The organism is Microcoleus sp. B3-D2 (assembly GCF_036705345.1).
Classification (GTDB): Bacteria; Cyanobacteriota; Cyanobacteriia; order Cyanobacteriales; family Microcoleaceae; genus Microcoleus.
Window position 1 is genome coordinate 1 of record NZ_JAUBUG010000005.1, and the last position, 57671, is coordinate 57671.

Below are 57671 nucleotides of genomic sequence, written 5' to 3' on the forward strand. Positions count from 1 at the left end.
ACAATCAGTTGACGTGCCATAACTCATCACCTCTAAACAGTATCTTTATTCTATGCAACTTCATGTAAAATTGGTATGACTCTCGGTACTTATAGCCTTTAGTAAAGATTTTAAGTTAATAGTGCTTAAATTTACGTGGTATGGATTGACCTCTATTAACTCATGTAGGTCGGTTAAATAAGTAGGTAAAATATAGCTAATGTAGGTCTATTTTTTAACTCCTAAAGTGTTTTTTATAGGAGAATTTTTTAGCTCAAACGACCCCTATAAGACATAGAAAGTATTGGTTTTGGCGCAGTTTTACCGAGCGCTTTAGTTTTTTTTTAATATTTCTTAAGGGGCGATCTCTATATTCTAATAAGGGGGTTGGGATTGTTAGAGAATAATTACTAATTGCGAAACTTTTAATCGCGAGAGTGTTTAATTGTTTGGTATGTTTTAGAGAATAGTACCCGAGCGCAATTAAAGCTGGAATGAGGGCGCTCGCACAAACCGGGTTTTCTCAAAAAAGCTGGCTTTTAGAGGTGGCATTAATGGCGAGACTTGGGAGAGTGGCGACGGCCCATAAAACCTGCAATTGACACCAGCCTCAACGAGCTAAGGTGTTCGACAACAAATATTCTGTTGGGAAAAAACTTGACATCAGCGGGTAATAGAAAGTAAAAATAAATAAAAGCAATAATAAAAAAAAGGCTTTATGCTGGATTCGCGATGGAGGCTAGGCAAGTATGGCATTGAGAATTTGCTATCCCATAAAACAATTTTCGCTAAAATACCTCCGGTAATATACGGAGTTTATATGATTTTTTCGCAATCTAAAATCTAAAATGGCAACAGCTATTCTTGACCTGGAAATGTCCAAACTCCCGCCCGAAATTACGGTTGAGGAGCGTTACAGCAAAGCCTTGGTTTTAATTCGACTGCACAGAAAACCGATCGGCCAAGCTCTATTGTCGCTTGTCGGAGGTCGCGCCGACGGCTCCCAATTGCGGGAAACACTGATGAACGCTACGGGGGAGAACCTGTGGAAAAATTGGATCTACGATGCCCTAGAATGGGACGAGCGCGGGCCCTTGCAGGCAATACCGATCGCCACAGTAGCAGTTTGCACGCGCGATCGCCCGGAAGATTTGCGCCGCTGTCTAGAAGCGTTGATGCAGCTCCCAGACGACGGTCAGGAATACTTAGTAATTGACAATTGTCCGGGCACGGACGCTACCAAGGAACTGGTCAAAAATTACCCACAAGTCCGCTATGTGCGCGAAGACGTACCGGGTTCCAGCGCTGCCCGCAACCGAGCTTTACGCGAAGCTAAACACGAATTCGTAGCGTTTACAGATGACGATGCGGCCCCCGATCCGAACTGGCTGCGATCGCTCTTGGGGAATTTTAGCGATCCGCGAGTTATGTGCGTCACGGGGCTGGTGATGCCCTTGGAACTGGAAACCGAGGCGCAAGAATGGTTCGAGCGCTACAGCCCCCACGGGCGGGGCTTTGATCGCCAAATTTTTGACGGGGCGCACTGCAACCCGCTAGTTGTCGCTCCTGTGGGGGTTTCGGCGAGTATGGCTTTGCGGAAAAGTTTGATCGACTTTATTGGATTGTTTGACGAAGCTTTGGGCGTGGGGACGCCGGCTAAATGCGGGGAAGATCACGAACTGTATGCTCGGATTCTCACCGCAGGCTACTGCATTGTGTACGAACCCAGAGCCCTGAGTTGGCACCGCCACCGACGCGATTGGGAAGACTTACGCAAAACTATGTACTGCTACGGAGTTGGAGTCTACGCTTTCTGGACGCGGACTTTGGTGAAAAATCGCGAATTAGGGGTGGTGCGATTAGCTTTGGGATGGCTGTATTCCAAGCAAATTCCTGAATTATTTGCTTCTTTGCGGAAGCAGCCGGATGCGATTCCGAGCGATTTGCTGTTGGCTCAACTGCGGGGCTGTGTGAGTGGGCCGATGGCTTATTTTGCTTCTCGGAAGTGGTTGCAGGAAGTTAAAGGAAAGAAGTCAATAGTCAGTAGTCCGAGGGAAGAAGTCCCAGGGAAAAAGTCCGAGGGAAGAGTGTTTTAAATTACCAATTACCAATTATCAATTACCAATTATGTTTATTCACGACACGCAAGTCACGGAGACACTGATAGCTGTTTTTTTCCTCTTTCTTCTTCCTTATTCCTTCGGACTAGGAACTACTGACTAATGACTTCAACCTTCCAATTATCAATTACCAATTCAAGATGAAGAGAGAAAATCCTACAGTTAGCGTAATTATTCCCAGCCACAATCGATGTTCTTCGCTGCGGCGAGCTCTTGATGCTTTGCACTCGCAGACTTATCTGATCGACCTAATGGAAGTTATTGTAGTCGCAGATAGCTGCATTGACGATACTTTGGCAATGCTACAAGAGTACAAAGCTCCGTTTAAACTGCACGTGATCGAGGTAAATTGCCGGAGCGCTTCAATGGCCCGCAATACGGGCGCTGCTTCGGCTACCGGGCAATTGCTGCTGTTTGTCGACGACGATATCGAAGCCCTGCCACCTTTGGTGGAAAGCCACGCGCGCGCTCACCGAGAGGGTCCCGGCTGCGCTGTCATGGGCCCTTACCCGCCTAAGTTGCAGGGGGCAACTAGGTTGTTTGATGTGCAAGTGCGATCGTGGTGGGAAGACAAGTTTTATCAGATGAGCCAGCCGGATCACCGATTTACTTATAAAGATTTGCTCAGTGGCAACCTTTCTGTGGATGCAGAACTGTTTGCTCGTCTTGATGGCTTCGATTCGGCTTTCGGGAACTGCGGCGGGGAAGATTACGAGTTTGGGGTGCGTTTGCTGAAAGCTGATGTACCTTTTGCTGTAGCGGGGGATGCAGTGGGCTATCATTACGAACACGAAACCAACAATCTCGATCGCTATTTCCGCCGATCCCGTCAGGAAGGGCGATCTGATGTTTTGATCGGCCACCGACACCCGGAACTTAGACAGACACTGCAGCTAGCAGGCTACGAAACTGCTTACTCGGTGGTAGATAAAATTCTGGTGGCGATCACGTTTTTCTGGCCGGCTGCTGTGGATTGCCTGGCCGTGGGACTGAGGAAATCTCTTGATTTACTCGAAAGCTTGCGGATGCGGGGAACTTGGCGGTGGTTGTGGGAAAAATTGCGCGGTTATTGGTATTTGAGGGGTGTCATCGATGAGTTGAAAAGTCGATCGGCAATTTCTAGTTTTTTGCAAGGAGGCCCGGCGAGCGGCGATTTGGGCGCACATGAAATTGACATCGATTTGCAGCAAGGTTTGTTCGAGGCAGAACGTCTGCTAGACGCGGAACGGCCGGCTGGGGTTTACCTGTATTACGGTCAACTGACAGTAGGCCACATTTTTCCCCAAGCGGGCGCGGAACCGCTGCGGGGCGCTCACTTGCGATCGATTCTGGCGCTTGACTTTGCCGAACCCCTGGCTCGGGCGATCGGGGTTAACGGTATGCCCAAAAGTGCCGGTCTTTCTGAGCCTAGCTTAGTTGACAACACCCTACTTCAACATCTAGAGTTATGTACAGTATTGGACAAAAAACAACTGAAAAATCCTTCCTATAACTGACATAATTAGATTATAGGAAAAAACCAAAATAGAGGTGTAATTAAGCCTTTAATTTATTTTAAATAAATAGTAATTGAGAGTGAAAAGGAAGAGAAATTGACAATGGTAATTATTATGGCAATAAAAGTGATTGAAGCTGATTTTTTAGAACCAATTGCTGACAAGCTGACCCTGGTGCAGACCCAGAATTTGGTTAAGATTCAGCCCTGGGAGGCATCCGAGCGAGAACCTCAGATAGTTGCCGGAGGTGTGCGGTGAGAAATGCGGGAACGCTGGTTTATCGGCGCAAAATGGCTCATTGGTTCGATTTGCTGCGGGTGTTGGTAGATCGCGATATGAAATTACTTTACAAGCGCTCGACCTTGGGGATTGCTTGGACTTTAATCAGTCCGCTGTTACAGTTGGCTGTATTTTCCTTTTTGTTTCGCTCTGTTGTACCGCTTAATATTCCAAAATTTTCTTCCTTTGCTTTCAGCGGCTTGTTAATCTGGACTTGGTTTCAAACGGCATTATTTAAATCAACGGCATTAATTACAAATAATAAGGCACTAATCAGGCAGCCAAATTTTCCCCCGGCAATTTTGCCGGTAGTCATAACGATGACTGGGCTAATTCACTTTTTCCTAGCATTGCCGGTGTTACTTATCTTTCTGGCAATTGATGGCGTTCATCTGAATGCAGTGCTATTTTTGTTGCCGCTGCTGATGATTATTCAGTTTTTTCTGACAGTTAGTTTTGCTTATCCCCTTGCCGCTTTAAATGTCACTTTTCGGGACACTCAGCACACTTTGGGAGTAGTTTTGCAGATGCTGTTTTACCTGACTCCGATTTTCTACGACATCAGCAGCGTCCCGGAAAAATTTAAGATTTTTTATTACTTAAATCCAATGGTGCCCCTGATTGAAGCTTACCGCGCCATACTGCTCCAAGGTATGCCGCCGGATTGGCGGGTTCTGTTAATTTTGAGCTTGGCTGTGGCGGCTCTTTTGCCCATCGGAGTGGGAATTTTTAAACGGCAAAGCGATAATTTTGTGGAGGAGTTGTAAATGCGTGAAGCAATTATTGTCAAGGGTTTGGGTAAGCGTTTTAACCGCTACTCTACCGCGAAACCTTCTACGATTATGGAGGCAGCTTTGTCTGGTTGGCGGAAGCTGAAGCCGGAGGCGAGTTTTTGGGCGCTGCGGAATATAAATTTTAGTGTTTCTCCTGGGGAAATGCTGGGAATTCTTGGCAAGAATGGCGCGGGAAAATCAACGCTGCTGCAACTGGTCGGCGGTATTGGCCGGGCTGAAGAAGGATCTATTAAAGTTAACGGCAGAATTGGCGGCTTGTTGGATTTGGGTGCGGGTTTTCACACGGATCTAACGGGCAGAGAAAACGTGTTTGTGGGTGCTGTGGTGGCCGGTTTGACTCGCCGGGAAGTGGCGCGCCGATTTGACGATATTGTGGAATTTGCAGAGTTAAAACAGTTTATTGACAGCCCGATGCGGACTTACAGTACGGGGATGAAAATGCGGCTGGCTTTTTCGGTGGCGGTGCATACCGATCCAGAAGTGCTGTTAGTTGATGAACATTTGTCGGTTGGTGATGTTGCTTTTCAAACTAAATGTTTGAATAAGATCACTGAGTTTAAGAATCAAGGATGTGCAATTGTTTTGATTTCTCACACCGCGTCGCAAATTCAGAAAATGTGCGATCGGGCTTTGTGGCTAAAATCAGGTGAAATTGTGGCTTATGGGGAACCGGAAGTGGTAGTCGGTCAGTATTTGTCAGAAATGCGATCGTCCACAGAAAATCGCAGTACCCTGCGTGCTGCGGAAGCTACAAGTAGCCAGTCACCAATGCTAGGTAATCAGAATCGGTTCGGTTCTTTGGAAGTAGAAATTACAGATGTCAAAGTGTTTCCGCATTCGGAAATAGATAGCGGTGACGCTATTAGCATTGAAATTAATTATTCGGTGTTCCATGAAATTTGTGCTGCTATTTTTGCCGTGACAATCAGCAGGGATGATGGTCAAAGTTGTTTTGAGACTAATACTAATCAAATGGGCAGACTGCTGCCACTGGTGAAAGGGAAAGGCAAAATCCGGCTGCAAATAGACAGACTGGATTTAGGAAACGGTCAGTATTACGTGAATGTTGGGGTTTACGAGGAAACTTTGGCTTACGCCTATGATTATCATTGGCAGGTTTATCCGCTGTACGTGCGATCGACTGTAAACCAAAAAACGATTCTTTGTCCGCCGTACCGCTGGGAATTTGAGGGCAAAATGCCGCTTCTGAATTTACCGGAACCAGCCACTGCAACTTACGATTTGAATAAAAATAATCCCGGCTACCTCAATATTTCGACTCAGTTGGAACCTAAGCAAAAACCTGATTTTTTAATTATTGGGGCTCAAAACTGCGGCCCGGAATCTCTCTACGGCTATCTGGCAAATCACTTGCAAGTTAAAGAAGGTTCCCGCGAAATTCACTTTTTTGATTTGAATTATGAGCGTGGTGTTGATTGGTACAACAAACAGTTGGCTCGCAGTGTAACTGGTGAAAAGGTGTTGCTGTGGGAGATGAATGCTTATTATATTTATCATCCTTTGGTCGCCGAGCGGGTTTACAAGTGTTTCCCGGATGTTAAGCTGATTGTGATGCTGCGAAACCCGGTAAAACGAGCATGGATGCACTATCATTTAGAAGTGGCGAGTGGCTGCGAAAAGTTGGATTTTGAAAAGGCGATCGCTTCTGAACCAGATAGGCTCAAAGGTGAAATTGAAAAAATGAAAGCAGATGAAAATTATTACAGTTTTAATCACCAGCATTATTCCTATTTGTCGCGGGGAATTTATGTAGAACAAATCAAAAATTGGCTAGACTATTTTCCGAGGGAACAATTGCTAATTCTCAAAACCGAAGATTTTTACGAAAATACCGGCAAAGTCTTTTCGGAAGTATTGAATTTCTTGGATATTAGTGCGAGTGCAATTAAAGACTATGAAATCACTCATGTAGATCACTACAGCCAAATGCCGCCTGAAATCGAACAAAAATTGACCAATTATTTCACACCTTACAATCAGGAACTTTCGGATTTGTTAAAAGAAAATTTTAAGTGGACTTAAGCAAATATTTGAGTGGCGCTAAAAAATAGAGGTTGACAAATGATTTATAATCATACATAAATTAGATCTCTTTATTCTCTTCCTCTGTGGGCTTAGCGTTCTCTGTGTTTCCCTCAAAAAAATCTCATTCACAAACCATTTATGAGGTATAAAAATGAAACGGATATTTTTAGTAGGCTCTCCGAGAAGTGGCACAACCATGCTTCAAAGTTTATTAGCCGCTCATCCTGAAGTTATTTCTTTTCCTGAATCTAAGTTTTTTCACTATTTGCTGTACAAAAAATTTGTGCGAAAGTTTCCTAGTAGGATGGAAGCTTTTTTTAAGGATGAGATTAATCGCCCTGAACTTTTGCAAGGTTTTGATAATAGTCAAACTGTAGGCACTAAAGTTAGGTGGTTTGTCGAAGTTTTGGATGGTTTGGCGGCGGAACAAAACAAAAGTATTTGGTTGGAAAAAACGCCGGAACACATATATTTTATTGAGGATATACAGCGCTTGTTGCCGGATGCTAAATTTATACATATTTTGCGAAATAGTATGGATACCATAGCTTCTCTCCATGAGGCTACTAGAAGTTCTCATGATTTATGGGGACCTGGTTGGGATTTAAACCACTGTATCACTCGCTGGAAAGAGGCGATTTTAATTAGTCACAAATATGCTAAAAATTATAATCATATATTAGTGAAATATGAAGAAATTGTAGATAATAAAGTAAAAAAATTAGAAGAAATCTGTGAGTTTATGGGCGTTGCATATGATAAAAAAATGCTGGTATTTTATAAACAAAAAGCCGTCAATTTAAGTTTAAATCTGCCTTGGCATCAAGGAATTGAGAGAGAGGTTAAAAGTAATAACGTTCACAAATATCATAAAATTTTTAAGAGCCATGAAATTCGCTATATTTTAGATAAGATTAAGGGCGTCAAGGGTGACATTTCCGGGAAAGTTACGGTGGAAGTGAGCGAACCAATTTCCGATATTTGTGATCTTCCGCAAATATGCGATCGCCTGTCCTGTACGATCAAACTAGAAGGAATTAAACTCGGTATTATTGAATTGCCGATTTGCGACTGCATGGTTGCGGCTGCGGTTTTGGCGGATGCGGTGGCAGCCCAGTTTGCTTGGCAAATTCTCGATCGCTTCTTTCAACGCAATCGCTGCGAAAAAGGCAATAAATTGTGGGAAACTTTGCTGGAACCATTGCACCCTAAACATGACTGGACGCTATTTATGCAAGAATTATGGGGGCGTCCGCATTGGCATTTGGAGGATTTCTACAAGCCTGAAATAGCTGAGGAAGTCTCAACAATTACCATCGAAAAAAAAATGATAGTCTTAGAAATTAGCGAGGGATTTGCTAATATAAAAGTTGAGCTTTCTGAAATAGACGTGCTGGTAAAAGTAGGCGGCGTGGCTGTCGGTATTGTAACTGTTGCGGTGGAAAATAATTTTGTTTCAGCTCAAAAATTGCGATCGACAATTACTCGAAATATGGGTTTTGAGTTGTGCGTCGCCGCCGTGCGAGAAGCTTTGCTGGGAAAACCACTCAACGGCAAGCAATGGCTAAGATCGCGCTTAGCCTCTTGTGCTCAACAAAGATCTAATTTGCCCGACTGCTGGAATGCACCGGGTGCTGGGGGCATTTATCCCCAAAATGCGGTGATGTTCGGCAGGCGATCGGGTGCGATCGGGACGAGTGTCAGCCGTCGCGCCTCACTCCCGGCGGCGGCGCTGCAGGAAATCGAGTCAGCCGCGGCAATCGCTGGGGAACCGACAAGGCAAATTCCCCCAGAAAACGAGTTTCCAAAGCAAGTATTTTACGTTGGGGAACCGACAAGGCAAATTCCCCCAGAAAACGAGTTTCCAAAGCAAGTATTTTACGCACCGGAAATCATTTGCTCAAAATCTTCTTATCGGGAAGTTTCTCACTCGATGAAACCTCAAGTTTTTGACAATCATAGCGTTACACAAAAACTCCCGATTCTCTCCTACCGCCGCATTTCTCCTGACGGTTTAGACGCAGTTACTCCCCAGATTTTTGAACAACAGTTACACAATCTCAAAAATCTGGGTTATTACAGTGCGAGTTGGGAAAATTGGCGAAGCGCGAAACAGGCTAAAACTCCTTTACCCGGAAAAGCTGTATTGATGACATTTGACGGCGGCTATCTCGACTTTTTCCAATATGCTTGGCCTCTGCTAAAACGCTTTGATTTTACAGCAACTGTTTTTCTGGTAGCGGAGTCAATAGGAAAGACAAATAGTTGGGAAAAAGCCGAATTTGAAGAAGTGCCGTTAATGGGATGGCCGGAAATTTTGCAACTGCGGGATGCAGGGATTGAATTCGGTTCTATGTCTGCTACTCATCAACCTCTTACTGCATTGTCGCCGACAGAAATTGTGCGGGAGGCGGTCAAATCCCGTGCTATCTTGGAACGGGGATTAGAGAAATCTGTTAAATGCTTTGCCTATCCTTACGGGGATTTCGATCCCATTGTAGCGCATTTAATTGGAGCGAGTGGATATACTTTTGGTGTATCATATCAATTAAATTTTAGCAGTTTTGACGATTCTTTATTGTCGCTGCCGCGCATTCAAGTCACCGCCGAAAATGCCTTAAAATTAGCTTAATTTAGCTTAGTAAGGTGCGTCAATCAGCGAGATTTTTCCCTCAATTAACAATCTCTCAACGGACGCACCTTACAAGTGAAATTTATTAATCAATTCCTGGATTTTTCGCTGCAAATAACCGCCTAACCCTCGGGAAATTTTCTCAAATTTATAATAAAATAAAATCTCCATAACATCTTCAGTTTTCATATACTTTAAATAAGAAATCATTTTCTCTGTCAGTTTATCATTAACATCATCGATATATTTTCTCACAGCCAACCTTTCCGAAATATTCCATTTCTTATCAAACTTGCGGTGCATTTCCGTCTCATAATCCCGAAAATCTGAGATTTTCCCCTCCCAATACCTTTGAATATATTTCCCGGCGATTTCCGCACCATCCATCCCGTGTCTAATTCCTTCGCCACCCAAAAAATTTACTGTCGAGACACTATCGCCGATCGCAATTATATTATCCTTGCAATAAATATCCTTCAAACCAGGGCTGTACTTCAGCGTGGAACCGTGTTTGTCAATAATTTTATAATTTTTAGACTTCAGATATTCATCAATCAGTAAATCAATATATTTTTTCAGCGGTGACAAATGCCTCACTGTTTTCGGATCTAAAAAAATGCGCCCCGCACCAACTTTCAGCCTGTTCTGTTCCATTGGGAATATCCAGGAATAACCCTTTGGCATCCATTTATCGCCCAAAAAGAAGATTAAATCACCGCTGTATTTATTGTAAACTTCTGGCTCTACTTCAATTAAATATTCGAGTCCGGTTCCCGACAAAAAAGCTGGCTTATCCTTCTCTTTTTCGTACATAACCGCCCTAGCAAAGCCAGTAGCATCCACCAATACTTTCGCGCTAACTGTGATAAGTTGACCGCTGGATAACTGTTTAAATTCTACGGTTGTTTCGCCCTTGGCTTGTGAATGTCGGGTGTAGCGATAACCCAGCCAAACTTCACCGCCAAATTCCTCAACTTCGCTGGCCAAAAATGCTCTAAATTTAGCAAAGTTGAGAACAACTCCCAAGCTTTCGGGAGACTCCCAACTTTGGCTGACTTTGCTAGTTTCAATAGTAAGTTTATGCCAAAAACTGCCGATAACGGATTCGGGTAAATTGAATTTAGAGAGGGTTTCTAGAGGCGTGGCGGCGCTGGAAAAGTCATTTTTATTAAAATTGTCGTTTTGCTCTGCCAGCAAGACTTTGTGACCGGATTTGGCTAGGATTCTCGCGCAGTGACCGCCTGCTGGACCGGCTCCTACTATTACTATGTCAAAACTTTTTAAATTCATTTTGCTTTTAACTCGCTTCCAATGTCAAAATACCCGCAGACATATCGCAATGGTAGTTATGACGACACTACGATTCAAATTGCTTCAAACGGTCCAATTTTAGGTAGAGTTCTGAATGTGACACCATCGGACTTGCGGGATCGTTGTATTACACTGTCATAGATCGGGTATTTCTTAGGATTAGTCTCGAATGGTAAGGTGCGCTAGGCGCACCCTACCATTCTAGCTAATTAGACGCTAACGGGTGATTGTTTGCGGCTGAAGGTTGCTAAGATGCGATCGCACATTTGCGACGGATTTAATCCCAAACTGGCAAATGATTGTTCAGGCGTTGCATGATCTACCAATGTATCCGGTACACCCAACCGCATCACTGGAACAACAACATTATTGTCCAACAAAGCTTCGGCTACTGCTGAACCAAAGCCTCCCATCAAACAGCCTTCTTCCATTGTGACAACTTTGCCGATTCGCTGTGCTAAAGGCAAGATTAATTCGGTGTCCAAAGGCTTGACAAAACGCGCATTGATCACAGTTGCTTCAATGCCGTGCTCGCTCAGAATCTCGGCGGTTTGCATTGCCGGATAAACCATTGAACCGTAACCCAATATCAGCAAATCGTCGCCGTTGCGGAGGATTTCGGCTTTGCCGATCGGCAATTCTTCCCAACCTTCTTCCATCAAAGGCACGCCGTAACCGTTGCCGCGCGGATAACGCATGGTGATCGGGCCGCTGGTGTGGTTGATTCCGGTGACTATCATCCGCTGCAATTCTGCCTCATCTTTTGGCGCCATAATTGTCATATTTGGCAGACACCGCAAGAAAGAAATGTCGTACATTCCTTGGTGAGTGGGGCCGTCAGCACCGACAATGCCGGCGCGATCCAAACAGAAGAAAACTGGCAAGTTTTGGATGCAAACATCGTGAATTATTTGGTCATATCCCCGCTGCACAAAGGTCGAGTAAATTGCCACAACCGGGCGCATTCCTTCGCAGGCTAAACCAGCGGATAAAGTCACGGCGTGCTGTTCGGCAATCCCGACATCAATGTACTGTTTCGGCAGTTTTTCATGCAGTTTATCCAGACCTGTTCCGGTTGCCATTGCAGCGGTAATGCCGACAATTTTGGGATTATCTTCTGCTAGCTTGACTAGGGCGTGGGCAAATACTTTAGAGTAAGCTGGAGGCTTGGGTTTAGTGGAGGGAATGCCTTTGCCGGTGGCTAAGTTAAAGGGATTTTGGGCGTGATATCCTACTTGGTCTTTTTCGGCGATCGCATATCCTTTGCCCTTCACCGTCACCACGTGAACCAACACCGGCCCTTGAATAGTATGAGCTTGTTTGAAAGTGGTAATTAACTCTTCCAAATTGTGTCCATCTACCGGGCCCATGTAAGTAAAGCCCAATTCTTCAATTACGGCTCCAACTTTCGAGACAGCCAAGCGTTTCATCCCTTCTTTGAGGCGTTCCATTTCTGGAGTAAAAGTTTCGCCGACAAAGGGAATGTGTTTGAATTGTTCCTCTAAGTTATCTTTGAGAAACTGCACCGGCGGCGAGAGTCGCATCTTGTTCAAATAGCGGGTAATTGCGCCGACGTTGGGCGAGATTGACATCTCGTTGTCGTTGAGCACAACTAACAAATTGGTTTTCGGCATATGCCCCGCGTGGTTGATCGCTTCGAGTGCCATGCCGCCAGTCAAGGCGCCGTCGCCGATGACTGCTACAGTTTTAAAGTTTTCGCCCTTTAGGTCGCGCGCCATCGCCATTCCTAAGGCTGCGGAAATACTTGTGGAAGCGTGACCGGCACCAAAATGGTCGAATTTGCTCTCGCAGCGCTTGAGATAGCCTGCAACGCCGTCTTTTTGGCGCAGGGTGTGGAATTGGTTGTAGCGGCCGGTGATTAATTTGTGAGGATAAGCTTGGTGGCCGACATCCCAGGTAACTTTGTCGCGATCGAGGTCGAGTGTTTGGTAGAGTGCTAAGGTCAGTTCGACTACACCCAATCCTGGGCCGAGGTGGCCGCCGCTAGCGGCTACAGTTTCTAAATGCTTTTCTCGAATTTGTCGGGCAATTTGTTCGAGTTGATGAATCGAGAGGCCGTGTAATTGGTTTGGGTGAGTCAGTTGGCTGAGATGCATATTTTAAAATCTTGCTCCTGTGAATCAGGACGAATCCTTAACAGCTATAGGTTGAGCCTGCGACGCTGGGGACGCGCAAACGTTAGAATAGTTTAGCTGTTATTTGGGAAAAACTGTTAGGCGTAACAATTTTATTATTTCTGACCTGGTAATTATAGTTAATAAATATTACAGACTCAATATAAAAACTGCTTATATTGTAATTTGCTAATCGCTAAGTGTTAGCTGCATGGAGATTCTTAATAATTTAAAGCTAAAAAAGGCCACCTAAAAAAATAAAATACTTAGATACCAGACTTCTTAAAGAAGTGGGGTATCTGACAGAAGAACGTTTTACTTTTAATGAGAGCGACCTACTTACTTGTTGTCAGGAAAGAGCGATCGCTCTTTTCTATTTATCGGTTTTCCAGTTAAAACAAAAAAGGATCTCGCTCCCATCGATTACAGCATTCGCTCTATCTCAGATGTTCGAGCATCTCCCAATTTCTCGGCCCCAGTCGTATCAAAAACGATCGCCTGTTGAGCCACCGGCAACAACCGCCGTAAAATTTGCATATATCCCTGGTGCATCGCCTCGGCGGTGGAACCTTGCCACAACCAATCGCTGCATATTTGGCAATTACCGCACGATACACCAAGGATGAGAGTTTAATTTGGGCTTTGATGTTGGTATCATAGGGTAATCCTTCCCCACGTTCGTGGGGTGTGGTAGAAAAGGCGATCGCCCTTAAGTTTTCGAGGCTAGGAGGGCGATCGTTTTCAGTGTACATAGCTATTGTCGGGTATATATGCACCGATGTCAAGCCAAATATGGGCTACGTTAGACTGCGGATTCGAGAACTAGCTGAGCAAAAAGGTTGGACGTTCAAAGAAGTTGCCGATCGCTCGGGAGTTAACTACAACACAGTAAAAAGCTACGGGAGGCGGGATGCTTTGAACACAGTTGATCTGTCTGCTGTGTATAAAATAGCCCGCGCTTTAGACGTGACGATGGAAGATTTAGTTGAGATTTTGGAAGATTAAGGGACTCACTTCAGACGGCGAGAAAAAAATCATAAAAGTCCTCATAGCTAGGACTTTCGCTATGAGGACTAATGATAACCAGACAGGAGCTTTTTTGCAAACAGTATTGGTGCTAAACTCGCGTTTGACTTTGCAAAATTTCCTCCAACAGCCGCTCTTGAGTTTTCGCCGGTTCTTTGCAAGTTAAACACTCGCAAACTAACCCGACAACCCCTTCAGGCAAATTAGCCTCAATCTGACAGACAGCAGTCGGATAATACTGCGAAATCAACCCCGAAATTCGATCGGGAGTCGTGCGAATCAAAGTAGAATGCTGGTACCAATCGATCGCCGAAAGTAGACTCGGACAAGCTTGTGGAGCATCTTGTACAATACTGCTGAAAGCTTGCAAAGCTTGTTGGGCACGATCGAGATATTCTAAATTCGGGCCCAGCAGTGCGAGGCGAACCAAAGAGGCGAGCGCAATTCCATTCGCCGCCGGAGTTGCATTGTCTATATAGCTGCGTTCCCGCACCAACAAATCTCCGCTAGCATCCTTAGCAGTATTGTAATATCCTCCCAATTCCACGCTCCACAAAAACTCATCAAACTCTTCTTGCACCTGCACAGCTTTCTCCAACCAAAACTGAGAATTCGGCAACTGTTTTGCCTCTTCCCCGTTTCCTAAAGTCAAACTCGCTTGATGCAAATCCAACAAAGCTTTCACAAACAAAGCATAATCTTCCGACTGTGCGGTTACAGCAGATTTTCCGTCATAATTCAACCGTTGAAACCGACCATCCGTCCACTGATTGTCTAAAATAAAATTAGCAGTTGTCACAGCTAATTCCAGATATTCCCAATTCCCAAAAACCGCCGCAGCGCGGGCTAAACCCGAAATCATTAAGCTATTCCAAGCAGCAATCATTTTCGTGTCCGTAACTGCGGGAATTCTACCCGGCCAACTGTCGTTTTTAGCTTCTTGATTGTTGCGGGCTGGCGGAAAGGTTTTTACAGTCTCGGGATTGCCACCGTAGCGAACCGCAAAGAGTTTAGCCAAAGCCGTTTCTACCGTGTCGCTCAGTTTTCCAGGATGGCGGCGCTGCAATACATTTTGACCTTCAAAATTGCCGCTGCGACTAACAGTAAACTGTGCTTTAATTTGCGTTAATTCCTCAGCCGTTAACAGTTGTTCCAGTTCGGCATAAGTCCAAACATAAAATGCTCCTTCTTCCGGTTCAAGTTCTTCAGAAGTGTTAAAGCTGTCAGCATCCTGTGCGGCATAAAAATAGCCTGTTGGCGCAGTCATTTCTCGCTTCAACCATTCTACTGTCCCCGCGATCGCAGTTTCAAAAGCAGGCTCTTGTATTCCCGCACTCCACAAATTCGCTAAATACTCAACAATTTGACCGTTGTCGTAAAGCATTTTTTCAAAGTGTGGCACAGTCCAAGTCGCATCAACCGTGTAGCGGTGAAATCCGCCTGCTACGTGGTCGTAAATGCCACCCAATGCTAAGTCTAATCCGCGCTGAGTGCAGACTTGTTTGCTGTCGTATTTTGATTCAAAATTAAATCGCGTTCCCCGCAGTGCTAGCTCAGCATAAGGTATCATCGGAAAACTGGGACCTGGGTTGTGGCCGGCAACAATTCCGGTGTTGATTTCTAAGCCTTTTTGAAAGATTTCGCGATTTAATTCGGCCGTTACTCCTGACAGCGCTGCCGTCTGTTGGAGGTTGCCTAAAATCTCTGCTTTGAAGGATTCTACTTTGCCTTTTTCTGTGTCGTAGAAGCGGCGAATTGCTTGCAAAACTTCTAAAAATCCAGGCCGTCCGTAGCGCGGTTCTACAGGGAAATAAGTGCCTCCGTAGAAGGGAACTCGCTCGTCGGGAGTGAGAAAAACGTTGAGCGGCCAACCGCCTTGACCGGTCATCATTTGCAAGGTTTGCATATAAATGCTGTCGATATCCGGGCGTTCTTCGCGATCGACTTTTACGGGTATAAAGTGCGAATTCATGTATTCGGCGATCGCGCGATCGGAAAATGCTTCTCCTTCCATCACCGTACACCAGTGGCAGCTAGAGTAGCCAATTGACAGGAAAATCGGTTTATTTTCGCTCCGGGCCGCTTCTAAGGCTTCGTCGCACCAGGGCCACCAGTCGATCGGATTTTCGGCGTGTTTCCGCAGGTAAAGGCTTTGGGATTGAGCAAGACGGTTGACCATAATCAAATATACTTTAACTCGTATTCAGTAAGCTTGTTATTTCTCTCGTAGTGTAGCGTGAGATGTTTTAGTTGAGTTGTTGCCGATAATCATGTTTTAATATTATGGCTGAGTATCTCGATCTAACATGAGTTTATCATCTCGGAGAACCTTCAATCAACGGCTCGGACAATTTTTGCTGAGCGCGGCAGTTCCTCCTACTGTTTCCCAACTGTACCAAACTGAAGATTCGGATCAAGCTTTATTAGAAACGAATCTTAACATTTTTCTGGCGAAAGCAGACCCAGAAATAGAATTATTAGTCCCGACCTTTTTAGGTAACGACAAGCGCCGCTTCTACGGTCGAGGTGTTCCGAAAAGCTTGAAATTAATCGACAAATTTCAACTCGGCAGCGGACGGACTTTTCTGGGAAGGCGGTCTGTAGTTTGGAGCGGTGCGGGTTGGACGGGACAGCCGACAATTACCAGAGACGGGGGAAAAACTTATTTAATTATAGGTGCTTATGACCACAATTTGCGGAAAATAGATATTGCTACTAATAAAGAAGTTTGGCGCTATAAATTTGATGATATAATCAAAGGCTCCTCAACGATTTATATCGATGAAAAAGCCAGCGCCGAAAACAGAATTGTGATTTTGCAAGGCAGCCGGAGGGGTGGCGGTGGCAAAAATGTTGTGCCGAGTTTTAGGGCGATATCTTTTAGAACTGGCAAGGAACTTTGGAAATTGGACATCAGGAAAACGCCCAGCTACAGCCGGGATAACGACAGCAGCGCTTTGGACCTCGGCGGTGGCGTTTTGTTCAATGCGGGGGAAAATGCGATCGGCTATTTTCTCGATAGTTCCACAAGCCAAGCCAAAATTAAACAAGGAATCAAGCAGCCAAATATCTTGTCGGAAGTACAGCTTTATGCAGCAGGAGATATCAGCAAGCACAGGGGAAACCTGGTCGCGGAATCATCACCATCAAGGCTCAAAGATAGAATATTTATAGCTGCTGGTTCCGGTCATATTTACGGTATTAGCATTGAAACTAAAAAGATAGTCTGGGATTTTTATACTGGTTCAGATTTGGATGGAAGTGCTGTAATCTCTAAATCGGGAAAACTGTTTTGTGCCATTGAAAAACAATACATTCAGGGCAACGGTGGAGTGCTGAAGCTGAATCCCAACAAGGAACCGAATGCCAGCGTCGAATGGTTTTTACCTACCGGAAATCGCCGACTGTCTAGCTGGGAAGGCGGGATAATTGGCTCGGTGGCGTTGAATGACGAGTACAATTCAGGCGAGTTTCCGGCGCTGTTTGCCACAAATGCGATCGACGGCAATTTATACATCGGTTCCCAAGATATGATTACAGGCCAAAAAATTGCTGTACCTTGGCGAAACCAGTCTTACGATACTCCGGTAATAGTATTTAAAAAAGCGATTGGTTCTTCTATTTCGACTCCGATTTTTACAGATGGCAATAAACTGATCAGTGCGGGCTACAACGGTGTTTATTTGTTCAATTTGAATTGGGAACGAGCGAAGTCGGGGGATCAGAATGCTTTGAGAAATGCTAAAGGCGAGTTTTACCGTTTGAAAGTAATAGAATCGGGGAGATTTAAGCCGGGTTTGTCATTTGAGGCGACGCCTGTAGTTTGGGACGGAATTGTGAGGATTTGCGCGAGGGATGGCTGGATGTATACTTTGGGGTGAACTACCTACCGGCTTGGCGATTGTCGGAAGTGCGATCGCATCCTCATTTTCTAGATGTTGAAATCCGCCAAGGCCACTACCTGCCGTTTAACTGCGCTTATATCTTTCATATATAAGGATGTCAGGAATTATCGGAAACCTGTTATAGCAATCCTCGCATCATTTGTGAATTTCTTACGGACTCCCCGCGAGTTCGGGGAGGGTTGGGGTGGGGTAAAAAATTTACAACTTATTTACGATTGCTATAGCAGCAGTGCACGAGCTTGATTGGTCGCTGTTGACTTTACTAAGGTGGGGCTTGGGATTGTCGCTGAATGCTTGGAATGTTTATCCAACTGAAGGGGAAGAGTACGAACAAGCGTTTGGGCGGTGGCGGTTGAAGAAACAGGTGGGACAGTGAAAAGCGCTTTTTATCGGTATAAAGTGCGAATTCATGTATTGGACGATCGCGCGATCGCAAAATCCTTCCCCTTCCATCACCCTACACCAGTGGCAGCTAGAGTAGCGAATTGACAGAAAAATCGGTTTATTTTCCCTCCAGGTCATTTCTCAGGCTTCGTCGCACCAGGCCCACCAGTCGATCGGATTTTCGGCGTGTTTTCGCAGATAAAGGGTTTGGGATTGAGCAAGACGGTTGACCACAATCAAATCCACTTGAACTCGTGCGGGGTAAGCTTGTCAGTTCTCTAGCAGTTTAGCGCGAGATGTTTTAGCTGAGTTGCTGCCGATCATCCTGTTTTCATACGATCGCTGATAATTTAGATGTCAAATGAGTCGATCGTCTCGGAGAACCTTCAATCAACGGCTGGGAAAATTTTTGCTGACTGCGACGGTTCCTCCTGCTGTCCTCAAACAGTGCCAAACTGAATCGGGGAATTGACGGAGTGAGAAACCCGCTGAAACCTTGATATTTAGAGGGTTTAGGCTCTTGAACCTCCCTCAAGAGAGTAGTAATTATCACAAGTTTATTAACCATTTAAATGGTAGCGAACACGAACGATCGTGATTAGACCCTGCAAAAAGTCTAGAAATTAGCGATCGCACGCACACATTTTTTTGATGACAAGCTACTCAAACCCTTACTGCGTCAAGTCTTTCAACTTGCTTGTCACCGTCAAATCTAGGAATTGAGTTTTTTCCAAAAAATAATATTAACAAATTTTTAGCGCAAGCAGACCCAGAAATAGAATTGTTAGTCCCAACATTTTGGCGTTGCCTAATTGCCGGATGATTTTGATTTTTTTGTGGGATGGGCTCTCCTAGCCCGAAGGCGTGTATTTTCACCGCAGGCGGGACACGCCACAAGAATCATCCTCAAATTGTGCAACGCCGACATTTTTAGGTAACTGCCAGCGCCGCTTCTACCGCAGAGGCGTGCCGAAAACTATGTCCCAGAAAGTCGAGTCGTCCTTTTAGTCGGTCAAAGTTCCGGCGTCACACATAATAACGACCACCGAAACCATTGGTCTCTAAACTGAGATGTTGCACCACGATCGATAAGCCTGTTTTGGGCGGGATCTCCTGCCCACCCCCTACTCCCCACAAGAAAACTCATTCTTTGTAGAACGGGCCGGAGAGCGGATTCTTGGTAATCGTGCAACATATGAGTCTAAATGGCGCTTGTTGCTGAATCGGAAAGCGAGAATCGACGCACCGAATACTATCCAAGATTTTGTCCTGAGTTATAGCCCACATTCCGCAGCTTCAACTGTCACCATCGGTTTTTACCTATTTTTACCTAGCAATCAAGCTCTCACTTAAACTTTTCTACCGTACATTAACGGATCAAAAACTTTTTAAGGGCATAATTTAGAGCTTAAAAATAGTTTTATCAGTAATTATGCTGTGTAAAAACCCAGTTTAGGAAGGTGGGTTATAGCTTTTTGATATAGAGAAAAGTCAGGACTAAAATCCGGGTGGCAGCACCCCTATTTTTTGATGTAAGCCATAGCAAATGGCTAGCTAGAACTCATCTATTTAGGCACTTTGGCTAAATCCAAACAGCGTATTCTGAATCTTCATCGAATCTTTATCAAAACTACTTGCATTAACTTGTGCTTGGGTTTAGATTGAATATGTGAAGGAAAAAAACCTGCTTCCAGTCAACTTAAAAATAACGGTGTCAACCATGAAATTCCAATTAAACTTAGTCAAATCTATTTTAGCTGTTGCCGGTGTCGCCGCTCTTAGTGCAGTATCCGCAGCACCTGCCTCTGCCTTCAGCTTTGGTAATATAGGTGGTGGGGATAATACGTATGGAGATACTTATGCTGACCAGTTTAGCTTTGATGTCAAAGATGGTGGCTCAAATAACGTTATCTTCAACATTGCAAATAATACATCCCTAGCCGACATGTTTATTGGTGCAGTTTACTTTGACACAGGTTCTAATAGCAATTTATTGAGCGCCTTTGGCGTTGATGTTGGTAATACTGACCGAGTTAATTTTGAAGATACTGGAACTGCTAATATGGCACAAAGTGGGAACCTTAGTGCTTGGTCTACTGATTTTTCAGCTACGAAAAAAGGTGCTGCGTCTAACGGTGTTCACGGTGGTGAGATTTTGGCGTTGAGTTTTACGGGAAATTATAATAATGTAGTTTCCGCATTGAATGCTGGTACTTTAAGATTAGGGTTGCACGTCCAGGGTATTGGTCCTAAAGCTGAGTATAGCGATAGTTTCGTCAGCACCATTAGTGCTGCCAACACTGAAGCTACTCCTGAACCTTTAACAATGCTTGCTGCTGGAGCCGCTGTTGGGTTTGGTACTATGTTCAAAAAGCAACGCGAGCAGGCCAAAAAAGCTGAATAGGCTATCCTTTCAACTGGTTTTCCATCCTGGCTTGATGTCAAACTGATTATTTTATGAGAGAACTAAAAACCTGGTTTCACCAAGAAACCAGGTTTCTTATTATCTAATAGTGCGCCACCGTGAAAACCCCGGACTTGGAAGCCGGTGTCAAACACATTTGCAGCGCTACGGCTGTTATTAAGATCTATAATTGAGTCCAGGGAATTAAGTATATCAACTAGGCATTGAAACATCTTAGAGGGCGAGCAATCTCCGCAACCGACTAATCCGACTTGATGCGGCACAGTTAAAGAGCCAATCATCGCTAGATGGATGGCGTAATTACAGCACAGCAGAGTAGTTGTATTGAACGTCAAGTCGGGAGCATCTCATATTTGTAAAAACACTTCTTCAGCCTCCTTGCTTCTTCCTCTTTCCTCTTAGCTCCTGGCTCCTGGCTTCCAACTCCAATTTCTAGCTTGGCTGCTTTTATTGAGATGCTCCCGTCAAATCGCCCCTAGACAGCACATTTAAGAAATACCGCAAGGCTGTTTCTTAATAATTTTCGATCTAAAGACACTGAGATTCTTTAAAAGGAGATAATCATCATCGATCATTGCTCGAACTCTAACTCGCTCAGCCTTATTTACTCGAACCTCAGTGTCACACTGTGCGCGGTGCCAATTGCGTCTACTCTCAAGAAATCCAAGCCTCATTAAGGCTACTTATTTTTAAGTATTGTTGATTCACTCCCTTTTTAGTCTTTGCTTACAGCGGCTGAGTAAGCAAGTGCTAGACACCCAACCAATCATTTCGAGTAGCAGTCTTTTCACTAGGTGTCCTAATGCTGAGCTATGCGTTGCCTCTGAGTTTCACCACCCATCAAATTCCAGAGTGTCTACTAACCTCATCTAAAAAATTTACGACCCTTAAAATCCTCCGATTCCTCTCCGTAGGAGGGTTTCAAGCTAATGAGTTGGCCACATCTCCTACTATTTTTATGATATGATATAACAATAGTCTGGACTGTTTTTAGTTCGTAGTCTGAAACCCGGCGGGATTTTTCGTTGGTACTTTGATTGCCGCCTCGACTGGAAACCCTTATTCTACGGTTGGGTTGGCAATCAAAAACTGTCCGAAGTATGGCTCTCATCAATCAACTAATAACTAATATCTAAAATGTTCAATAGAAAACTTTTTTCGCTCATCATTATCGCCACAGCTTTAGTAACTCTGAATATGACACTCCTGTGGAAACTGGACGATATTGCTCATTTTTGGATGAGTATAGTTTTTTGGTTCGCTGTGGGTTCCCTGCTTTGGGACAACCAGGATATTCTCAAACAGAGTGAGATAAAAAGTGACCTATTATCGAGAGTAGCAGGGACGCTATTAATAGCTTTTATTTTATTTAAAAGTGCTGTGGTTTCCAGTAAATTCGATCCTTTTTTAAGACTTGCACCTTTTTTGTCTGGTTTAGGTTTGAGCCTACTTGCGGTAGGTTTTCATAACTTAAAACTATATTGGCGTGAATTGGTAATACTATTTTTTCATGGCACCCCCAGTGTCATTACGTTACCTTTAGTGGATTTTATTACCTCGCTTACTGCTAAATTTGCTTATTATTCTTTGTGGTATGTCGGTTTTGATGTAACACGTGACGGTAATTATGTGGCTTTACCGACAGGAAGGGTGTTGGTAAATGGGGGTTGTTCGGGTATAGAGGCAATGAATTACTTATTAGGTTTATCTGTAGTTTGTTTGGTGATGTTTCCTACTAAACAAAATAAAGCTTTGATAGTAGGTGTGGCTGTTGCTTGTGGTTTTATTGTTAATGTTTTTCGAGTGGCGGGAATGGCCTTGTTAGTTGCATCTCAGCGCCTAGATTTGTTTAAATATTGGCATGAGGGTGAAGGTTCTTTAGTCGTGGGAATGATTGCGGTGATTTTGTTTGGGATATTTTATCAATTTATGTTGAAACGAGATAGCAAACTTAGTCAAACTTCGGGAAATTAATTAGTTGCAATTTGAGGTAATATATCGGTTCTTCGATTTCCCCTCCCATAGTCAAGAGTCTCCCTCACTCAAATGTCCGGGTGTTGAAATCCGCCAATGTCACTACCTGTCGTTTAACTGCGTCTATATCTATCATAGAAAGGATGTCAGGAATTATAGGAAACCTGTTATGGCCACAAATGAAAGTCAAATAAATCACATTTACGGTTCAGAGGATGCTCAGGGTATTTTACAGCTTGCGATCGCGCGGCGACAGGATGAAGGGGAATTATCCAGAGTCCAGCTTTTCGAGATTGCAGCGGAATTGGGCATTTCCGAACAGGATATTGTGGCGGCGGAACAGCAATGGTTAGCAACTAGAGGAGAAGTTCAAGAAAAGCTAGTTTTTAACGCTTTCCGTCGTCGCAAATTGCAGAAAAATGTGACAAAGTACGGCATTATTAATACTTTTTTAGTTTTGTTTAATCTAGCAGCAGCCCACGAGCTTTCTTGGTCGCTTTTCATTTTACTAACGTGGGGATTGGGCTTGTCGCTGAATGCTTGGAATGTTTATCAAACTGAAGGGGAAGATTACGAAAAAGCGTTTCAGCGGTGGCGGTTGAAGAAACAGATGGGACAGTCTATCGGCACTGCGACAGATAAGTTGATGAAGTGGTTGCAGTCTTGATTTGCTATGGTAAAAAACGCGCTCGCCCTTTATTTTACGTCATACTCAAAAGCGCTCGCCCTTTTCCTTCCCAAGGCGCGATCGCACTTTAAATCCGCGAATCCTTTTATAAATCGCGGATTGGCGCGTTATAGTTACGGCTAATCGAGCTTAGCAGCATCTTCAACCACAGGATGAATTAAAGCAGATCGAAAACCTTGCCGAATTTCCGAACTCAAATACCGACGCTGCAAAATCTGCCATTTTTGCCAAGCTGCATAGCGATTTTCGGCTAACAAACCAGCCAACTTCGGCAACTCTTTTTTCAGATCGCGATCGACAAACTCTGTCAGAAACTCGCCTAAAACTTCACTGTCTTGAATATCGCCCAAACATTCCTGAATAGCTTTTACATCTTCGACATAAACTTCGTAAGTCTCGCTGTAAAAATCCCCAAACAGATTCATCAAATAGCGAACTCGCTTAGCTTGCTTCCGCAAATCGTGCAGAATAGTTCCCTCGGCTGCTAACTTCTCTTCGACAGCCTCAGCATTCAAATCATCAGCAACTTTAACTTTGCCATCCTCATATTCCGTGCCCAACAGCCAAGCCGGATGCAGGAAAAACTCACTGACTTGAGGTAACAGTAAATCTGGCAAAACCTCAGCAATTGGCAAATGTTCGATCGCCTGAAATTTCGGTTTTTCCAGCCAATCCTCGATCGACTGCTTCAGCGATTCGTAGCTTTTGTGCTCTAAAATCGCCCTCACCCCTTTCAAAGCCCGGTGGCGCTGTTTGAGCAAATTCAACAAAGCTTTATCTAAAACTTCCTGTTCTTCAGTCGGCAAATTCGGGTAATAGCGGTTTTGGAGACTTTCGAGCATCACATCCAAATCCCTGAGCGTTCCCAGAATCCGCCCCACCTTACCAATTTTGCCTTCCGAAGCCTCTTTTGGCAAGTCTAAAACCGGAGCAAAACCCGTCACAGCCGATCGCAAACGTCTCAATCCCACGCGCATTTGATGAAGTTCTTCCGCGTCTTTGTCTTTGATAACTTCAGCCTCGTGCGCTACACTTTTGTGGAAATATTTCTCAATCGCCCCAGATGCAGCGTCTCCGAGAGTTTTAACTTGAGTTTTAACTTTTGCTGATGTTTTTACGTTCATGGCAGGTGTAGATTCCCGATCCCCGATCGACTTTAATTTGGATTTCAAGGCTTTGCTAGTAAAGGGTTTATATCCTAGCACACAACCCCAATTTATGACCCGCTTTCATACATAAATCTTAATATAAGGTGCTTGACAGTTTATACAAAGTCAGCATTTAGCAATCTAAAATCTTCCATCTAAAATCTTCAATCTTCAATCTAAAATCTAAAATCTAAAATCTAAAATAAAATTACCCTCCCTCACCCTTGAGCTCATAAAAATCAGATTTCTGGCGCGCTTTCCCAAATAGGTTAAGATCGCTGCAAACCGATATTTATTCGCCAAAGGGTGAGAGAGGGTGCGATCGGGAGGACAAGTTTTAAATTAAATCAAACCCGCCCAGGCTGCCCGACTTCAAAGAGGCAGTTTAGCCTTTCCAGTCTTTCTCAGATTGTTGGAGCACGTAGGTTGCTACATCCTCGATTTGTTGGGGCTTCAACTTGGCGCCGAAAGCAGGCATAGCATTTTTGCCCTTAGTTACCTGAGTGGTAATAGCTTCGAGAGAATTCATACCGTACTTCTCAAGAGCTTCCTTTTTCAAGGTTTTCATGGCCATAACCACGTTGCCGCCACCGATGTGACAAGCAGCACAGTTCGAGCTAAAGATTTTAGCTCCGTTAGCGGCATCTCCTGCCAAAGCAGGGCGGCCAAAGCCGACGGTAAAAATTGCGAACGCTAATAGGGCGATCGATAAGAGTCTTTTCAACGCAGTTCTCCTCTAATGGACACGCAAAGGGTGATTCTTTAGATATTTTACCTGTTAAAACAGGCGCGATCGCGCATTCGTATCGCCTTCTTCCGAGTAATTTACCACTTTTTGGCAGTGGCAGTTCAACTCTCAAAATTCTCCACGCCCCAGCCCGGAGCTTTCTGAGCAGCCCGGATCACAAAAGCCGCTAAATTTTCAATCTCAGCCTGTGGCATCCAGCTTTCCGGCACTTGGCGGCACCAAAAAGTCTCCTCAGTACCGTCATAAGTCATCGGTTCTCTCAGATACGCCACCAGACTATTGATGTTGTTGCGGGGAGGCGTTGCCCCTTTGAGGTCAGCCAAAGACAGAGATATCGTCGGATCGGGCAAATTAGCTCCTCCGACGTGACAATTCAGGCAATTTTGCTCGAACAATACCTTGCCCGCAGACAAATCCTGAGCTGAAAACAAGCGAGTATGTCCCTCAGAGTCCAACTCCAGAGCCACAGGTTCGCTGGCTTGTAAATACCTATTCACGTAAGAATCGGCAGCAGCCAAAACAGGTTGAGGAGCCAACAGCACGAGTGGCAAAATAATTAACATCCCCAACAGAAAGCAGACAAAAGCACCACGACGCAGCATGAGGGACTACAACCTTTTGCGATAATCAATGAGCCGGAGGTAAATTTTAGATTTCAGATGTTAGAGCGAAAAACGACCAGCCAGCAATTCTTGCCGAACTTCAGCCCTCTCTCAATCCAAAATCCAAAATCTAAAATCTAAAATCTAAAATCGATTAGCGAGCGCCTTTGCCACCAGCCCACTGCTTGGAGACAATTTTTGGCTGCAACAGAATGTGACCGGCAATCGCGTACAAATCGTCATCCGAGAGATTTCTCATCTCAGCGAAAATATCCGCACTCTTCATGCTCGGATGCAGTTCCGAAATTTCCTCAAACCCGTCATAAGTGGTGGGATTTTTCATAAAGTCCACCAGCGACTCAATATTATTGCGGGGCGGGTTGGCCAAAGCCAGAGTTTCCGGGCTCAAATTCACGTTCGGGTCAGTTTTTGTCATGCCCGCAGCGTGACATTGAGCGCAAGCCGAATTGAAGAGGCGTTTGCCTTGCTGAACTTGTTTGAGGCTCAGCACTACCGGAGCACCCTTGTCATTCAAAGTCACAGTGCGAAGTTCAGGACTCAGTTCGACAGCCATCGCACTGCTGACAAATAACTGAAAGCTCAAGAATACAGCGGTCAGAGCAATGAAATATCTTTTAAGCATGGTTCTCCTTAAAAAAATCCGGCAAATTATTGAACGCTAAGAGATCGTAGCTGGCAAACAGATGTGTGTTCAAAATTCCCTGATTCTGCAACAACTGGCGAAAGTTTGTGCAGCTATACCTTTAAAGGTAGAGGAATTTTGCGAGCTAATCTGCAAGAAGTTTTGAGTCGCGCCTTTTTTCGAGAGTGGACATAATTGCCTTAACATCCTCTAAAGCCAAACGGGTTTGAGGGTGCTTGTAGGCAATTTCCAACTCATCGCACAAGCGGATCACGTCTTCAACAGGGACGTTGAAGTCCTCTGCTATTTCTGCGATGGACAGGTCTGCAAAACCCATAATTTTTAGGTCGCTGACAGGTCAAAATTGAGTTGACGGCTATTAACTGAAAGCCGGACAATTTGAGAAAGCGCTGTTAGCTTGTTTTGTTAGTTTGTTCTGAGATTTTGTTTGATCTATCGCAAGCTAACTAACCGCTAACTGCGACTAGGCATTTTTGCCCAGCCAAACTCCAGGGCCAATCAACTTCCGATCAATATCATCCCACTGCTGCGTCGTTATTACCAATAGGAGTTGCGCGGATGGGGCTCAAAACCCGGTGTCTGCGTGAACGTCTCGTTAACAAACTCAATATTTTTGGTAGAAGCCGGGTTTTTCGCCATTCCTCAGAAATTTCCCTCTGTGCCCCGCACTCACCAACAGACAATCCTCCGGCGCGGCAGCTTAGGGAGAAAGTTTGAAAGCATGAGTCTGCGGAGGCAAAGCGTGGTTGTCGCTGCCATTGAGGGCGGGGAATTCCGAGTCTGCCAAGAAAGGCTGTGGCTGGTGGAGGCTGATGAGCTGACCGAGAGTTTTCTTTAATTGAGTCCGAGGTACAATCAAGTCTACAAAACCGTGGGCGAAGGAGTATTCGGAAGTTTGATAATTTTCCGGCAGCTTTTCCCGCAGAGTTTGCTCGATTACCCGGCCGCCCGTAAAGGCCACAGTAGCTTTTGGCTCTGCAATTATAATGTCTCCCAGCATGGCAAAACTGGCGGTGACGCCGCCGGTGGTCGGGTGGGTCAAAATCGGGATGTAAAGCAGTCTGGCTTCCCGGTGGCGTTCCAGAGCCCCGGAAATTTTAGCCATTTGCATCAAGCTGAGCATTCCTTCTTGCATTCTTGCACCACCGGAAGCGCAAACAATGATCACGGACAAGCGTTCCCGCGTGGCGTGTTCGATGAGGCGAGTTAGCTTTTCTCCGACAACTGAGCCCATGCTGCCGCCGATGAACTGAAATTCCATGACTCCGAGGGCGACTGGCAAATTTTCTAGTTTGCCGATGCCTGTTTCTACGGCGTCTAGGTGGCCTGTTTTTTCTTGAAATTCTCGGAGCCGATCGCTATATTTTTTTCGATCGCGAAATTTCAGGGGATCGGTGGCGTGCAGTCCTTCGTTAAGGGGTACCCAGGTATTGGGATCGATCAACTGCTCGATGCGATCGTCACTGTAAACTCTGATATGATGCCCGCATTCCAAGCAAACCATTTGATTTGCTCGCAGGTCTTTGGTATAACTGAGGGCACCGCAAGCTTCGCATTTATTCCAAAGTCCGTCCGCAATTTCTCGTTCCGGCCGTTCTTGGGAGTTCGGTACTGATTTTCGTCGATTTGCAAACCAATCAAATAGAGACATTAAAACTTGGTAATTGGTAATTGGTAATTGGTAATTGGTAATTAGTAATTGTTAGTTGTTAGTTGCTAGTTGTCAATTGTTAGTTGTTCAGTGACTAATGACTAATGACTAATGACTAATCACCAGATTCAGACTCATCTTCAACGGGACTGATGAGGAGCGATGCAGTTCGCTGGTGTTCTGGAAGAACTTGCAGGGCTGTAGCACTTCCAGCCCCCAAATAAGATGCTATGCCCAAGTCTACAATCCGGGCCGGGATTTCATGAGCAGCTAGGAGCTGCTGCATTAATTCCGCTTCCCAACGAAAGCTAGTAGTTGTAAGTGTAATCCAAGACACGGAACAATTTTACCAATTTTTGAGACAATATTATGTTCGATCGCGCCTGACTGCCTGCCGATCAGAAACTAAAATTCGGGAAAAACAAATGTAAGTAAGTAGATAAGATCGCTTCCCCCCACAGAGCAGTAATTGCTGCACCGAGAGCCAGAAAGGGGCCGAAAGGCATGGGTTGACGCCGATCGAGCAAGCCGAGGGCGATCGCCCCGCCACCGGCAAAAGCCCCGGCTAAACAGGCGATGAATCCCGCTAGCAGCAAGTATTTCCAGCCCAGCCAAGCTCCCATCAAGGCGGCCAATTTGGTATCTCCGGCGCCCATAGCATTCTGCCCCAGTCCGATCGTGCCGGCGAGTCCAATCGCGTCAAACAGCCACAACCCGACAACTGCTCCCGCGATCCCATCGAGTACCAGATACTGTATCGAGTCGATCAAACTAAATGTCGGCCACCAACCTTTCGCCATTTGGAAAACCAATCCGACCACCAAACCCGATCGAGTTAAAGAATTAGGCAAAGTCATTGTATCGCAATCAATCAAAGACAAAGCCAACAGCCAGCTAAACAAAGCCCAAAAACCAAGAGTTTGCACTGTTACGCCAAACCGCCAGAAGATTAACAAAAACAGCAAACCCGTAGCTGCTTCCACCAGCGGATAGCGGGCAGAAATCCGACTGCGGCAGTGATTGCAGCGTCCCCGCAGCCACAGCCAACCGAACACGGGTATATTTTCGTAATTTCTGAGTTGATTTAAACATTTGGGACAGCGAGAAGGAGGGTGGATCACCGACAAACCCGCAGGCAACCGATAGACTACCACATTTAGAAAACTGCCAATAGCCGATCCAAAAATAAAGACGATCGCCGTGACAAGGCAATTAAAGATAATTTCCATTAATTTGTCTGTTGTCTGTTGAAAGTTGACTGTTGTCTGTTGTCTGTTGACTGTGGTTATTTATTAATTGTTAGATTTTGTTTGGTCAATTACCCATAAGGTTTGTAGTATGGACTTTAGTCAAGAGTCAAATTCTGAGGACTTTAGTCCTCACTACAAACCTATTTTTTGACAATCGTTCAAGCAAACATAAATATTAGTTGTCAATTTCCAACTCGCAATGCCCAATGCCCAATGCCCAATGCCCAATGCCCAATGCCCAATTACCAATTAATACATTTGAGATTCAATTTCGTCAAAAGTAACAAAACGTTCACCGGGCAACAAAACGGGCTGCGAAGCAAAAATTACCTGGCCTCGATCGCTTCCTTGACTCACAACTACACCGGCCGGACGCTGCATCTGGTCGGAATGCACTTTTAGATACATACCATAGGCCGAGCGAGCAGCTCGGATCAAATCGGGAGCTAGCAAACTGTGACTTTCGGAAGTTTCTATCGTGGGTTTTGGGTTGGGTTGGTATGGGTTCACTGGAAACTTATCATAATGGTATTAAGTCGAACTATTGGTGTTGCCACTAGAGCGATCGAACTTACCTTATTTTTTAAGAATAGACTAGGTGGAAATTATTAATAGATTAACCTACAATCCTCCCTTAGCTGCGCTCGAACTGCGGCTGCGATCGCTCCTTTCCGCTCAACTGTACGCTGCTGCGTGGGTAGATCCGTCCCCCGCAACACTAATGGGAGTTTTCGATCACCTGCGAACTCTGCGCTACATCCTCCACGACTACGTGCCCCGGCCCGTGTCCGAATCTCCGCCCAACCCGGGCCAGGTGCGCTACCAGTGGCAAACAGGCACCTTGCTGTTCACGGATTTGGCAGGGTTTACGTCGCTGTTGGAAGCGAACGCGGCCCAGGGGTGCAAGGGAGCTGAAACGCTGCTGGGCGTGATTAACGACTATTTTGCCTCAATGATTGAAATTGTCAGCAAATCGGGCGGGGATTTGCTGGAGTTTACCGGAGATGCGATGCTGGTGCAGTTTCTGTCAGGAATTCACCAAGAGGATACAGCGAGGGCGGTGCGGGCGGGTTTGCGGATGCAGCGGGCGATGGCGGAATTTGCCAATATTGAAACGGCGCGGGGTGTTTTGTCTTTGAGGATGCGGGTGGGCATTCACTGCGGCCGCTATATTAGTGCTGACATCGGTACGCCGCTGCGGATGGCTCACGTACTGCTGGGGCATTCAGTCCAGCAAGCTAAGCAAGCTGAGGGTTCTGGGACTGTGGGGCGGGTATGTGTGACTGAAACTGCTAGAGAGTCATTGGGAGAGCAATTTCGTTTTGAACCCGGGAAACAGGGTTATTTTTTGGTGGCGGACGATTTCACGGACGATCGACTCGGAGAGTATGATATCACTTTGACTGGGCGGCGGATGCCGAGTTCGGTATTGCTCGATCGCAGCGTTTCGGGTTTGGTAAGCGAAATCGGGGAAGCTGTGAATCGGCTTGAACCCCTTGCTAGTTATATTCCCAAAACGATCCTGAGACTGCTGGTTGAAAATGCCGATAAACGCAAAATACCGCCGGATTTTCCTGAACCGACGGTGATGTTTGTCAACTTGATTGGTTTACCGGAGTCTGTGGACAAAGCTTCGCCGGAGGAAGAAGTCAATCTGGTAGTGGGTTTTTCTCGGGTGTTTGCGTCGATCGATGCTGTAGTCTCAGCTAAAGGGGGCGTGTTGCAAAAAGTAACGGCGCACTTAGACGGTTCGGATATGCTGATTTATTTTGGCGTGCCCGACGCTCACACGGATGACGCCAGCCGCGCGGCTAGTGCGGCGATTGCGATCCGAGATATCATTGCAGGTTTGCCTCTGGTAATTATCGCGGGTGAAGAAGTAAAAGTAAGCTGTCAAATTGGGCTGTCCCGGGGGCCGGTGTTTGCTGCTGAGGTTGGGGAACCGCGAGGGCGCAGGGAGTTTAATATCCTCGGCGATACGGTGAATACGGCGGCTCGGTTGATGAGCAAGGCGGGGGAAAACCAAATTTTGATTGGTGAAAGGGTGTGTGAGTTGATCGAGCTAAACTTCATTTGCGAGGCTTTGGGATCTGTTGCTCTAAAGGGGAAATCTGCTCAAACTCCGATTTTTGCTTTGCAAGGTGCAAAAGGGGAGAAGGGAAAAGGGGGCGTTTAAATAACTTTGCTGGGGAATGGTTGTACAGGTTTTATGGTTCACAAAGGCAAGTAAAGCACAACCGCTTTCCACTGTGACTACTAAATGTTACTTTTATAATTTTTTACGATACATGACAATAAAAACCGCTACTTCGTCAGATCGGTTCCGGTTGCATTGGAATGATTTAACCGCAGAGAACGCAAAGAACGCAGAGGGAGATCGCAGAGAGATGAATAATTCCCATGAAGGGCGGAATTAATATCACTCGCATAGACTAAACTCCGATCGATACTTCACCGTTCCGCTGCAATCCTCCAAAGCTCCACTTTCTAACTCCAAAACCATAAAAGCTTCCTCGGGCACATCGTATTCACATTTCAAGCTCTTTCTGCTAGCAGGAATGAACCCAAAACGCGAATAGAAATCTGGATGACCAAGCACAACCACTGCCTGAAATCCCGATCGCCTGCACTCTTCTAAACCTTGCTGGATCAGCAGCGTTCCTATACCTTGGCGCTGATATTCGGGAAGAACTGCGACTGGTGCCAACCCCAGAATCGACAAATTGCTAGAACATTTTCCTTCGACGACAACCGGACTGAATAAAATGTGTCCGACAATGCGATCGGATGGTAAGGCAACGAAGGAAAATGTAGATGCAATTCCCCGTAATCTATCCACTAAGTTTGCCTCATTTTCTCGCCCGAATGCCGCAATATTAACTTGGCGAACAGCTTCTAAATCTTCTGGCTTTTCGGTACGGATATACATAGCTTAGATTAATGGTTTGGTGGCCGATCGGGCCGACGAAATGCTACAGAAACTGTTTCTATCTTTCGATCGTGATGTTAATCAAATTCTAGCGCCCCTGAAGTTTTTTACTCTTTTGAAGCTATGTACTTTTGGCAACCAATGATGCAACCACTGACAGATTACTGCCAAATCGCCGCCCTAGTCGAGCGCTTCCAATTTTCATCCGAGACGCCGAACCGCTTAACTGTTATTATTGCGGCACAAGCTGACCGGAAGACAATCGTTTAATGCCCTCCATCGCCGTAGTTTCTCCGGCTTTGTCACCGCCATCACGAGCAATTTTTAAAGCTCCCTCGTAGGATTCGAGAGCTTTAGCAGATTGACCGAGACTTTCATGAATTGCGCCCATGTTGTTGAGCAAGCGTCCGATACTTGTCTTGTCGCCGATTGCTTCTAACATCGGTATTGCTTGCTGAAAATAGATCAGCGCTTGAGTATCTTTGCCGAGTTTGCGAGAGGTAAGTGCCATGTTGTTGAGGAGGCGACCGACGCCAGCCCTGTCTCCGATTTCCCGACGAATTGCTAAAGCTTGGTGGTAAAACTCCATGGCTCTATTAAAGTCGCCGATGTTGTAGTAGACGCCGCCCATGTTATTGAGGGTACGGCCTAAATCGCGGCGATCGCCCTCAACAGTGCGAATCGTGCGCGCTTGCTGGTAAAATTCGATCGCCTTGGCGTAATTGACCTGTTCTGCGTACACGGCCGCAATGTTGTGAAAAGACTCTGCTATTTCAATTTTGTCGTTGGCTGTTTTGGCAAGTTCCAAAGCTTCTTGGTGCAGTTTCATCGCTTCGGAAAAATTGTCCGCAACCCGGTTGACGAAACCGATGAGATTGAGAGTGCGCGCGATACGAGACCCTTCGCCGATTTCTCGGTGAATGACTAAAGCTTGGCGCAAAACTTCCAAAGCTTTGGGCTGCGAACCCATTTCCGCGTAAACTTCCCCCATATTGTTGAGGGTTTCTCCGATTCCCCGTTTGTCGCCTAGTTGCTTGCGAGTTGCCAAAACTTGCTCAAAAGTCTGGATAGCTTCTTGAAACAAACCCTCGCGGTGCTGTTTTACTCCTGTTTCAAAGAGTTCGTCTGCTTGCGTTTTGGGGTCTGTTGCCTGAGCGAGTGAAGCGAAGCTATCGCGTAGGGAATCGCTCGCTTGGACGCGCCTGGCATTGATGGTTGGGGGATAAGCCCAAGCCTCTGAAATTGCTAGCAAGCTGAGTGCGGGCGATAAGACAATACTGATAGCTGTGATATAGCTGAAGTGGTAAGAGCGGCTGTGCACCGATCGAGTCCTCCAAGAGCCAAGTTATACATATTAAGATAGAGCTCTTTGGGGTGTTCCTGCCGATTTTTTTTTTTCAGTCGCTAGGTTCTAACTGGGTTTTTGTCTTGCCTGAGTGTCAGAATCAGCGGCATATTGTTGAGAGCGGATATGACAGCAAAGTTTTTGCTGGGTGCAAGCGATGCTTTTTCATGACTACGCAAGATGATGTCCTGTTGGTCAAGTGTGATCCAAGCAATTCCTGACAAAACTTGAATTTCTTGATGAGTTTGAGGCAATCTGTATACCTCGTTTTCCATCAAAATAATGCGATCCTCTTCGAGGGCTCCGCTAACGGGCGCTGCACATTCGGAAGATATTTGAAGCATAGCATCTCCTACTGGGTAATTGGTAATTGCTAATGGGTAATTGCTAATTGCTAATGGGTAATTGCTAATTGAGGGCTGTATTTCACTTCATTTCCACGCAACCCACACACTACTATTGGCAATAACGCCGATCGATCCAAGCGCGCATTTCATCATCTGTCGCCACGCAGGTAGAACGACCAGTCGCCCGATCGCAACCGTGCCACCAAGTGTTACCATAGCGATCGCACGCCTGCCAAATTCTCAGTTCGTCCTCACCAGAAATGAGGTAGAGCAAAAACTGCCCAATTTGATTTATAGCTGAAAATAGAGATGGCCCTTTTTGTTTTTCGGATGGTTGAGATCGATCGGAAATCAAAAAAAACCTCATTTTTCGGGGATTTATCCGACTTTTGTAAGTAGACATAGCCAACACCTTAAAGTGATAAATTTTACAAAATTTGCACCAATAAAATTACAAAAAATAGCTTTCAACTGCAATAAATCAACCGCAATTACAGCACAAGATTGTTGTCGTGCAAGCCCTGTAAAAGTCTATCTGGTACCTGATAAATTAACCTTAACTCGGCGGCAATTGACAATCAAAGCATTGTTTGCATAGGTTGTATGAATAAAATCGATATATCGAAGCCCTTGTGACAATTTGGGTACTACTGGCACAAATGCTATGAACGAAATCAATACGCGGCGGATGAAACTCTCTCAGATTCAAGCTTTGATAGCTGTAGCAGACTGTGAAAACTTTAGCGAGGCGGCTTTGCAATTGGAACTGTCCCAATCCGCCGTCAGCCACGCCATCGCCTCTTTAGAAACGGAATTGGGAGTGCAATTGTTCCACCGAGGGCGACACGGTGCTCAACTGACGCCAGTGGGGGAAAGGGTGCTGCTTCACGGGCGTCAAATAGCCTGCGCCTTAGAAATGATGGTCAAAGAAGCGGATTTAGAAAAAGGTTTGCAGGGAGGCCAGGTACGGATAGTTAGTTTTCGGAGTGTCGCAACTCATATCCTACCGGGTATTATTGCTAAATTTCGCAGTTGCTTTCCCAAAATTGCCGTCAGCATTACCGAAGTTTATTATACCCAAGCTGTGGAAGAAGCTTTGCGCTCGGGCAAAGCAGACATCGGCTTTGTCTCTCTTCCCATTTCCGATGAATTTGAAACTAGAGAAATTTTGCGGGATAAATATGTTGTGTTGCTGCCCCCGAATGGACAATGTAAAAGTGCTAAGATTACCTGGGAAGAATTAGCGAACTATCCCCTGATTTTGCAGCCGGCAGAAAATCCTTGTTCGATACCGCTTCGCAAATATTTGACCACTTCGGGGTTTCCCTTAAATATCGGTTACGAACTCAGCGAAGATTCAACTATTGTCAGTATGGTGATGCAAGGTTTGGGTACAGCAATTCTGCCCCGTTTGGCCGCAGAACCGATACCTGCTTCGGTGAAAGTTTGCAGTTTGCCGGCGGATTTTGAGAGGGTAATTGGGGTGGCTGTTTTGAGGGATGCGCTGTTAGTTCCGGCCGTGTTTGCGTTTTTGGATGTCGTGACAACAAGTGCGGCAGAGGTTGATAGTGAGGGCGAGTTTGCGATTAATCCTTCATGAAAAACCTAAGTCAGTTGTTATTGGTTATTGGTTAGATTTGGATTTTGTTACCGCAGATATCAGCAGATGAACGCGGATGGGATTGTATCTGCCTTTATCTGCTGATATCTGCTGTTTAAAAAAATCGCATAACCAATAGTGCGATCGCTGATTGCCTACTTCATGCGCTTTGCCACAAGACTAGAACTGTCGCCTTGGTGGAATTTGATTCGACCGTCTACCGAGTTTTTATCCTTTAATTTGAGCCAACCGCTACCAGATGCAGGATCGTTCTCATCATTACCGTCCCATGTAAACTCAAATCGCTGATCCTTTCCATCTTTTACGACTTCGCCGTCAATTTCACCTGATACTAAACCGAATTGAAATTCCCCTGAACCTGTTTGATCGATCTCGATATACGCTTCAACTTCCATGTCCAAGTAATCACTATCCCACATTGCCATCTCTGTGATCCGCCATTTACCGCTATATTGCATTCCTTTCATCCTCCACTTGTATTATTAATATTTGTCATCTCTCTCACCCAGTTGCGGAAATTCACTTCCGCTTCTACTTCATCTACCTGTGCTGCTGCCAAGAATTCGTAGAGCTTTTCCTTGGGCACGATCGGAAAAGTGGGGCTGACCGATACTTCCAAATACTCATCGTTCTCCAGCTTATAAATTCGCCATTCTCTACCATTGTAACGCCAAAACTCCGGTACTCCCATACTGGCATAGAGAGCAAGCTTGTTAATATCAGTATGGGTGATATCTATTTCTACGACTAAATCGGGTGGCGGATCAGTGGCTAAATCTACTGTACGACCGGCTACGAGGGGCTGATTTTGGATGTAATAGGCATTGTCTGGTTCTGCACCGCGCTCTAAGTCCGATCGATCGAGGGTTGTCGAACCCATTGTTTTGATTTTTAAACCTAGCTCTACAGCCAAAATAATAATCAGTCGTTCGATTAAGCGTGCCGCAAATTCGTGTTCTTCTAAAGGCATGGTAATTTCTAAAATTCCTCGGTCGAATATCAATGTAGCTGCTCGTTTATCGCCCAAAATCTGTAGCAGTTGTTGATAACCCTGCCAAGTAATATTTCTAAATACCACTCGCTGTTCGCCTATGGGTAACGGTGGTGCGATCGGCGCAACAGAAATCATATTTTTTACTTCCAGCTATGAGATTTCTAAGATAACATAAGGAACAGGCAAGATGCCTGTTCCACAACTAACCAATTATTGATTGTGGAACAGGTTCCAGAGCAGGTGCAAAGGAACAGGCAAGATGCCTGTTCCACAATTAACAAATTATTGATTGTGGAACGAACAGGCAAGATGGCTCTTCCACAATTAATAAAATTATGGATTGTGGAACGGGCATCTTGCCCGTTATTAAAATGAGTCAACGAATTCTATTTGCTTTTTTCTGCTCTTTGTCGCAAAATAAATTCAGCTAGTGCTAAATCTACGGGCGTTGTGACTTTCAAATTCGTCTCTTCTCCCTCGACAATTTGCACTGGTAAACCGCATTTTTCAAACAAAGCCGCATCGTCGGTAACTTCCCAACCTTTCTGTCGCCCTTCTTGGTGACACTGCTTTAACAATTTCACTTCAAATCCTTGGGGAGTCTGGGCTGCCCACAAATTGCTTCTGTCTGGGGTGTCTCGCACGATCCGACGCTCATCTACGACCTTAATCGTATCCTTGACCGGGACGGCGACAATCAAGCCCGGACAGGTCAAGAGGGCCTCTGCCGATCGATCGAACAATTCAGCAGTTGCCAAACACCTCGCGCCGTCGTGAATCAACACTCGATCGGCATTGGGGGGCAAAGCCTGCAAACCGTTGTAAACTGACTCTTGCCTGGTGGCGCCTCCTTTAATCAGTTCCACGGGCTTAAGCAAAGATAAATCGCTCACAATTGCTTTAAAATCAGGAAAATCGTCTGGCTGGCCCATGATGCCAATCCAGCTAATGTGCTGCGAAGCTTCAGCAGCAGCCAAAGTCCAACTCAGCAAAGGTTTAGAGAGCAAAGTCAGCAGCAGTTTGTTCCGCTGACTCCCCATCCGTCGCCCTGAACCCGCTGCAGGAATTAATAAGTGCATTTACTAACCGTTTTTAACCCAACTAGATATATATAATAAGAGCGTCCTGTACTTTTGAGTCAGTTGTTTAGCTGTCAGCCAGTAGCTTTTAAGGTCTATAAATACTATAAGCTGATAGTTGAGAGCCGATCTCTGAGAGCTACCTCGATCAATAATAGCCCGATCGTTTATGATGCGAATACTAGCACTTGTCCCTGGCGGGATTGGCGACCAAATTTTATTTTTCCCCACTCTTGATGACCTCAAGCAGTCTTATCCCGACGCGCAAATTGATGTCATCGTGGAACCGAGGGCGAAGGGCGCTTACCGAGTCTGCAAATCCGTCAAAGAAGTCTTGACGTACAATTTCAAAGACCGCAACGCTATGGCAGATTTGGGCAATTTACTGGGCGTAATTCGCGATCGCGAATACGAAGCAGTTATTTCCCTAGGCCAGCGGTGGACTGTAGGGCTGCTGCTGTGGCTGACCGGCATTCCGCAGAGAGTTGGCTATTCTGGAACCAACGGCGCTCGATTTCTCACCGCTGCGATACCGCTGAAAACTGAACAGTACGCGGCTTCAATGTACCACGATTTGCTGCAAGGATTCAACATTACAAATCCTTGTCCGGCGATCGCAATTAATGTACCTAAACAGGACATTCAGTGGGCGGAAGCCGAACAGCAGCGGTTGGGCGTAAAAGAAAGCGGTTACATTCTAATTCACGGCGGTTCGAGTCAATTAGCTGTGTCTAAAGGTATTGACAAAATTTACCCTACAGACAACTGGAAGCAAATAATTGAAGATTGTCAGCAGCGGCAGCCGAATTTGCCCGTTGTTGTTGTGAAAGGCCCAGAAGATGCAGAATTCGTAACAAAGTTAGTCGAGTTATGTCCAAATGTAAAAGTTATCTCGCCGGATGATGTCGGCAAGTTGGCTGCGACAATTGCTGCTGCTAATTTGATGATATGTACTGACAGTGCGCCGATGCACTTAGCTGTGGCGGTTCAAACTTATACAATAGCTTTGTTCGGCCCGACTGAACCGGCGAAATTGTTGCCAAAGAGCGATCGATTTTTGGGCATTAAATCTCCTACTGGCAAAATGGCAGACATCTCTCCTCAAGATGTTTTGAAGAAGGTTTGGGGCGGCTAAAAACTAGGATATCTAAGCCAGGACACGGCAGTGCCGTGTCCCTACAATTTAGGTGGTTTCCAGGCCTGGGGGACGAGGAAAGAAGCGGGCGATTTAAAACTCGATGTTAGTCTTCCAAATCATCCATCATCTGCTGCAATTCCTTCTTCTTTTGCTTGGCAAACTCAACGCTGCCCAAACTTGTCAACAATCCGCCCGAAGCAGTGAGAGTAGCCTCTGAGATTTTCTCACAAAATAGAAGTCCGAACCCTCCGAAAATAACCATTGCCGATGCGGCGGTGACAAAAAGAGCAAGATTGTAGCTGTGGCGAACTTGTCGCAACGATTCTCGCAGGATTTGTTTCTTAATTTCGCTATAATCTTCATCAGGTTGCGAGTTTCCGAATAAATTAAAATTCATGGCTGTTTCCTCTCTTAGTAGTTTGATCTTTCTACAGATATCCTACTGAAGCAAAAAGTCATAGTCTAGGGCAGATAAGGTTAGTTTTAGTTTGCGATTTGCCCTCAAGTTTAGGGCAGATAGGGCAGGATATTCAAACCTATCTGCCCTAGCCAGAAAGAAGTAATTAAATTAGGATTTACGAATGGGGAATCAGAAACCTGGTTTTTACGAAAATACGGGTGAGTGGGAAGTATTTTCGTAAAAATCCGGTTTCTTTGGTCTGAGTGCGTAAGTTTGGACTGTGGGATTTTCCCGAAGTCCGCCAGGGAATTAATTCCCTGGCTCATAGCAAAAGTCGGTTGAAACCGACTCAAATACTAATCTTTAGTCGTCTTCAGACGACTTTCGCTATGAGACAGGGGTTTCAACCCCTGTGGGATTATCGAATTATCGAATTAAGTGAAAAACTAACAACCATACCTAAAAACCTACTATGCGCCCATCCGATAAAGTTCAATCGAGTGCAACTGGAAAACGCAAGCTCAAAGAATCATACAAGCAAGCTAACCTGACGATTGAAGAACTAGCGACAAAAGCTACGGTTTCCACTGACACAATTCAGCGCTTACTCGGTACAAGAAAATGTCTTAATGGCGTAGAAAAAGGGGCAGTAGAGAATATTGCTAAAGCATTAGGAATAGAACCGACAGATATTGTCGATCCCAAAGATTGGAATGCCGAAAATACGCTGCCGCCAGAGTTTGAATCACTCATAGCAGAAAAAATTAAGACTTTTTGCGGTCGCCAATTTGTTTTTAAGGCTTTTCAGGACTTTATTAAGGAAAATCCTCACGGTTATTTTACAATCATCGGGGATGCGGGAATGGGCAAAAGTTCCATTGTTGCTAAATACGTCTCGGAACATAAATCTCCCTGCTATTTCAATATTCTCGTCGAACGCCGCAACCGACCAGAATTGTTTTTGAAGAGCATTCGCCAGCAATTAATTGACCGCTATCAATTGCCAAATTCAGCAGATGCGGATTTACCGACGTTACTGGCAAAGGTGGCGGGAAAACTCACTGCTGGCCAACCTTTGGTAATTGCAGTTGATGCACTGGATGAAGTCGAACAAGAAGCGGGAGAAAATCTTTTACATTTACCGACAACTCTGCCAGAGGGGGTTTATTTCCTGCTGACGAGGCGACCCTATAACCTCGGAAATAAGCGGCTGTCCGTATCTCCGGGAGTTCGGGTACAAGAGTTTGATTTAAGAGACAACAAGTATGTTAATTTCAATCAGGATGATATCAAAGAATATATTCGCTTTGCTCTTGATGCCGATTATGACTATAAAAATGGACTGAGAAACTGGATTCAAACCCGCAGCATTCCCGATACAACTTTTGTACAGAAAATGGCCGACAAAAGCGAAAATAATTTTATGTATTTGCGCTATGTTTTGCCAGCAATTGCTAAGGGCGATTACAATGACTTAAGTTTAAAGCAATTGCCAGACGGGTTGCAAGAGTATTATCAAAACCACTGGGTGCGGATGGGGCTGGAAGCTAAGCCTGGGCAATTGATGGAGATTGTCTTGTATATTTTACTTGAGATTGCCACGCCGATTCCCTGCGAGATGATGGCTGGAATTGCCGAGGTGGATGAATGCGATGTGGCACAGGTTTTAGAAAATGAGTGGGTTGAGTATTTGAAAAAGCAGAATGTAGAAGGAGAAATCTGCTATACCATCTATCATGCTAGTTTCCTTGACTTTCTGAAAGCCAAACGGGAGATGGATGCAAAGCGGAAAATTTTTAAGGAAGTAAATCAACGGATTGCTGAGTATTTAGAAAAGGAGATGGCGTGAGATGGCAGAATTTGCTGACAAGTTAGCGGCCAAACCACTTTTCTGTCAACGTGCTTATCTGGGCAGCTTACTGCCAAATCATGTCAAGTCTGGAAATTTAGGAAAATATTATGAAAAGCTGACGGATTTTAACTTCCTGATGGCAAAGATTCAGCATCCTGATTTTGGACTGCAGGCACTTATTGATGATTTCGATTTGGTTGACGATTCAGAAGCATTAAGTCACCCAGAGTACAACCCAGAAAAAGTTGAAGCCCTGAACTTGATTCAAGCGGCACTGTGGAAGTCAGCGGATATTTTGACTCTAGATAAGACGCAACTCGCAGAGCAATTGTTAGGGCGCTTGCTGCACTTTAACATTCCGGCAATTCAGGGAATGGCAGAGGTAGCTAAGCAGTGGAAAGCAGCACCTTGGTTGCGTCCTTTGACATCTTGTTTAACTCCCCCTCGCCGGGGACTGCTACGCACTCTCAAAGGTCACACCGGTTTCGTAAATGCAGTAGCCGTCACTGCTGATGGCAAGCGGGCGATTTCTGGTTCGTGGGACAACACCCTGAAAGTCTGGGATTTAACAACTGGAAAGGAACAGTTTACTCTCAAAGGTCACAGCAGTTCGGTAAAAGCATTCGCCGTCACTGCTGATGGCAAGCGGGCGATTTCTGGTTCAGATGACAAAACCCTGAAAGTCTGGGATTTAACAACTGGAAAGGAACAGTTTACTCTCAAAGGTCACACCAGTTACGTAAATGCAGTAGCCGTCACTGCTGATGGCAAGCGGGCGATTTCTGGTTCAATTGACAATACCCTCAAAGTCTGGGATTTAACAACTGGAAAGGAACAGTTTACTCTCAAAGGTCACACCGGTTTCGTAAATGCAGTAGGCGTCACTGCTGATGGCAAGCGGGCGATTTCTGGTTCAATTGACAATACCCTCAAAGTCTGGGATTTAACAACGGGAAAGGAACAGTTTACTCTCAATGGTCACAGCAGTTACGTAAAAGCAGTAGCCGTCACTGCTGATGGCAAGCGGGTGATTTCTGGTTCAAGAGACAAAACCCTCAAAATCTGGGATTTAACAACGGGAAAGGAACAGTTTACTCTCAATGGTCACAGCAGTTACGTAAATGCAGTAGCCGTCACTGCTGATGGTAAGCGGGCGGTTTCTGGTTCAGATGATAACACCCTCAAAGTCTGGGACTTAACAACTGGAAAGGAACTGTTTACTCTCAAAAGTCACAGCATTTCGGTAAAAGCAGTCGCCGTCACTGCTGATGGCAAGCGGGCGATTTCTAGTTCATATGATGACCCCCTCCAAGTCTGGGATTTAACAACTGGAAAGGAACTGTTTACTCTCAATAGTCACAGCAGTTACGTAACTGCTGTAGCCGTCACTGGTGATGGTAAGCGGGCGATTTCTGGTTCAGATGACACAACCCTCAAAGTCTGGGATTTAACAACTGGAAAGGAACTGTTTACTCTCAAAGGTCACAGCAGTTCGGTAAAAGCAGTCGCCGTCACTGCTGATGGCAAGCGGGCGATTTCTAGTTCACGTTCATATCATAACACCCTCCCAGTCTGGGCTTTAACAACTGGAGCCATCACTGCTGATGGCAAGTGGGCGATTTCTAGTTCAGATGATAACACCCTCAAAGTCTGGGATTTAACAACTGGAAAGGAACAGTTTCCTCTCAATGGTCACACCAGTTCGGTATATGCAGTAGCCGTCACTGTTGATGGCAAGCGGGCGATTTCTGCTTCAGGTGACAAAACCCTGAAAGTCTGGGATTTAACAACTGGAAAGGAACAGTTTACTCTCAATGGTCACACCAGTTCGGTAAATGCAGTAGCTGTTACTGCTGATGGCAAGCGGGCGATTTCTGCTTCATATGACAAAACCCTGAAAGTCTGGGATTTAACAACTGGAAAGGAACAGTTTACTCTCAATGGTCACACCAGTTTGGTAAATGCAGTAGCCGTCACTGCTGATGGCAAGCGGGCGATTTCTGGTTCAATTGACAATACCCTGAAAGTCTGGGATTTAACAACTCTAAAGGAACAGTTTACTCTCAATGGTCACACCAGTTCGGTAAATGCAGTAGCTGTCACTGCTGATGGCAAGCGGGCGATTTCTGGTTCAGATGACAATACCCTCAAAGTCTGGGATTTGTTGAGTGGAAATGTCATTGCCAGTTTCACGGGTGAAAGCCCGATCGCATCTTGCGCCATCGCCCCCGATGGAGTCACAATTGTAGCAGGCGACGAATCCGGCCGCGTATATTTCCTGCGGCTAGAAGGGGTGGAGGCACTAACATGAATTCCTCACCTCTGCCAACTCCGATCTCTACCGCTGCTTATCCAATAGAATTTCAGCAACTCCTGCGAGAAAAAACCGAGAATTTTGCAGGGCGCAAGTTTGTTTTTTCTGCGATATCCGACTTTCTGGACTCCCACAGCCGCGGTTATTTCACAATTGTCGGCACTCCCGGCTGTGGCAAAAGTTCCATCCTCGCCCAATATGTCACGGCCCATCCTCGCAGTATCTATTACAACGCTGGAGTTGAAGGCAAAAATCGAGCTGAAGATTTTCTCGCTTCTGTCTGCACTCAACTGATTGACAAATACCTTGTCGCGAATGGGGAAACATCGGAAATTGTCAAGCTCAAATCTCAACTTCAAAATCTCGAATCCCATGATGGGAGTTGGTTTCTGTCTTTGTTGCTTCAGCAAATTAGCGATAAATTAGCCGATCGCCAAAAGTTGATAATAGTCATTGATTCTGTAGACGCGATCGCCCGCACCAGTCAGCCACCCAGCACAAATCTGTTTTATCTGCCGAGATATTTGGGCGATCGTACTTATTTTATCCTCGCCCGCCGCCCGTTTTTGAGAGAGAAATCCGGTTTGTTAATTGAAACCCCCTCTCAAACTCTCGATTTAAGAGATTATCCCGCCCAAAATCGGGAGGATGCCCTGAACTACATTCAGCAATACCTATCAACCGCACCGGATTTAACTCAACCCGAATTCTGCCAACAACTCGCCACTGTCAGCGAAAACAATTTCATGTATCTGAGCCAGATGTTAAGGGCGATCGGCGAGAATTCACGCCCCGATGCTAATCTGGGAGAGTCCTCACTTCTCTCTGAAGTTCCTCCCGGTTTAGCAGCGTATTATCAAAACCACTGGCTGCGGATGAGAGGTGAGGGTTTATCGGCGATCGAGTTGTCTGTGCTGAATGTTTTGGTACAATCAACAGCAAGTTTATCTGTAAGTGCGCTCGCCAATATAATTGATGGGGATGAATACGATGTTGAAAAAGCGTTAGACAATTGGAGCGAGTTCTTAAATAAAAAAGAAATTGGAGGAGAAATTTGCTATAGTTTGTATCATAATAGTTTCCGCGAATGGCTGGAAAAACAATCTATTTTAGAATGATGATCGTACCTATATTTTCGCTGTGCCAGCCTATAGTCTTCCTTGTCCAGTCTTACCGATCCCCCCTAACCCCCCTTAATAAGGGGGGGACAAGAGGAGTGAAAGTCCCAAGCGGAAAAAGAGGAGGACTGGAACACTCAAAGTCCCCCTTCTTAAGGGGGATTTAGGGGGATCTAGACTCGACTATAAACGATAGATACAAAGGTTTTTAGGCTTAAGTTAACACCAACGAGCCCTGCCGCATCCTCACCCTAAACCCAATTTTCCAGCAACAATACAACAATGAAACGAGCAGTATTTCTTGACAGAGATGGCGTTCTCAATATCGAAGCGGGCTACATCCACAAAGTAGAAGATTTGCATTTAATCCCCGGAGTCGCCGAAGCTGTACGCCGTTTAAATGACCAACAAATATTTTGCTGTTTGGTTTCCAATCAATCCGGTCCGGCGAGGGGTTATTATCCAGTTAGCCACGTAGAAGCTTTGCACAAACGCCTGTGTCAGCTATTAGAAGATGAAGCAGGAGCCAAGTTAGATGCTCTTTATTACTGTCCTTATTTAAGCGCAGCCGAAGGCGGAACCAACCCAGAATTTACGCGGTATACAACGTGGCGAAAACCGAATACAGGGATGTTGGTAGCGGCCGCTTGGGAACAGGATTTAGATTTGCGAAATAGTTTTATGGTCGGGGATAAAGCGACTGATGTTGATATGGCTCACAATGCCGGCTGTACTGGCATTTTGGTGCAGACTGGTTACGGAGAAAGCGTGTTGAGTGGGGAGTATCAGCACCATACTAAACCGGATTTTATTGCAGCAAATTTAGCGGCGGCTGTGGAGTGGATTTTGAAACACTTTGATTAGTATTTGTAGTGGTATTTAAGTTGTTTCTCGTTGAGTCTTACAGGAAAGTGCGACGTAAGGAAGCGCGACTGTGAAGGTTGTACCAACGCCCATTTTGCTTTCGCAGGCGATCGCCCCTCCTTGCAATTCCACAGCTTTTTTAACAATTGTTAATCCCAAACCGTTACCTTTAATCTTTCCTGTATTCTTGCAGCGGTAAAACATTTCAAATATTTTCCCTACTTCAGTTTCTGGGATACCGATACCTTCGTCTCGGATACGCATAATTAGTAAGGGAGAGCTAATATTTGTAAATTGGGAATTGGGAAACAAACACTGAGGAGACAAGCAGAAAATAGGTTCTTTGTCTCCTTCGCCTGCTTGACGGCATTCCAATTCCAAGGTGACTTGCCCGCCGTTGGGGGAATATTTGATGGCATTGACGATTAAGTTAGAAATAATGCCGTGCAGTAATTGTTGATCTAATATTGCACTGGTAACATCTGAGGGGATTAATGTTAGTTTGTGCTTGGCTTCATTTCCTAACTGCAATTGAGCGAGCAAGTCTTGACAAAATTCAATTAAATTTATGGGTAATGGATTGCATTTGAGTTGACCTGCTTCTGCTCGACCCATGAACAGCATATCGTCGATTAGCTGGTTCATCTTTTGGGTAGCTGAGTGCACCAGCCGCAGGGTTCTAACTTGGGATTCGTCACTGCTGCGAGTTCGATCGAGCTTTAGCAGTTCCGCAGAAATTAAAATCGCGTTGAGCGGGTTCCGCAATTCGTGAGCGGCCATTGAAATATACTGGTTTTGGCGGTGCGATTTTTCTTCCACCGACTCTCTGACTGCTTCCGAGGCTTTGAGAGATTCTCGCATCTTGGTTTCGATTTCGTGTCTGTGCAGGGCAATCTCGATCGCCACCCGCAAATCATTTTGTTGAAATGGTTTGATAATATAACCGAAGGGGTCTGTAAGTTTCGCTCTTTGCAGCGTTTGATCGTCGGCATAAGCTGTTAAAAATACTGTCGGCACATTTTTATTAGTTTTGATTTTCTCGGCCGCTGTTACCCCGTCCATGTCACCTTTAAGCACGATATCCATCAACACTAAGTCTGGCGGGTTTTCTATCGCTTTTTGAATTGCTTCTTCTCCTGAAGAAACTGTAGCTGTTACTGCATATCCCAGTTTTTTTAATCGACCTGCTATGTCTTGAGCTACAATAACTTCGTCTTCTACAACCAAAATTTGTATAGGGTTCATTTCTCGTTAAATACGCTGCCGATAATTTAACTCTTGGAAAATCAGAGTGTAGCAGGTTCCACGCTGACTGTCAATGGCAATACTCGCCTCTAATTGGTAAGCCAACATTCTCACTAATCGCAATCCTAATGTTTCAGTATTTTCCACGTCAAAATCCGCCGGAAATCCGCAACCGTTATCTTGAATAGTTAAATGAAATTGGTTGTTATTTATTTCATGAAATTTAATAGATATTTCACCATATAAACTTGAGACAAAGGCATACTTTAAAGAGTTAGAAACCAGTTCGTTAATAATTAAGCCGCACGGAATTGCTGTTTCTATGTTTAAATAAATGGGGTCAACTTTGATGTTAAATTGGATGGGAGTGTTGCCACAACCAAAAGATTGATACAAATTAGCAACCAAGTTTTCGACGTAGGGAGACAGGGCGATCTGATCGAGATTTTCGGATTGATAAAGTTGCTCGTGAATCAGAGCCATTGAATGGATGCGGGTCTGGCTTTCTTCAAATAAAGCTAGCGTCGGTTCGTCTTCAATGTATTGAGCTTGAAGTTGCAGCAGGCTGGAAATTATCTGCATATTATTTTTGACTCGGTGGTGAATCTCTTTGAGCAATACTTCTTTTTCGCGGAGTGCTGCTTGGATGCGGGCTTCGGTAAATTTGCGATCGCTGATATCTTCAGCAATACCTGCGATGCGGTAAATTTTGCCCGATTCGTCGTAAATGGGAAAAGCTCGATCGCATAACCAGTGCATTGTGCCGTCTGACCGAAAAAACCGATATTCGGTACTGGTGGATTCGCCCTGTAACACTCTCCTAATTGCCTCTTGCAACAAAGGTTTATCCTCTGGATGCACCCACTCCATGAATTTTAAGGGATCGGCATACAATCCTTCGCGACTGCGCGCCCAGATTTGGTCGTAAGCTGGACTCAGATACAATAAATCGGTGAACTCAGCAGAAATTAGCCAGAAGCAATCTTGGCTATTTTCTGCTAACTGGCGGAAGCGTTCTTCATTTTCGCGGATGGTTTTTTCTGCCTGTTTGCGGGCGGTAATATCTACTGCAAGGCCCACGATGCGGTAAACTTTACCAGATTGATTTTTAATCGGAAAAGCCCGATCGCGAATCCAGCGGATTTTGCCGTCCGGCCTGACAATTCTATATTCTATCTCGTCTTCCGACGCAATTCGTCTAGTTAAATTAGCAATAACGCGCTCGCGATCTTCTGGATGGAGGGAATCTGCAAAAAAGCGCCCGTTAGCATACAAATCAGCGCAGCTTCTGCCCCAAATCTTTTCGTAACCCGGACTGATATAAATAATTTCCTGGGGTTGAACGTTTATCATCCAAAACACGCTTTCAATGTTTTCTGCTAGCTGTCGGAACCTTTCTTCGCTTTCTTTCAGTGCTGCTTCTGTTTTTTTGCGATCGCTAATATCGCGCTGCACGCCAAAATACCCGACGATTCGGCCGTGGGAATCGTAAATGCAAATATAGTCGCCTTCCACCCAAATTATATTTCCGTCAAACTTGCGATTGTCATTTTCGATATGAATTCGGCCTTCATCAAAAAATTGCTTGATTATCTCTCTGCAGCCAGTAAAGTTGCGGGAGAATAAAGAGTCAAGCGTGCAGCCAATAAACTGTTCCCTAATACCTCCGTATTGAGCTATCAAAGCATCATTCGCCTTCGTTACCCGCCCGTTAGCAAACACGTAATCCAAAACTTTTTTTTTGTCAACTGTATCGTCCCAGTGCACGGGTTCGTCCAGCATTACAAAGAAAAAGCCATCTAAAGATTGAGAAAAAAACACTTCTAGCTGTTCCTGGCTTTCCCGCAGAGCTTTTTCGGCGCGCCAGCGAGAGAGAATTTCTTCCTGCAATTGATCGTTTGCTGTTTTCAAGTCTTCAGTGCGCTTTTGATATTTAATTTCTAGCTGATTTTTGATTTCTTCCAGCGCTATTTCTGCCTGTTTTTTTTCGGTAATATCTTGAGTAACGAGCATTCCTGCAAAAATTTCTTCCCGGTCATTTTCGACGGGAGCAACTGTTATTAAATAAACGCGATTTCCGTATTTATATTCAAAAGTATTCTCTTTTCCCGCCAAAGCCGCACGATATTTAGTCTCAAAAAGTTGCCAATCTTCAGGTGGGGATACTTCCCACAAGGTTTTGCCTTCCAACAGTTCTTTAGACAAACCAACTGCTGCCAAACCTTGACCGTCAACCAGAGTATAGCGCAAATCGCGATCGAACAACAACACCGAGCCATTTGGATAATGTTTGATGAGAATTCGGTACATTTCCTGGCTTTTTTCCAGAGATGCGATTAACCGAAGGCGATCGTCATCGGTGATATCAAATTCAGTTACCGAACCCGAAAAGCCAGCATTCTCGACTGCTTTGAGTTGTGCTTCTAATTTCTGGCACAATTCTCTCTGCTGCTGCAAATTCTCTTCTAGTTGCCGAATTTTTGCTGTTTGCTCTGCTACTAATGCTTCGCAGGTTTCGAGAGGTCGATCGATCTTGGTAGGATCAATACACATAAGCGCTCTTTGTTTGGCAGTTGCGGACTTGAGCTTTTTCAAGCCAATACTAACAAAGCTCAAGCCTTCAGTGCCAACTTATATCGTTTCCGGTTGCATCGGTATTGTTCAAACCGTCAACAGTCAACAGTCAACAGTCAACAGTCAACAGTCAACAATTATTTAGGAACTCCCGCCGTCAAGACTTCATGGCCCTCCAGTGTCACCAAAACATCATCTTCAATTCTCACGCCAATACCGCGCCATTTTTCAGGAACCTCCGGCTGTCCTTCAACGGGTTTAATATAAGGAGAAATATAAATCCCCGGTTCCACCGTCAGCACTTGTCCTGCCTGCAAAACTTGCGGATTTTCGCCGTACTGATAAACGCCGACATCGTGCACGTCCAATCCCAGCCAATGACCAGTGCGGTGCATATAAAATGGCTTGTATTTCTCTTCTTTAATTATCTCTTCAATGTCCCCCACCAAAAGTTTTAAATCCATTAAACCTTCCACCAAAACGCGCACCGCTGTTTCGTGAATTTTGCTGTAAGGATTTCCCGGATATACTTGACTAATTGCCTGCAATTGTGCTTGCAAAACTAAGTCATAAATTATCTGTTGTTCGGCTGTAAATTTGCCGCTAACAGGAAAGGTACGAGTAATATCAGCGTTGTAGTACCCGCAAGCACAACCGGCATCTATTAGCAACAAATCGTTTTCCTGCATTTGCCGGTTGTTTTCGATGTAGTGGAGGACGCAGGAATTGTAACCGGATGCAACAATTGAAGGGTAAGCGGGAGTGCAGCCATTTAAGCCAAAAGTATGTTCTATTTCAGCTTGAATTTCATATTCGTATCTGCCCGGTTTGGCGAATTCTTGGGCGCGGTTGTGCGCTGCAACTGAGATATTAGCCGCTTTTCGCATTAATGCTAATTCAGTTTCGCTTTTCACCAGCCGCATCGGGTGTAAAATAATGTTGGAATCTTCGATTGCTGTCGGGCCTGTGCCGCGTTTTGGGTAGGTTGCCATCAACCGTTGCCAGTGATTGAGGACTGTTTGGTCAAAAGTACGATCGCGCCCGAAGTGATAGTATATGCGATCGGCTTTTTCTAAATATTTCGGCAATTTTTCCGCAAGTTCGGCGATGGGGAAAGCTTCATCCGCCCCGTACAATTCCTTAGCGCCTTCTACTCCGGCGCGATAACCGTGCCAAGTTTCTTTTTCCAAGTCTTTTGGCTGCACAAACAAAACAAATTTGTGTTCTTCGTGGTGCGGCGCGATCACTGCTACCGCCGCAGCTTCGTTGAAACCGGTTAAGTAGAAAAAGTCGCTATCTTGTCGGTAGGCATATTCTACATCGTTGTGCATGACGGCAGCGGGGGCGCTGCGAAATATCGCCGTCCCGCTGCCAATTTTTGCCATTAACTGTTCGCGTCTTTGCCGGTATTCGGTGGGGTTTGTCATCCGATTTTAGATTTTAGATTTTAGATTTTAGATTGAGTGTAATATTAACACTCGGCGGTTGAAATCGCTGAGTTTACGGGCACACAGACAAAACCCGCAAGGCAAGGGTTGAAGATAGAGGTGCTCTGTTTTTTTCTGGGTATACTTATTTATTCTATTGTTCTGCGATCGCCAATTTACAAGTATAGTCAACCAGCCGAGACAAAGATGAGTTGCGATCGACTAAAGTCCATCTCGGATCGAAATTAGACCAATTTTCGCCATCTTCGCTAACTCTGACAGTTCTAAACTGTCGCTGCTGGCAGTTAACTTCCATTTGCGCCAACAATTTCTCCTTACTAAACTGTTGAGTTCCTAAAATAGTTCTGACTGGATAAGAGGGAGCACCGGGAATATCGGATTTACTTAATTCAACGCTGCTGGGGTCGATGCAAATATCTACAAAACATCTTAATTTTTCAGCGCGGGCGCTCAAAGTATTGATGGAAACAAAAATCAAAGTTGCTATTAAAAAAAATGACGAATTCTTAGTATCTAGGGCAAATGTAGTATTCATCTGCGTTAATTGGCGTTTAGGGGCGGTTTAATATTATTGACAGTTTAATAAAAAAGTAGGGACGTGGCAATAGTGCCACGTCCCTACTTTTTAAAGACACGGCAGTGCCGTGTCCGTAATCTTTAAACAAGTCTTAAAGCTGAGGAACGTATTGTTCTTTTTCAGGAACAAAAGTGTATTCAGAGACGATTAGGCGCAACTCTTCGCCGTCGATGGTTTCTTTTTCGATCAACAAATCGACTAAGCGATCGATCACGGTGCGATTTTCGCGAATAATTCGGCGGGCGTCGTCGTAGCAGTGATCGACAATTGCTCGAACTTGTCCGTCAATCCGAGAGGCTATTTCTTCGGAATATTCCGATCGCGCTGTGTAGTCGCGGCCGAGGAAAATTTCGCTTTGTTGAGCTTCCAGGGCGATCGGGCCCAAGGTAGACATCCCATAGCGAGTCACCATTTGCCGCGCCATGCCGCTGACTTGCTGCAAGTCGTTACCCGCACCGGTAGTTACTTCGGCATCGCCGAAAACTACTTCTTCGGCTGCGCGGCCACCCAAGGCACCGCTAATCCGCGCTAAAATTTGCGATCGAGAAATCAAACCTTGGTCTTCGCTGGGCATGAACCAAGTCAAGCCGCGGGCCTGTCCGCGAGGAACTAAGGTAACTTTTTGAACTGGATCGTGGGCTTGAATGATTGTACCGACGATCGCGTGGCCGATTTCGTGGTAAGCAATCAAGCGCTTGCTCTTGCTGTCCACCAAAGGAGTGCCTTCCATACCTGCTACCACGCGATCGACTGCATCGTCAACTTCGAGCATCGTAATCGCTTCTTTGCGGCGGCGCGCGGTTAAAATAGCAGCTTCGTTGAGCAAGTTAGCCAAATCAGCGCCGGTAAAACCAGGAGTACGGCGGGCGATGGCGTCCAAAGAAATTTCCGCAGACAGCTTCTTGTTGCGCGCGTGAACTTCCAAAATTTCCAAGCGACCTTTAATATCCGGCGTATCTACAGTAACTTGGCGGTCAAAACGTCCCGGACGCAGCAGCGCTGAGTCGAGCACGTCGGGACGGTTGGTGGCAGCAATGATGATAATGCCAGTATTGCCCTCAAAACCGTCCATTTCCGTCAGCAACTGGTTCAGGGTTTGTTCCCGTTCGTCGTTACCGCCGCCGATACCGGCGCCCCGTTGGCGACCGACTGCATCGATTTCATCGATGAAGATGATGCAAGGAGCATTTTCTTTAGCTTTCTTGAACAAGTCCCGAACGCGGGAAGCGCCGACACCGACGAACATTTCAACAAATTCCGAACCGGAGATGCTGAAGAAAGGCACGCCGGCTTCGCCTGCGATCGCTTTTGCCAGCAGGGTTTTACCGGTTCCGGGAGGGCCCACTAGCAGCACGCCTTTGGGAATCTTCGCCCCGACTGCGGTGAAGCGTTCGGGTTTTTTGAGGAATGTCACTACTTCTTGTAGTTCTTCTTTGGCTTCCTCAACGCCTGCTACGTCGTCGAACAGTACGCCTGTTTTAGCTTCCATTTGAAAGCGAGCTTTGGATTTGCCAAAATTCATGGCTTGGCCCGGGCCGCCGGGAACGTTGCCACCGCGGCGGAAGAGGAAAAACAGGCCTCCTACTAACAAGAGGGGAAATACTAGATTGCCTAAAAGTCCCCAGACAGCACCGTCGTTGCGTAGTGGGTGAGTGTCGAAGCTGATTTTTGAGTCTCTGAGCCTAGAAACCAGTTCCGGGGCATTTGAGGGCAAGTCTACCCGCCACCGCTGCTCGTGATTGTCCAGTTCGGGATCGACTGCTAGGACAATAGCCGTCCGACCTCCGTCGTAAAGGTCAACGCTGGTCACTCGACCGGCGTTTAAGTAATCTAAGAATCGACCGTAGCTCAGGCGGGTGCTGGCGGTGTTCTTGCTCATTTCTGCCGGGGATGGGGCAAAGGCCCCCTGCCACAAGAAAAAGCCGATGACTAAGGCGGGTAAAGTCCAAAGTAGTATAGTTCGCCAAGAAATTTTCATAAATGCGGATGCCTTGAATTGGGGACAGATCGGGTAAGATCGCGGTGTCGGAGAAGTGCGACAAAAGTTTACACTCAGAATCTTAACTAAATTTAACTTAACAATGCACTCTCAGGCAACAGAGCTTCGACCACGATCGCTCCAGAAAAAGTTAGGTTAGTTACGGTAAGGGCGATCGTCCCGAATATAATGTTTGGTGCTGATTTCGATACCGATCTAGGTAGAGTTAGAAGAATCGCCGCAAAACCCACTGTCTTTAAGCGTGGCAGTGTCAAGGGATAAGGCATGATAATGGTGAGGCTCAGTGAGGTAACACATTTCAATGACAACTAGACAGCTTGTTCCTAATTCGGCTATGCTGACCCAGCAGACTAAAGTCGCTTCTAACAAATCGATTATTAGTGCTGATTTGGGTCGGACGGCAACTAAAGCTTGCGTGAGTCGCAACCCGAGTAGCGTTGTTTTCATCCCTGCTAACGTGGCTACTATGCCCGTGGAAAAGGTGCGGGGTGGCAGCTTTGAGTCGAAAGCAACAGACCCTCTGTTGGATATGTGGCTGGAGTACCAGGGCAAGGGGTACGCGATCGGTCAACTGGCGGCAGATTTTGGCGCTAATCTCGGTGGCGCCGACCAGTCGAAAGTAGTAGATGCTTTGGTTAAGGTCTTTTCCTGTGCTGGATATTTCCAGATGAAGGGCGAAATAGCAGTTGTGCTGGGTTTGCCGTTTTATTCGCAGGATCAGTTTGAGAAGGAAAAGGAAGAAATTATCAGCCAACTGCGCTCTCCCCACGTTGTGGTGTACCGGGGCGAGCGGGTGGATATTAACATCAGTCACGTTTGGGTGATGCCGGAAGGGTTCGGCAGCCTGATTTGGTGTGAGGCTCAAGATAACAAGGAGTTTACGCCGGAGTTGCCCGAACTGTCGGTGGCTGTTGTTGATATCGGACACCAAACTACCGATTTGTTAATGGTCGATCGTTTCCGGTTCGCCCGGGCGGCTTCTAAGAGCGATTCCTTCGCAATGAACAAGTTCTACGAACAAGTTGCCTCAAAGATTCCGGGAGCAGACCCTCAATCGCTGTCTTTACTGGAAGCGGTGAATAAACCCGAGGGCCAGCGTTTTTACCGTCCCAGAGGAGCGACTAAGCCGACTAATTTAGATCCGATTATTAAGGATTTGCGGGAGGCTTTCGCTAACGAACTGTCCGAACGTTTGGTGCAGTGGCTGCCGGAACGTGTGACGGATGTGGTTCTGACTGGCGGGGGCGGCGAGTTTTTCTGGGAGGTTTTGCAACCTTTGCTTAAAGACGCCAATCTTAAGGCTCACTTGGCTCAGCCTTCCCGGAAAGCTAATGCTTTGGGACAGTTTATTTATGCTGAGGCTCAGCTAGCCACGATAAAGTAACGCATTAAGGCTTGAACCCTATGGCACTGTGGGCAAAAAATAAGGCGAATTTCTCGGTGGCGTTTACGGAAGATGCTGCGGATCAAACTTTGCTGGCCGCTATTGAAAAAGAGTTGGCTTTCACGAAGTATCAGACTTTCAGCAATCTCTGCAAGCAAGCTTTGTGGCAGTTTTTGTCTGTATCTGAGTCTGCTAGCTCTACACAGAGCTTTCAGCGGTTGGAACAGCGTATTGCTGAACTTGTGGTCAAATTTGCTGAGTTTGAGCACAATGTTTCGGCAGAGGAATTAAGCCGTTTGGAGGGACTGGAACATCACCTGAGTCAACTCAGCGCGCAGTTGGATCAGTTGCAGGGGACTGTTAACAGTAAGTTTGCTCAAGTTTCTTTTGCCCAAGTTTCAAAAGTAGTAGAGCCTGGCCCGATTGAGTCTGAATCTGTGGCGGATGATAATGTAGTGTCTGATGCTGAAGTTGCTCCTCCTCGGAATTCCGATCCTTTGTTGGAGCGTTTAAGTTCTTTGTTACCCCAAGATTTCTAAAATGAGGTAGACCCAGGCTAAAAAGTCTGGAGATGTAATGTTAGTGGCCCGCTGTTGGCAGCCGGTACTGAATACAGAAACAAAGCGATCGCTCTTTTGAAAAAAAAGGGCGATCGCTTTGTTATTGCCGATTTTAGATTTTAGATTTTAGATTTATATCATTTCCGGTTACACCGGAATGATGTTGACTGTTGACGGTTGACTGTTGACAGTGAACAGTCAACAGTCAACCGTCAACAGTGAACTCGAATTTACTATTCCGATGCTAACGGATTTGATATTACTCATTTTTGTCTATACCATTCCTATTATTCGATTAATCCTAATTTTTGTAATCGCGAACGAATGGCACTAGGCTGTCGCTGAAATCTCTGAGCTAATTCGTCAATTTGTTGACCGCTAGCATATTCTTTCTTCAAATTTTCGTCTTCATCCTGACTCCACTTGACATAAGCTCTGGGATATTTCTGGCGAATTTTCTCATTCTGGGTTTTAGGCCGATAACCATTCTTTTGATCTGCATTCAAACCAGAACCAAACTGTGGGTTAATTTCTCCACCGCGACTAGCTACCGCCTCTTGCACGCGGTTGGGAATCACAGCAATTTCTTCTGAGAGCTCAGCCAAAGCATTGTCTACTTTTTGCTGAAGTTCTGTTAGCTGCCGCTGCTGCAAACTGCCCCACTGTGGCAGTTCGTTGATAAACTGCTGCAAGTCCAGAATTATTGTTGTCAAAGTTTCGACTTGTTGCAACTCCGGCCGCTGTTTGAATTGGCGGCTGGTTAGTTCGATCTCGCTTTGAATCATTTTAATAGTTTTTTCTAAAATTATTAGTCGCTGGCGCAGGTTCTCAATTGCTGAAATGAGAGAGTGTACGTTTTCTCCAGGCCCAACAACATTGAGATTTTCGCGAGAGGTTTGAGCAACAGCTTCGTCTAAAGCATTTACAGCAAGTTGCAATTCCTCGATCGCGCGATCGGTAGTAGCTGCTTGTTGATTTACGCGATCGAACGTGGCCGCCGTACTTGCTTTAACTTGCCCGTGCAGCTTCTGCCGGTTCACAAAATTCAACACCAACGAAATCACTACAGGCACTTGAGCATAAACGCTCTGCCCCCAAACCAAACTAGCAGCCAATCCCACAGCAGAGGCAGCAAGAAAAACCAATTCAGCAGTTTCTAACAAATTGCTGGACGTGGGATTTGGGATTTTGGTTGGTGAATTGGATGATGACATAGGCTAATACCATTTTAGATTTTAGATTTTAGATTTTAGATGTGGAATGACTGATGAAGCTCGGAGTTTGGATCGCGGGCCTATAGTTGCATTATTTTTTTCAACTGGTACAAGTATGCGGATAACAATAAAGTACGCGAGCGCAGCTATCCGGTAGGAAATCGCACGCAGGCGTCGAATTGAGTAGTGGTGAAAAACCCATTAAGGTTTTTATTGACAGCCATGTAATTAAATATATTAAAGCTGCAAAATTAGTCGAGCTAAAGTGAAATAAATCAAGACCCCAAGGACATCAACTGCGGTGGTAATAAAGGGAGCAGACATTAAAGCGGGGTCTAAACCCAAAGAACGAAATAGAAACGGCAGAGCTGAACCGGCAATAGAAGCTAAAATTGCGATCGCAAACAAACTCACTCCCACCGCGAGTGCCACTGCTAAACTCCCTTGCAGAGTATAAGCCCAGCCCGTCGCTACAGTCCCCAATATAGCTCCTAGCAGCGCTCCCGCCATCCCCTCCCGAACAATTACTTGAAACGGGCCCATTGCTGTAATTTCGTCAGTGTTCAAACCGCGAATTACAACAGTTGAGGACTGAGCTCCGACATTGCCTCCAGTGCCAGTCAGCAAGGGAATAAAGGCTGCTAAGGCGACTACTTGGTTCAAAATATCTTCTTGAGCTCTAATAATTGCGCCAGTGACAGTATTAGTTAAAAGCAGAACAAACAGCCACACGACTCTTTTCCGGGCAACGGTAATTAAATCGGTCTGAAAATAATTGTCGCCGCCGGACTGGACGCCGCCCAAGGTATAAATATCTTTGGCTGCTTCTTGTTCTAAGATGTCGATCGCGTCGTCAACTGTAATGATCCCGACGAGCCGCTGTTCGCGGTCTACAACGGGCACAGCTAAAAAATCGTAACGCTGGATCAGCCTAGCTACTTCTTCTTGATCCGTTCCTGTTTGAACAGAAACTACGTCGCGGGTCATAATTTCGCCGACAGTTTTGTCGAGGGGCGAAGTGACTAAATCCCGCAAGGATAAAATGCCAGTCAAGCTGCGTCCGGCGTCGGTGACGTAAAGAGAATAAATTGTTTCGGTAGTTCTAGCCAAAGAGCGAATTCGGTCTAAAGCTTGGGCGACGGTAAAGCTTTCTTTCAGAGAAATATATTCCGGGGTCATGATCCGACCGGCGGTACTGGCTTCGTAACCCAAAAGTTGAGCCGTAGCTTCGCGTTCCGTCGGGCTCAATTCACCCAACAGGCGACGGACTAATATTGCCGGCAGTTCGTCAAACAGTTTAGCTCGATCGTCCGGGGACATTTTGTCTACAATATCAATGACTTCTTGGCGTTTGAATTTTTCGCAGAGGGACTGCTGAACGGTGGAGTCGAGATATTCGTAAACTGCGATGG

Annotated in this window: 49 protein-coding genes and 1 pseudogene (1 of these 50 running past the window's edge); 21 read left to right on the top strand and 29 right to left on the bottom strand. The window is 45.5% G+C overall.

Annotated elements, in window-relative coordinates; all coding sequences use genetic code 11:
- The first annotated feature begins 827 nt into the window (after positions 1–827).
- The 6 genes from QUB14_RS03115 to QUB14_RS03140 all read left to right on the top strand — a co-directional run bounded on the left by QUB14_RS03115 (position 828) and on the right by QUB14_RS03140 (position 9346).
- On the top strand, positions 828–2075 hold the full coding sequence (locus tag QUB14_RS03115) for a glycosyltransferase (protein WP_333215260.1): 1248 nt from the start codon (positions 828–830) through the stop codon (positions 2073–2075).
- A 164-nt stretch (positions 2076–2239) separates the two neighbouring features.
- Positions 2240–3595 carry a glycosyltransferase gene (locus QUB14_RS03120; RefSeq protein WP_333215258.1) on the top strand — a complete coding sequence of 452 codons (1356 nt, stop codon included), beginning with the start codon at positions 2240–2242 and terminating at the stop codon, positions 3593–3595.
- A gap of 102 nt (positions 3596–3697) precedes the next feature.
- Positions 3698–3853 (top strand): hypothetical protein, encoded by a 156-nt coding sequence (locus QUB14_RS03125; protein WP_333215256.1) that lies wholly within the window; start codon positions 3698–3700, stop codon positions 3851–3853.
- Positions 3850–4641, top strand: coding sequence for an ABC transporter permease (locus tag QUB14_RS03130; protein ID WP_333215254.1), 792 nt, complete (start codon positions 3850–3852; stop codon positions 4639–4641). The genes QUB14_RS03125 and QUB14_RS03130 overlap by 4 nt, the downstream gene beginning before the upstream one ends.
- The gene (locus QUB14_RS03135) at positions 4642–6711 is read left to right on the top strand and encodes a Wzt carbohydrate-binding domain-containing protein (protein WP_333215252.1); all 2070 of its coding nucleotides are present in this window, start codon (positions 4642–4644) and stop codon (positions 6709–6711) included.
- A 154-nt stretch (positions 6712–6865) separates the two neighbouring features.
- Positions 6866–9346 (top strand): sulfotransferase, encoded by a 2481-nt coding sequence (locus QUB14_RS03140; protein WP_333215250.1) that lies wholly within the window; start codon positions 6866–6868, stop codon positions 9344–9346.
- Positions 9347–9415: 69 nt separating this feature from the next.
- Here the strand turns inward: QUB14_RS03140 and QUB14_RS03145 are convergent, their stop codons facing one another.
- The 3 genes from QUB14_RS03145 to QUB14_RS03155 all read right to left on the bottom strand — a co-directional run bounded on the left by QUB14_RS03145 (position 9416) and on the right by QUB14_RS03155 (position 13544).
- The gene (locus QUB14_RS03145) at positions 9416–10636 is read right to left on the bottom strand and encodes an NAD(P)/FAD-dependent oxidoreductase (protein ID WP_333215248.1); all 1221 of its coding nucleotides are present in this window, start codon (positions 10634–10636) and stop codon (positions 9416–9418) included.
- 230 nt (positions 10637–10866) lie between these two features.
- Complete coding sequence (gene dxs / locus QUB14_RS03150; RefSeq protein ID WP_333215247.1) at positions 10867–12774, bottom strand: 1-deoxy-D-xylulose-5-phosphate synthase; 1908 nt, start codon at positions 12772–12774, stop codon at positions 10867–10869.
- Between the two features lie 455 nt (positions 12775–13229).
- Positions 13230–13544, bottom strand: a complete 315-nt coding sequence (locus QUB14_RS03155; protein WP_333297074.1) for a hypothetical protein — start codon at positions 13542–13544, stop codon at positions 13230–13232.
- 40 nt (positions 13545–13584) lie between these two features.
- On the opposite strand from QUB14_RS03155, the gene QUB14_RS03160 reads away from it, so the two are divergent.
- Positions 13585–13797, top strand: a complete 213-nt coding sequence (locus QUB14_RS03160; protein ID WP_333215272.1) for a helix-turn-helix transcriptional regulator — start codon at positions 13585–13587, stop codon at positions 13795–13797.
- 112 nt (positions 13798–13909) lie between these two features.
- Here QUB14_RS03160 and QUB14_RS03165 read toward each other — a convergent pair whose 3' ends face one another.
- A complete protein-coding gene (locus QUB14_RS03165) occupies positions 13910–15997 on the bottom strand; it encodes a thioredoxin domain-containing protein (protein WP_333215243.1) in 2088 nt (695 codons plus the stop codon).
- Positions 15998–16124: 127 nt separating this feature from the next.
- Between QUB14_RS03165 and QUB14_RS03170 the strand changes: the two genes are divergently transcribed.
- Together QUB14_RS03170 and QUB14_RS03175 are read left to right on the top strand one after the other, a co-directional pair.
- Positions 16125–17699, top strand: coding sequence for an outer membrane protein assembly factor BamB family protein (locus QUB14_RS03170; RefSeq protein WP_333215241.1), 1575 nt, complete (start codon positions 16125–16127; stop codon positions 17697–17699).
- Positions 17700–17919: 220 nt separating this feature from the next.
- The gene (locus QUB14_RS03175) at positions 17920–18099 is read left to right on the top strand and encodes a 2TM domain-containing protein (RefSeq protein WP_333215270.1); all 180 of its coding nucleotides are present in this window, start codon (positions 17920–17922) and stop codon (positions 18097–18099) included.
- 8 nt (positions 18100–18107) lie between these two features.
- Here the strand turns inward: QUB14_RS03175 and QUB14_RS03180 are convergent.
- A pseudogene (locus tag QUB14_RS03180) lies at positions 18108–18341 on the bottom strand (DUF255 domain-containing protein); the annotation flags it as partial.
- A 1435-nt stretch (positions 18342–19776) separates the two neighbouring features.
- On the opposite strand from QUB14_RS03180, the gene QUB14_RS03185 reads away from it, so the two are divergent.
- From QUB14_RS03185 to QUB14_RS03195, 3 genes are all read left to right on the top strand, one after another.
- Positions 19777–20511, top strand: a complete 735-nt coding sequence (locus QUB14_RS03185) for a PEP-CTERM sorting domain-containing protein (protein ID WP_333215239.1) — start codon at positions 19777–19779, stop codon at positions 20509–20511.
- A gap of 1158 nt (positions 20512–21669) precedes the next feature.
- Positions 21670–22506 (top strand): cyanoexosortase A, encoded by an 837-nt coding sequence (gene crtA, locus QUB14_RS03190; protein ID WP_333215237.1) that lies wholly within the window; start codon positions 21670–21672, stop codon positions 22504–22506.
- A 169-nt stretch (positions 22507–22675) separates the two neighbouring features.
- Positions 22676–23173, top strand: coding sequence for a 2TM domain-containing protein (locus QUB14_RS03195; protein WP_333215235.1), 498 nt, complete (start codon positions 22676–22678; stop codon positions 23171–23173).
- Positions 23174–23313: 140 nt separating this feature from the next.
- Here the strand turns inward: QUB14_RS03195 and QUB14_RS03200 are convergent, their stop codons facing one another.
- The 9 genes from QUB14_RS03200 to QUB14_RS03240 all read right to left on the bottom strand — a co-directional run bounded on the left by QUB14_RS03200 (position 23314) and on the right by QUB14_RS03240 (position 29767).
- The gene (locus tag QUB14_RS03200; protein ID WP_333215233.1) at positions 23314–24318 is read right to left on the bottom strand and encodes a CHAD domain-containing protein; all 1005 of its coding nucleotides are present in this window, start codon (positions 24316–24318) and stop codon (positions 23314–23316) included.
- Between the two features lie 409 nt (positions 24319–24727).
- On the bottom strand, positions 24728–25066 hold the full coding sequence (gene petJ, locus QUB14_RS03205; RefSeq protein ID WP_333215231.1) for a cytochrome c6 PetJ: 339 nt from the start codon (positions 25064–25066) through the stop codon (positions 24728–24730).
- A 125-nt stretch (positions 25067–25191) separates the two neighbouring features.
- Positions 25192–25692: a photosystem II cytochrome PsbV2 gene (gene psbV2 / locus QUB14_RS03210; protein WP_190663568.1), complete on the bottom strand. Its 501-nt coding sequence runs from the start codon at positions 25690–25692 to the stop codon at positions 25192–25194.
- Between the two features lie 154 nt (positions 25693–25846).
- Positions 25847–26335 (bottom strand): photosystem II cytochrome c-550, encoded by a 489-nt coding sequence (psbV, locus tag QUB14_RS03215; RefSeq protein ID WP_333035576.1) that lies wholly within the window; start codon positions 26333–26335, stop codon positions 25847–25849.
- 145 nt (positions 26336–26480) lie between these two features.
- A complete protein-coding gene (locus QUB14_RS03220; RefSeq protein ID WP_006633443.1) occupies positions 26481–26672 on the bottom strand; it encodes a hypothetical protein in 192 nt (63 codons plus the stop codon).
- A 384-nt stretch (positions 26673–27056) separates the two neighbouring features.
- On the bottom strand, positions 27057–28007 hold the full coding sequence (gene accD / locus QUB14_RS03225) for an acetyl-CoA carboxylase, carboxyltransferase subunit beta (protein WP_333215229.1): 951 nt from the start codon (positions 28005–28007) through the stop codon (positions 27057–27059).
- A 115-nt stretch (positions 28008–28122) separates the two neighbouring features.
- Positions 28123–28344: a DUF2007 domain-containing protein gene (locus QUB14_RS03230; protein ID WP_242719282.1), complete on the bottom strand. Its 222-nt coding sequence runs from the start codon at positions 28342–28344 to the stop codon at positions 28123–28125.
- Positions 28345–28405: 61 nt separating this feature from the next.
- Positions 28406–29236 carry a prepilin peptidase gene (locus tag QUB14_RS03235; protein ID WP_333215227.1) on the bottom strand — a complete coding sequence of 277 codons (831 nt, stop codon included), beginning with the start codon at positions 29234–29236 and terminating at the stop codon, positions 28406–28408.
- Between the two features lie 270 nt (positions 29237–29506).
- A complete protein-coding gene (locus QUB14_RS03240; RefSeq protein WP_333215225.1) occupies positions 29507–29767 on the bottom strand; it encodes a hypothetical protein in 261 nt (86 codons plus the stop codon).
- Positions 29768–29855: 88 nt separating this feature from the next.
- Between QUB14_RS03240 and QUB14_RS03245 the strand changes: the two genes are divergently transcribed.
- The gene (locus QUB14_RS03245) at positions 29856–31433 is read left to right on the top strand and encodes an adenylate/guanylate cyclase domain-containing protein (RefSeq protein WP_333215223.1); all 1578 of its coding nucleotides are present in this window, start codon (positions 29856–29858) and stop codon (positions 31431–31433) included.
- Between the two features lie 243 nt (positions 31434–31676).
- On the opposite strand, the gene QUB14_RS03250 is transcribed toward QUB14_RS03245, so the two are convergent.
- The 4 genes from QUB14_RS03250 to QUB14_RS03265 all read right to left on the bottom strand — a co-directional run bounded on the left by QUB14_RS03250 (position 31677) and on the right by QUB14_RS03265 (position 34281).
- Positions 31677–32186, bottom strand: coding sequence for an N-acetyltransferase (locus tag QUB14_RS03250; protein ID WP_333215221.1), 510 nt, complete (start codon positions 32184–32186; stop codon positions 31677–31679).
- 232 nt (positions 32187–32418) lie between these two features.
- Positions 32419–33507 carry a tetratricopeptide repeat protein gene (locus QUB14_RS03255; protein WP_333215219.1) on the bottom strand — a complete coding sequence of 363 codons (1089 nt, stop codon included), beginning with the start codon at positions 33505–33507 and terminating at the stop codon, positions 32419–32421.
- Between the two features lie 83 nt (positions 33508–33590).
- Complete coding sequence (locus tag QUB14_RS03260; RefSeq protein ID WP_333215218.1) at positions 33591–33875, bottom strand: hypothetical protein; 285 nt, start codon at positions 33873–33875, stop codon at positions 33591–33593.
- Between the two features lie 112 nt (positions 33876–33987).
- Positions 33988–34281: a hypothetical protein gene (locus QUB14_RS03265; RefSeq protein WP_333215217.1), complete on the bottom strand. Its 294-nt coding sequence runs from the start codon at positions 34279–34281 to the stop codon at positions 33988–33990.
- A 261-nt stretch (positions 34282–34542) separates the two neighbouring features.
- Here QUB14_RS03265 and QUB14_RS03270 point away from each other — a divergent pair, with 261 nt between their 5' ends.
- Positions 34543–35478, top strand: coding sequence for a LysR family transcriptional regulator (locus tag QUB14_RS03270; RefSeq protein WP_333215215.1), 936 nt, complete (start codon positions 34543–34545; stop codon positions 35476–35478).
- Between the two features lie 155 nt (positions 35479–35633).
- Here the strand turns inward: QUB14_RS03270 and QUB14_RS03275 are convergent, their stop codons facing one another.
- From QUB14_RS03275 to ispD, 3 genes are all read right to left on the bottom strand, one after another.
- Positions 35634–35966 carry a hypothetical protein gene (locus QUB14_RS03275; protein WP_333215213.1) on the bottom strand — a complete coding sequence of 111 codons (333 nt, stop codon included), beginning with the start codon at positions 35964–35966 and terminating at the stop codon, positions 35634–35636.
- A complete protein-coding gene (locus QUB14_RS03280) occupies positions 35963–36628 on the bottom strand; it encodes a Uma2 family endonuclease (protein ID WP_333215211.1) in 666 nt (221 codons plus the stop codon). The genes QUB14_RS03275 and QUB14_RS03280 overlap by 4 nt, the downstream gene beginning before the upstream one ends.
- 251 nt (positions 36629–36879) lie before the next feature.
- Positions 36880–37572, bottom strand: coding sequence for a 2-C-methyl-D-erythritol 4-phosphate cytidylyltransferase (gene ispD / locus QUB14_RS03285; protein ID WP_333215209.1), 693 nt, complete (start codon positions 37570–37572; stop codon positions 36880–36882).
- Between the two features lie 172 nt (positions 37573–37744).
- Between ispD and QUB14_RS03290 the strand changes: the two genes are divergently transcribed.
- Positions 37745–38707, top strand: coding sequence for a glycosyltransferase family 9 protein (locus tag QUB14_RS03290; protein ID WP_333215268.1), 963 nt, complete (start codon positions 37745–37747; stop codon positions 38705–38707).
- A gap of 106 nt (positions 38708–38813) precedes the next feature.
- On the opposite strand, the gene QUB14_RS03295 is transcribed toward QUB14_RS03290, so the two are convergent.
- Entirely contained in the window at positions 38814–39107 is a 294-nt protein-coding gene (locus QUB14_RS03295; RefSeq protein WP_333215207.1) for a TRADD-N-associated membrane domain-containing protein, read from the bottom strand.
- A 475-nt stretch (positions 39108–39582) separates the two neighbouring features.
- On the opposite strand from QUB14_RS03295, the gene QUB14_RS03300 reads away from it, so the two are divergent.
- The 4 genes from QUB14_RS03300 (at position 39583) to QUB14_RS03315 (ending at position 45258) form a co-directional block, all read left to right on the top strand.
- Positions 39583–40959: an AAA family ATPase gene (locus QUB14_RS03300; protein WP_333215206.1), complete on the top strand. Its 1377-nt coding sequence runs from the start codon at positions 39583–39585 to the stop codon at positions 40957–40959.
- A gap of 1 nt (position 40960) precedes the next feature.
- Positions 40961–43273 (top strand): WD40 repeat domain-containing protein, encoded by a 2313-nt coding sequence (locus QUB14_RS03305; protein WP_333215204.1) that lies wholly within the window; start codon positions 40961–40963, stop codon positions 43271–43273.
- On the top strand, positions 43270–44394 hold the full coding sequence (locus QUB14_RS03310; RefSeq protein WP_333215201.1) for an ATP-binding protein: 1125 nt from the start codon (positions 43270–43272) through the stop codon (positions 44392–44394). The genes QUB14_RS03305 and QUB14_RS03310 overlap by 4 nt, the downstream gene beginning before the upstream one ends.
- Before the next feature lie 282 nt (positions 44395–44676).
- Positions 44677–45258 carry an HAD family hydrolase gene (locus QUB14_RS03315; protein WP_333215199.1) on the top strand — a complete coding sequence of 194 codons (582 nt, stop codon included), beginning with the start codon at positions 44677–44679 and terminating at the stop codon, positions 45256–45258.
- A gap of 15 nt (positions 45259–45273) precedes the next feature.
- Here QUB14_RS03315 and QUB14_RS03320 read toward each other — a convergent pair whose 3' ends face one another.
- From QUB14_RS03320 to ftsH2, 5 genes are all read right to left on the bottom strand, one after another.
- The gene (locus QUB14_RS03320; protein ID WP_333215197.1) at positions 45274–46503 is read right to left on the bottom strand and encodes an ATP-binding protein; all 1230 of its coding nucleotides are present in this window, start codon (positions 46501–46503) and stop codon (positions 45274–45276) included.
- A 6-nt stretch (positions 46504–46509) separates the two neighbouring features.
- Positions 46510–49056 carry a PAS domain S-box protein gene (locus QUB14_RS03325; protein ID WP_333215195.1) on the bottom strand — a complete coding sequence of 849 codons (2547 nt, stop codon included), beginning with the start codon at positions 49054–49056 and terminating at the stop codon, positions 46510–46512.
- 158 nt (positions 49057–49214) lie between these two features.
- Positions 49215–50504 (bottom strand): aminopeptidase P N-terminal domain-containing protein, encoded by a 1290-nt coding sequence (locus QUB14_RS03330; RefSeq protein ID WP_333215193.1) that lies wholly within the window; start codon positions 50502–50504, stop codon positions 49215–49217.
- Between the two features lie 154 nt (positions 50505–50658).
- Entirely contained in the window at positions 50659–51060 is a 402-nt protein-coding gene (locus QUB14_RS03335) for a hypothetical protein (RefSeq protein WP_333215191.1), read from the bottom strand.
- 133 nt (positions 51061–51193) lie between these two features.
- The gene (ftsH2, locus tag QUB14_RS03340; protein ID WP_190736779.1) at positions 51194–53080 is read right to left on the bottom strand and encodes an ATP-dependent zinc metalloprotease FtsH2; all 1887 of its coding nucleotides are present in this window, start codon (positions 53078–53080) and stop codon (positions 51194–51196) included.
- Between the two features lie 322 nt (positions 53081–53402).
- On the opposite strand from ftsH2, the gene QUB14_RS03345 reads away from it, so the two are divergent.
- Together QUB14_RS03345 and QUB14_RS03350 are read left to right on the top strand one after the other, a co-directional pair.
- On the top strand, positions 53403–54485 hold the full coding sequence (locus tag QUB14_RS03345; RefSeq protein WP_333041971.1) for a ParM/StbA family protein: 1083 nt from the start codon (positions 53403–53405) through the stop codon (positions 54483–54485).
- 20 nt (positions 54486–54505) lie between these two features.
- A complete protein-coding gene (locus QUB14_RS03350) occupies positions 54506–55024 on the top strand; it encodes a hypothetical protein (protein WP_190655684.1) in 519 nt (172 codons plus the stop codon).
- 308 nt (positions 55025–55332) lie between these two features.
- Here the strand turns inward: QUB14_RS03350 and QUB14_RS03355 are convergent, their stop codons facing one another.
- Entirely contained in the window at positions 55333–56259 is a 927-nt protein-coding gene (locus QUB14_RS03355; RefSeq protein WP_333215187.1) for a hypothetical protein, read from the bottom strand.
- A gap of 237 nt (positions 56260–56496) precedes the next feature.
- Positions 56497–57671: the 3' portion of a magnesium transporter gene (gene mgtE / locus QUB14_RS03360; protein WP_333215185.1), read on the bottom strand. It continues 226 nt past the right edge of the window; 1175 of the gene's 1401 nt are visible here — the last part of the coding sequence; the start codon falls outside the window, past its right edge — the gene reads right to left on this strand; the stop codon is at positions 56497–56499.

Coding starts and splice junctions, on each gene's coding strand:
- QUB14_RS03135 (WP_333215252.1), top strand. CDS start 4,642: ATGCGTGAAGCAATTATTGTCAAGGGTTTGGGTAAGCGTTTTAACCGC.
- QUB14_RS03200 (WP_333215233.1), bottom strand. CDS start 24,318: ATGAACGTAAAAACATCAGCAAAAGTTAAAACTCAAGTTAAAACTCTC.
- QUB14_RS03355 (WP_333215187.1), bottom strand. CDS start 56,259: ATGTCATCATCCAATTCACCAACCAAAATCCCAAATCCCACGTCCAGC.
- ispD (WP_333215209.1), bottom strand. CDS start 37,572: ATGCACTTATTAATTCCTGCAGCGGGTTCAGGGCGACGGATGGGGAGT.
- dxs (WP_333215247.1), bottom strand. CDS start 12,774: ATGCATCTCAGCCAACTGACTCACCCAAACCAATTACACGGCCTCTCG.
- QUB14_RS03235 (WP_333215227.1), bottom strand. CDS start 29,236: ATGGAAATTATCTTTAATTGCCTTGTCACGGCGATCGTCTTTATTTTT.
- QUB14_RS03270 (WP_333215215.1), top strand. CDS start 34,543: ATGAACGAAATCAATACGCGGCGGATGAAACTCTCTCAGATTCAAGCT.
- QUB14_RS03300 (WP_333215206.1), top strand. CDS start 39,583: ATGCGCCCATCCGATAAAGTTCAATCGAGTGCAACTGGAAAACGCAAG.
- QUB14_RS03140 (WP_333215250.1), top strand. CDS start 6,866: ATGAAACGGATATTTTTAGTAGGCTCTCCGAGAAGTGGCACAACCATG.
- QUB14_RS03320 (WP_333215197.1), bottom strand. CDS start 46,503: ATGAACCCTATACAAATTTTGGTTGTAGAAGACGAAGTTATTGTAGCT.
- QUB14_RS03305 (WP_333215204.1), top strand. CDS start 40,961: ATGGCAGAATTTGCTGACAAGTTAGCGGCCAAACCACTTTTCTGTCAA.
- QUB14_RS03165 (WP_333215243.1), bottom strand. CDS start 15,997: ATGGTCAACCGTCTTGCTCAATCCCAAAGCCTTTACCTGCGGAAACAC.
- QUB14_RS03345 (WP_333041971.1), top strand. CDS start 53,403: ATGACAACTAGACAGCTTGTTCCTAATTCGGCTATGCTGACCCAGCAG.
- QUB14_RS03290 (WP_333215268.1), top strand. CDS start 37,745: ATGCGAATACTAGCACTTGTCCCTGGCGGGATTGGCGACCAAATTTTA.
- QUB14_RS03155 (WP_333297074.1), bottom strand. CDS start 13,544: ATGTACACTGAAAACGATCGCCCTCCTAGCCTCGAAAACTTAAGGGCG.
- QUB14_RS03325 (WP_333215195.1), bottom strand. CDS start 49,056: ATGTGTATTGATCCTACCAAGATCGATCGACCTCTCGAAACCTGCGAA.
- QUB14_RS03310 (WP_333215201.1), top strand. CDS start 43,270: ATGAATTCCTCACCTCTGCCAACTCCGATCTCTACCGCTGCTTATCCA.
- QUB14_RS03350 (WP_190655684.1), top strand. CDS start 54,506: ATGGCACTGTGGGCAAAAAATAAGGCGAATTTCTCGGTGGCGTTTACG.
- QUB14_RS03125 (WP_333215256.1), top strand. CDS start 3,698: ATGGTAATTATTATGGCAATAAAAGTGATTGAAGCTGATTTTTTAGAA.
- QUB14_RS03120 (WP_333215258.1), top strand. CDS start 2,240: ATGAAGAGAGAAAATCCTACAGTTAGCGTAATTATTCCCAGCCACAAT.
- psbV (WP_333035576.1), bottom strand. CDS start 26,335: ATGCTTAAAAGATATTTCATTGCTCTGACCGCTGTATTCTTGAGCTTT.
- QUB14_RS03260 (WP_333215218.1), bottom strand. CDS start 33,875: ATGCTTCAAATATCTTCCGAATGTGCAGCGCCCGTTAGCGGAGCCCTC.
- crtA (WP_333215237.1), top strand. CDS start 21,670: ATGTTCAATAGAAAACTTTTTTCGCTCATCATTATCGCCACAGCTTTA.
- QUB14_RS03275 (WP_333215213.1), bottom strand. CDS start 35,966: ATGAAAGGAATGCAATATAGCGGTAAATGGCGGATCACAGAGATGGCA.
- QUB14_RS03315 (WP_333215199.1), top strand. CDS start 44,677: ATGAAACGAGCAGTATTTCTTGACAGAGATGGCGTTCTCAATATCGAA.
- QUB14_RS03220 (WP_006633443.1), bottom strand. CDS start 26,672: ATGGGTTTTGCAGACCTGTCCATCGCAGAAATAGCAGAGGACTTCAAC.
- QUB14_RS03335 (WP_333215191.1), bottom strand. CDS start 51,060: ATGAATACTACATTTGCCCTAGATACTAAGAATTCGTCATTTTTTTTA.
- QUB14_RS03295 (WP_333215207.1), bottom strand. CDS start 39,107: ATGAATTTTAATTTATTCGGAAACTCGCAACCTGATGAAGATTATAGC.
- QUB14_RS03145 (WP_333215248.1), bottom strand. CDS start 10,636: ATGAATTTAAAAAGTTTTGACATAGTAATAGTAGGAGCCGGTCCAGCA.
- ftsH2 (WP_190736779.1), bottom strand. CDS start 53,080: ATGAAAATTTCTTGGCGAACTATACTACTTTGGACTTTACCCGCCTTA.
- psbV2 (WP_190663568.1), bottom strand. CDS start 25,692: ATGCTGCGTCGTGGTGCTTTTGTCTGCTTTCTGTTGGGGATGTTAATT.
- QUB14_RS03170 (WP_333215241.1), top strand. CDS start 16,125: ATGAGTTTATCATCTCGGAGAACCTTCAATCAACGGCTCGGACAATTT.
- QUB14_RS03160 (WP_333215272.1), top strand. CDS start 13,585: ATGGGCTACGTTAGACTGCGGATTCGAGAACTAGCTGAGCAAAAAGGT.
- QUB14_RS03195 (WP_333215235.1), top strand. CDS start 22,676: ATGGCCACAAATGAAAGTCAAATAAATCACATTTACGGTTCAGAGGAT.
- QUB14_RS03250 (WP_333215221.1), bottom strand. CDS start 32,186: ATGTATATCCGTACCGAAAAGCCAGAAGATTTAGAAGCTGTTCGCCAA.
- QUB14_RS03115 (WP_333215260.1), top strand. CDS start 828: ATGGCAACAGCTATTCTTGACCTGGAAATGTCCAAACTCCCGCCCGAA.
- QUB14_RS03265 (WP_333215217.1), bottom strand. CDS start 34,281: ATGTCTACTTACAAAAGTCGGATAAATCCCCGAAAAATGAGGTTTTTT.
- QUB14_RS03330 (WP_333215193.1), bottom strand. CDS start 50,504: ATGACAAACCCCACCGAATACCGGCAAAGACGCGAACAGTTAATGGCA.
- accD (WP_333215229.1), bottom strand. CDS start 28,007: ATGTCTCTATTTGATTGGTTTGCAAATCGACGAAAATCAGTACCGAAC.
- QUB14_RS03280 (WP_333215211.1), bottom strand. CDS start 36,628: ATGATTTCTGTTGCGCCGATCGCACCACCGTTACCCATAGGCGAACAG.